We start from the raw sequence: 55,719 nt of genomic DNA, 5'->3' as shown, positions 1-55,719 counted from the left end.
CTGCTCCTGGTCAAGGTGCGCGCCGACCGCGCGGCCCGGGCCCAGGTCCTGGAGACGGTCGGCCTGTTCCGGGCCCGGGTGGTCGACGTGGCACCGGACACGCTGACCATCGAGGCCACCGGCACGCCGGACAAGCTCGACGCGCTGCTGCGCGACCTCGAGCCCTTCGGCATCAAGGAGATGGTCCAGTCGGGGCTGGTGGCGATCGGGCGCGGCTCGCGTTCCATCACCGCCGGGCCCTCGCTCCGGGCCGCCTGACCCCGGCCGCCCACGCGGCGGGGCCCCCCCCCCCCCCCCCCCCCCCCGGGGGGGGGCGCGCCCCCCCCCCCCCCCCCCACCTCCCCCCCCCCCCCCCGCTTCCCCCCCCCCCCCCGGGGCCCCCCCCCCCCCCCCCCCCCCGGGCGGGGCGCCGCGCCGCCGGAAACCGCCATTCGCACAGATCCACGACGGGCCGCCCGGGCCGCCGTACGAAAGGGAAAATCATGAGCGTTGAGGTGTACTACGACGACGACGCCGACCTGGGCCTGATCCAGGGCCGGAAGGTCGCCGTGATCGGCTACGGCAGCCAGGGCCACGCGCACGCGCTGTCGCTGCGCGACTCCGGCGTCGACGTGGTGATCGGTCTGCCGGAGGGCTCCAAGAGCCGGGCCAAGGCGGAGGAGCAGGGCCTGCGGGTGGTCACGCCGGCCGAGGCGGCGGCCGAGGCCGACGTCATCATGATCCTGGCGCCGGACACGGCCCAGCGCCGCCTCTACGCCGACTCGATCGCGCCGAACCTGAAGCCGGGCAAGGCCCTCTTCTTCGGCCACGGCTTCAACATCCGCTACGGCCTGATCAAGCCGCCGGCCGACGTCGACGTGGCGATGGTCGCCCCGAAGGGCCCCGGTCACCTCGTGCGCCGCCAGTACGCCGACGGCAAGGGCGTGCCCTGCCTGGTCGCCGTCGAGCAGGACCCCAGCGGCAACGCGCTCGCCCTGGCCCTGTCGTACGCCAAGGGCATCGGCGGCACCCGGGCCGGCGCGATCAAGACCACCTTCACCGAGGAGACCGAGACCGACCTCTTCGGCGAGCAGGCGGTGCTCTGCGGCGGTGCGGCGGCGCTCGTGCAGACCGGCTTCGAGGTGCTCACCGAGGCGGGCTACGCCCCCGAGGTGGCGTACTTCGAGTGCCTGCACGAGCTGAAGCTCATCGTCGACCTCATGTACGAGGGCGGCATCGCCAAGATGCGCTACAGCATCTCGGACACCGCCGAGTACGGCGACCTCTCCCGCGGGCCGCGCGTCATCGACGCCCGGGTCAAGGAGGAGATGCGCAAGATCCTCAGCGAGGTCCAGTCCGGCGAGTTCGCCCGGGAGTGGGTCGCCGAGGACGAGGCCGGCCGGCCGAACTTCAGCAAGTGGCAGGCCGAGGGCGCGGCGCACCCGATCGAGGAGACCGGCCGCAAGCTGCGCGGGATGATGAGCTGGGTCGACCGCCCGATCACCGAGACCGCCTGACGAACACCCCCGGCGGCCCGGCCCGGGCGCTCTCCCTGACGCCCGGCCGGGCCGCCTCCTTTCCGCCACCCACCGACACCGCTCGCCGCGCCGACGCCACCCGGCCGATCCGAGCCGGAGCCACCCGCCCCGAACGGACCTCGCCCGCCTCGCCGAGGCGGCGCGGGCGCCCCGTCGTGCGCCGTTCACCGGCAGGTCGTCACCTGTTGTGAGGGCACTCACCCCACGGTCCGGGACATGCCGGCCGGCCGGCCCCCTACGATCGCGGGTAGGTGCGTAGCCGGCACCTGACGGCCATGGCACGGATCAGTGCAGGGCGCAGCGCGGCGTCCCGCAGCCCGGCCTACCGCTCTGACGACAACTACGAGGACCAATGACTCCTGTCGTACTGATCGCCGAAGAACTCGCTCCCGCCGCCATCGAGGTGCTCGCCCACGACTTCGACGTCCGCCACGTCGACGGCACCGACCGTCCGGCCCTGCTCTCGGCGCTCTCCGAGGCCGACGCCGTCATCGTGCGCAGCGCCACCCAGATCGACGCCGAGGCGATCGCCGCCGCGCCGCGGCTGAAGGTCGTCGCCCGGGCGGGTGTGGGCCTGGACAACGTCGAGGTGCCGGCCGCCACCGCGCGGGGCGTCATGGTCGTCAACGCCCCCACCTCCAACATCGTCTCCGCCGCCGAGCAGGCCGTCGCGCTCCTGCTGGCCGTGGCCCGCAACACCGCCAGCGCCAGCGCCGCGCTGAAGGCGGGGGAGTGGAAGCGGTCGAAGTACACCGGCGTGGAGATCCAGGGCAAGACCGTCGGCGTGGTCGGGCTCGGCCGCATCGGCGTGCTCTTCGCGCAGCGGATCGCCGCCTTCGGCACCCGGCTGATCGCGTACGACCCGTACATCCAGCCGGCCCGCGCCGCCCAGCTCGGCGTCCGCCTGGTGGGCCTGGAGGAGCTGCTGCGGGAGAGCGACTTCATCTCCATCCACCTGCCGAAGACCCCGGAGACCGTCGGCCTGATCGGTGAGAAGGAGCTGGCCGTCGTCAAGCCCGGCGTCCGGATCGTCAACGCCGCCCGCGGCGGGCTGGTCGACGAGCAGGCCCTGGCCGACGCCATCGCCGAGGGCCGGGTCGCCGGCGCGGGTGTGGACGTCTACGCCAAGGAGCCCTGCACCTCCTCGCCGCTGTTCGCCTTCGACAACGTGGTGGCCACCCCGCACCTGGGTGCCTCCACCGCCGAGGCGCAGGACAAGGCCGGTCTGGCCGTGGCCAAGAGCGTCAAGCTGGCGCTCCAGGGCGAGTTCGTGCCGGACGCGGTGAACGTGCAGGCCGGCGGCGTCGTCGCCGAGGACGTCCGGCCGCTGCTGCCGCTGGCCGAGAAGCTCGGCCGGGCCTTCACCGCCGTCGCGGGCGGGGTCGCCGCCAGCGTCACCGTCGAGGTGCGCGGCGAGATCGCCAACCACGACGTGTCGGTGCTCAAGCTCGCCGCCACCAAGGGGCTGTTCAGCTCGGTGGTCGAGGAGCAGGTGACCTACGTCAACGCCCCGCACCTGGCGGCCGAGCGCGGCGTCGAGGTCACCCTGGTCGCCCAGGCCGAGGCGGTCGACCACCCCGACCTGGTCACCGTCCGGGGCGCGCTGCCCGACGGGCGTACGGTCAGCGTCTCCGGCACGGTCACCCAGGCGGGCACGCGGGACGTCCTCAAGCTGACCGAGGTGGACGGTTTCGACGTGGAGATCGGCGCGGAGGGCATCCTCGTCTTCCTCCGCTACGTCGACCGGCCGGGCGTCGTGGGCACCGTCGGCACCCTGCTCGGCGAGGCCGGCATCAACATCGCGGCGATGCAGGTGGCCCGCCGGGAGGCCGGTGGCGAGACGCTGATGACCCTCACGGTGGACCAGGCGCTCGGCGCCGACCTGCTCACCTCCGCGGCGGACTCGATCGGGGCGGTCGCGGCCAGCGCCGCCGACCTGCGCGACGAGTGAGCTGAACGCACGACAACGGGGGCCCGGCGATTCCGCCGGGCCCTTCGTCGTCCGCCGGGGCGGCGGGCACGTCGTCGCGCGCGGGCCGCTCCGTGGCGGCGGGCCGTTCGACGTCTCCGTCGGGCGGTCAGCTGGCGGCGGGGACGTCGTGATGCCGGGCGGTCAGCCGGGCAGGCGCGCCGGCGGCGGGTAGACCGAGCCGTCCTGGGCGTCGAAGAGCATCAGGTCGTGCTCGCCGGCCAGCCGCTCGATGTCGAGCAGCACCTGGTCCGGGCAGGTCGGGTGCAGGTTCAGCTCGACGTGGTCGTTCGCCGCGTGCAGCGGGGCCACCGCCCACGGGGTGTCCCGCCCGGTGGGCCGGTCCGGATAGCTGGTGGTGATCGCCCGGTAGAACGCCACCACCCGCGGATCCGGGTGGCGCTCGACGTGCTGCCCCTGCCGGCAGCGCCGCACCGCGGCCCGCACGTCCTCGGGTGTCGCCCCGTCCGCCAGGGCCCACACGCTCAGATCGAAACTCACGGCGGACAGCGTGCCATCCGCCGTTCACCCCGTCGAAATCGCCCCGCCGATGGGCCTTTCCGCGCCGCGACGGTCCGGTGTGGAGACCCTTGCGTCGAGTTACGTCGATTCGCTAGCGTACCGGTGCGGTCACTGGCCGAGCTCGCGGCGTAGGCCCGTCTTCGGGTGGCGAGGTCGACGTCCGGCCGACCGGCCCGCACCCCTCGATTGCGCGAGCCACGCGCATTCGTCGCTGACCGGCCCTCACGGTCGTTGCCGAGACCGTGGGGGCCGATCGCGCTTACCGGGCCTCCGCATCGCCCGCCGCCGGGCGGCTCGGCGCGCCGCGCGGCACCCGGCCGACCGCACGGCACCGGGCGGCGGCTCAGCGGCGGTGGGCGAAGAGCGCGCGGTAGTCCGACCCGTTGCGGAACCAGACGAGACCGGCCGGCCCGGCGGCGTAGAGCGCGGTGGCGTAGGCGTCGGCGACGGCGAGGTCGGGGCCGACCACCGTCGCGGCGACCAACTGCTCGGCCGGCTCGCCCGTGTGCGGGTCCACCACGTGCCCCTGGCGGCCGCTCACCCCGGACGTGCCGACCGCGCCCGCCGTCATCTCCAGCACCAGCGGCGCGCGGCGTCGATCCGTCGGGTGGTGCACCGCCACCCGCCACGGGCCGCCGTGCGCCGCGTGCCCGCGTACGACCAGGTCGGCGCCGGTGAGCACGGCGTAGTCGTGGATGCCGGCGGCGCGCAGCCGGGCGGCGGCGCGCTCGACCGCCCACCCGCCGAGCAGGCCGCCCGGGTCGAAGCCGCCGGGCACCGCCCAGGCGTCGAACCAGCCGTCGGTGGCCGCCCGCATCGCCGCGCAGCGGTCGACCAGGTCGGCCAGCGGCGGGTACGACTCGGGGCTGATCTCGCCGCGGCGCAGCCGGGAGACCAGGCTCTCGGGCCGGCTCGGGCCGTAGGTGAGGTCGATGGCCCGTAGTTCCGCCACCGCGTCGCGCAGCGCGTCCCCGACGCCCCGGCGGCCCAGCCACTCGGGCGCGTTGAGCAGCAGCGAGTATTCCGCCGTCGAGGTCCGCACGGTGTGCTGGACGGCGATCCGGTCGCCGGTGGCCGCGCCGGGGCGGTCGACGCGGTGGCTGCGGGCGCCGAGCCGCAGGTCCGGCCGGCGGGGCTGGAAGGCCGGCTGGTCCACCCAGCGGGTCCGTGGCTGCTGGTCGATCCGCATGACAGTGCTCCCTCGCTGCCGGCGGGCCGCGTCGTCGCGGTGCCGTCGCGGGCCCCCGTGACCCGCTCGTCACCACGTTAGGCAGCGGAGATGACCCCACCATGAATGTCACCTGAGAGCCTCCTGTGCATTCCGGTTTCCCGAATGGTGGAACCTTCGTACCGGGAGGCGGGACAGCGGCGTACGGTCGGACCCAACGGCGAGGCGAAGGAGCGCAGGACGTGGCACGGATCGCGGTGGTGGCCGGGGACGGGATCGGACCCGAGGTGGTCGCGCAGGCCCGCAAGGTCATCGACGCCGTGCTCCCGGGGGTGGAGACTACCGAGTACGACCTCGGCGCCGCCCGCTGGCACCGCACCGGCGAGGTGCTGCCCGACTCGGTGCTGGCCGAGCTGGCCGGGCACGACGCCATCCTGCTCGGTGCGGTCGGCGACCCCACCGTGCCGCCGGGCGTGCTGGAGCGGGGCCTGCTGCTCAAGCTGCGGTTCGCCTTCGACCAGTACGTCAACCTGCGCCCGGCGCGGCTCTGGCCCGGCGTGGCCGGGCCGCTGGCCAGCGTCAAGCCCGGCGAGGTCGACATGGTGGTGGTGCGCGAGGGCACCGAGGGCCTGTACGCGGGCGCCGGTGGCGCGCTGCACCGCGGCACCCCCGCCGAGGTCGCCACCGAGGAGAGCCTGAACACGCGGCACGGGGTGGAGCGGGTGATCCGCGACGCCTTCGCCCGCGCCGCGCGCCGCGAGCGGCGCAAGGTCACCCTGGTGCACAAGACGAACGTGCTCACCCACGCCGGCTCGCTGTGGGCGCGCGCGTTCGAGGCCGTCGCCGCCGAGCACCCCGACTTGTCCACGGAGTACCAGCACGTCGACGCCGCCGCGATGTTCCTGGTCACCCAGCCCCAGCGCTACGACGTGGTGGTCACCGACAACCTGTTCGGCGACATCCTCACCGACATCGCCGCGGCGGTCACCGGCGGGATCGGGCTGGCGGCCAGCGGCAGCATCAACCCCGAGGGGGCCTACCCCTCGATGTTCGAGCCGGTGCACGGCTCCGCGCCGGACATCGCCGGGCGCGGCGTGGCCGACCCGGTGGCGGCCGTGCTCTCGGCCGCGCTGCTGCTCGACCAGCTCGGGCACGCCGACGCCGCGGCCCGGGTCACCGCCGCGGTCGGCACGGAGCTGGCCGGCCGGGCCCCGGGCGTACCGCTGCGCACCGAGGAGGTCGGCGACCGGCTGGCCGGGTACGCCGCCTCCTGAAGCCGGCGGGCCCGCCCCACCGGGGCGCCCCTCCCCGTCCGCCGCCCGTCCGGCGCCACCGGCGCCGCGGCGGGTCACCCGTCCGGCGCCGTCGATGCGCCGGGCGTAGCTACCCCCTGAACGACCGTTCGGGGTAAGTTTCTCGCACCATCTTTCTCGGCATGCGGACCCGTGTGCCGTCCGTCCCCAGGGAGGTCAGCGCGATGAGCGGTGGTGACAAGCTCGACTTCGAGATCCGTCCGAATCCCGCGCCGGTATCCGTCGCCGACCGGGCCGCCCTGCTGGCCAACCCCGGGTTCGGCCGGGTCTTCACCGACCACATGGTCACCATCCGTTACGCCGACGGCAAGGGCTGGTACGACGCCCGGGTCGAGGCGCGCGCGCCGATCCCGATGGACCCGGCCGCCGCGGTCCTGCACTACGCGCAGGAGATCTTCGAGGGACTGAAGGCGTACCGGACGCCCGACGGCGGGGTCACCATGTTCCGGCCGGAGGCCAACGCCGCCCGGTTCGCCGCCTCCGCCCGGCGGATGGCGATGCCGCCGCTGCCCGAGGAGGCGTTCGTCGACTCGCTGCGCCGGCTCGTCGAGGTCGACCGGGACTGGATTCCCGAGGGCGAGGACGGCAGCCTCTACCTGCGTCCGTTCATGTTCGCCAGCGAGGTGTTCCTCGGCGTCCGCCCGGCCAACGAATACCTCTACGTGGTGATCGCCTCGCCGGTCGGCGCGTACTTCTCCGGCGGGGTCAAGCCGGTGACGGTCTGGGTCTCCCCGGACTACACCCGGGCCGCCCCCGGGGGCACCGGCGCGGCGAAGTGCGGCGGCAACTACGCCGCCTCGCTGGTGGCCCAGGCCGAGGCGATCGAGCACGGCTGCGACCAGGTGGTCTTTCTCGACGCGGTGGAGCGCCGCTACGTCGACGAGCTGGGCGGCATGAACGTGTTCTTCGTCTACGACGACGGCACCGTGGTCACCCCGCCGCTGACCGGCACGATCCTGCCCGGCATCACCCGGGAGTCGGTGCTCGAGCTGGCCGCCGGCGCGGGGCACCGGGTCGAGGAGCGGCCGGTGAGCTTCGCCGACTGGCAGGCCGACGCGGCCAGCGGCCGGCTCCGCGAGGTGTTCGCCTGTGGCACCGCCGCCGTGATCACCCCGATCGGGCAGGTGCGCTTCCCCGACGGCGAGTTCCTGGTCGGCGACGGCGGGCCTGGCCGGGTCACCATGGCCCTGCGCCAGCAGCTCGTCGACCTCCAGCGGGGCGTGGCCGACGACCCGCACGGCTGGGTCCGGCGCATCTTCTGACCCGTACGCCCGAGCGTGCCGCCCCCGTGCCGTCCCGGCGCGGGGGCGGCGTCGCCGTCGGCCGCGCCCGCGTCAGTCGAGCAGGTGGTCGCGGAGGGCGGTGAGCTGGGCGTCGGTGACGCCGGCGTGGCGCAGGTAGCCCTCGACCGAGCCGTGGGCCGCCCGCAGCTCGGCGAGGAAGAGCGTCATGGCCTCGGCGGGACAGGTCAGCACCGGCAGGGTGTGCCCCGCCTGCTGCCCGGTGGCCTCGAACCAGGCGCGGTACCGCTCGCCGGCCTCGGTGCTCAGCGCGTAGTCGGCGGCGATCTCGTCGTCGTCGACGCCGAGCACCGCGAGGGTGAGCCCGCAGACGATGCCGGTGCGGTCCTTGCCGGCGACGCAGTGCACCACCACGGGCGCGTTGGCGCTGTCGGCGATCAGCCCGACGGCCTCGGCGAGCCCGGCCGTGCCGGTCTCCGCGAGGTCGGCGTACCGGTCGGCCAGGTAGCGGGCCAGGTCGCTGCCCGGCTGGTAGGGCCGCTCGCCCCACTCGGCGTGCTCCGGGTGGATGTTGCGCCAGGTCAGGCCGTCGAATTGGGGAATCCGGCCGTCGCGTTCCACCTCGTAGGGGCGGCGCAGGTCGATGACCGTGCGCACGCCGAGGGCGGCGAACGCCTCCCGGTCGGCGTCGTCGATGCGGTGCGGCGAGTCGGAGCGGTAGAGCCGGCCCCGGCGGACGGTGCGCCCGTCGTGGCCGGAGTGGCCGCCGACGTCGCGGAAGTTGAACATCGTGGCGAACGGGATCCTGCGGTTGACCTCGGGGGCGTCCACGTTGACACGGTAACGGTCTCCCGCGGGTGGCGGGAGACCGTCGCGCGCCGGTGACTACCGGGCGGTGCCGGGCGGGATCGCCGAGTACGTCTCGCCGTAGTAGCCGCCGAGCCGGTCCCGGTAGGTGGGGTCGGTGTCGGCGGTCTCGTCGTACTCCGGGGCGGCCTTGATCTGGTCCTTGCTCCGGTCGACGTGGACCTTGCGCTCGTCGTGGTCGACGTGGTTCACCGTGCCGGCCGGGATCATGACCTTCCGGCCGAAGATCCACGGGCCGGTGTCCACCACCAGGTAGCTGTCGTTGACCTCGTGGCTGGCATTGTCGATCTTGCCGATGCCGCCGTCGCTGGCCTCGACCTTGTAGCCGACCAGGTCGGCGTCGGCCACCCGCGCCGTGTCCCGGTAGCGCCACGGGTCGAACGTGCCGGCGGGCGCGCCGCCGGCGAACTCGCCCTGGCCGCCGTGGCGCACCGGGTCCGGGCTGCCGTGCGTGCTGTGCGGGTCGAGCCTGTCCATGTGACAACTCCTGCCCCGACTGTCGCCAGTCGTCTCGCCGGATCGAGTCCTCGTCCTCGGAGGAGCTACCCGGGCGGTCGCCGCCGGAAACGGCGGGGGACCGGCGGTGGGCCGGCGCTGGAGACGGCGGTGGGCCGGCGCCGTCGTGCGGCGCCGGCCCATCGGGGCGTACGCGTCAGGCGAGCGCGGCCTGGGCGTCCAGGGTGACCGCGGCGGCGTGCACGACGGCGGCGATGCGCAGCCCCTCGTGCACCTGCTCGCGGCTGAAGCCCGCGCCGCGCAGGGTCTTCTCGTGCGACTCCAGGCACACGCCGCAGCCGGTGATGGCCGAGACGGCCAGGCACCAGAGCTCGAAGTCGGCCTTCTCCACGCCCGGCTTGGCGATGATCTGCATCCGCAGCCGTGCCGGGATCGACTGGTACTGCTCGTCGCCGATCAGGTGCTTGGCCCGGTAGTAGACGTTGTTCATCGCCATGATCGCGGCGGCGCCCTTGGCCGCCTCGATCGCCTCCGGCCCGAGGTGGGTGGCCGCCTCGTCGGCGATCTCCCGCAGCACCACCGGGTTGCGCGCGGCGACGGCGCAGGCCAGGGCGGTGCCCCACGCCTGCTCCGGCTTCAGCGTGCTGGTGCCGATGGTGGAGCCGAGGTTGAGCTTGATGTCCTTGGCGTACTCCGGCAGAGCCGCCTTGACCGCGTCCAGACCCACGGTCAGGCCCCGGCGCCGGCGAGCAGCTTGGTGGCGTCCAGGGTCTCGCCGCCCTTGTTCCAGTTGCACGGGCAGAGCTCGTCGGTCTGCAGGGCGTCGAGCACCCGCAGCACCTCGGAGACGTTCCGGCCGACCGAACCGGCGGTCACCATGACGAACTGGATCTCGTTGTTCGGGTCGACGATGAAGGTCGCCCGCTGGGCCACGCCGTCCTCGCCGAGCACGCCGCAGGCGGCGGTCAGCTCGCGCTTGATGTCGCTGAGCATCGGGAACGGCAGCTCGCGCAGGTCCGGGTGGTCCTTGCGCCACGCGTAGTGGACGAACTCGTTGTCGACCGACACGCCGAGGACCTGGGCGTCCCGGTCGGCGAACTCGTCGTTCAGCCGCCCGAACTCGGCGATCTCCGTCGGGCAGACGAAGGTGAAGTCCTTCGGCCAGAAGAAGACGACCCGCCACTTGCCCTCGTGGGACTTGTGGTTGATCGTCTCGAACGCCTTCTCGGCGTCCAGCGACACGCAGGCGGTGAGTTCGTACTCGGGGAAGCGGTCACCGACAGTGAGCACAGGTCCTCCTTGACAGTGGCACGAGGCCGGTAAAACTGGATCGGTTCCAGATACTTCCTCAGTGCTGTTTCCGCCTGGCGGCGGCCGGGTTACTTGTGAAGTGGATCACCAGCTTCCGGTTCCGCCCGCGTACGGGGGCCGGCCGGGGTATCGCGACCCTCCGTCACCGTCCCGTCATGTGGACTATGCCTCCCAAAACCAGTGCTCGGGTGGCAGAGTAGCGATCGTGACCAGCACCTACCTGATTATTCGCACCTAGCGCGCCGGCCTCCCCCTCCGCCGAGCGCGCAGACCTCCCGCATCCGCGGGGGGTCTTTTTGTTGCTCTCGAAAGGATCCCTGATGACCTTCCAGGTGTACGACACGACGCTGCGCGACGGTGCCCAGCGCGAGGGGCTCAGCTATTCGGTGGTCGACAAGCTCGCGGTGGCGCGGCTGCTCGACGAGCTCGGGGTCGGCTTCATCGAGGGCGGCTGGCCGGGCGCGGTGCCGAAGGACACGGAGTTCTTCCGCCGGGCGCGCAGCGAGCTGGACCTGAGACACGCGCTGCTGGTGGCGTTCGGGGCCACCCGCCGGGCCGGGGTGCAGGTCGCCGACGACCCGCAGGTGCGCGGTCTGCTCGACGCGCAGACCCCGGCGGTCGCCCTGGTCGCCAAGGCCGACCTGCGGCACGTCGAGCGGGCGCTGCGCACCACCGCCGGGGAGAACCTGGCGATGGTCCACGACACCGTGGCGCACCTGGTGGCGGAGGGTCGCCGGGTCTTCGTCGACGGCGAGCACTTCTTCGACGGCTACCGGTCCGACCCGGCGTACACGGCCTCCGTGGTGGAGACCGCGCTCGCCGCCGGCGCCGAGCGGTTCGTGCTCTGCGACACCAACGGTGGCATGCTGCCCTCGCAGGTGAGCGCCGCCATCGCCGACCTGACCGCCCGGCTGGGCGTGGGCCCGGAGCTGCTCGGCATCCACTGCCAGAACGACACGGCCTGCGCCGTGGCGAACACGATCGCCGCCGTCGAGGCGGGGGTGCGGCATTTCCAGGGCACCGCGAACGGCTACGGCGAACGCCCCGGCAACGCCGACATCTTCGCCGTGGTCGCCAACCTCCAGCTCAAGCTCGGGCTGCCCGTCCTACCGGAGGGCTGCCTGGGGCAGATGGTGCGGGTCTCCCACGCCATCGCCGAGATCGCCAACATCGCCCCCGACACCCACCAGGCCTACGTCGGGGCCGCGGCCTTCGCCCACAAGGCGGGGCTGCACGCGAGCGCGATCAAGGTGGATCCGCTGCTCTACAACCACGTGGACCCACAGGTGGTGGGCAACGACATGCGGATCCTCGTCACCGAGATGGCCGGCCGGGCCAGCGTCGAGCTCAAGAGCCGCGAGCTCGGCCTGGACCTGGCCGGCCATCCGGAGGCGCTGTCCCGGGTGACCGGGCGGGTCAAGGAGCTGGAGGCCGACGGCTGGTCGTTCGAGGCCGCCGACGCCTCGTTCGAGCTGCTGGTCCGCGCCGAGCTGGACACCGCGCCGCCGAGGCCGTTCACGCTGGAGTCGTACCGGGTGCTGGTCGAGCACCGGGAGGACGGCGCGGTGGTCTCCGAGGCGACCGTCAAGATCCGCGTACGCGGGGAGCGGGTGATCGCCACCGCGGAGGGGAACGGCCCGGTCAACGCCCTGGACGAGGCGCTGCGGGCCGGGCTGGCCCGGCACTACCCGCAGCTGCGCGACTTCGAGCTGGCCGACTTCAAGGTGCGGATCCTGGAGGGCAGCAGCGGCACCGGAGCGGTGACGCGGGTGCTGCTGGAGACCGCCGACCGCAACGGCCGCGACTGGACCACGGTCGGCGTGCACCCCAACGTCGTCGAGGCGAGCTGGCACGCCCTCGTCGACGCCCTCACCTACGGCCTCGACCGCGCCCGGGTCTGAGGCGGCCCGGTCCCGGCGCCGCCGGCCGCGCTCGGAGGCCGGTGGATACCGCGCGGGCACCGGCCACCGTGGCGGGCCGGCGGGTCAGCCGGCCGGCAGGCGCAGCTCGGCCAGGACGGCGCGGTGGTCGCTGCCCGGCACCCGGTGCACGGCCACCGCCCGTACGGCGATCCGGCGGTCGACCAGCACGTGGTCGATGGTCACCGGCGGGATCGGGTCGCCGTCGTAGGGGCCCCAGGTGCCGGTGAGGCCGGCGCCGACCTCGTCGGCGGCGTCGACGTAGCCGGTGGCCAGCAGGGCGCGCAGCGGGGCGTGGTCGAGGGTGGCGTTGAAGTCGCCGGCCAGGATCCGCAGCGGCCCGTCCGGCGTCGCGGGCGGCTGCGCGGCCAGGTCGGTGCGCCAGTGGCCGACCTGGTCCACCGCGTAGGGCGCCGCCGGGTGCGCCGACTCGACCCGCACCGGCGGCGCCCCGGGCACCGTCACCGTGCCGTACGCCTGGTCGAAGCCCCAACCGCCGCGATTGCGCCGGACGCCGCCCTCGTCGACCGGGAACCGGGCGTAGAGCCCGGAGCCGACCGTGCCCGGCTGCGGGTCGAGGTGCCGGTGGGGGAGCAGCCGGTCCAGGCCGAGCCGGTCCAGCTCCGCCGCGGCCCCGGGGGTGAACTCCTGCACGGTGAGCACGTCGACGCGGTGCCGCTCGACCAGGTCGACCAGCGCCCGCGCGTCGGCGGCCCCGGCGAGCAGGTTGGCGGTCAGCACCCGCACCGTCGGCCCCGCGGCCGAGGGCTGCCCGGCGGGCAGGGCCCGGGGCGCGACCACGGCCACCAGCGCCGTCGTGACCACCGCCGCGACCACCGCGGGCCACCGGCGCCGCAGCGCGAGCGCGAGCACCAGCGGCAGCAGGCTCCCGGCGGCCACGTACGGGGTGAAGGCCAGTAGTTGGACCAGCGGCCCGTGGTCGAGGCCGGCCAGCCGCAGGGCTGCCCAGGCGACCCCGGGCGCGACGGCCGCCCAGCAGAGCGCGGTGCCCGGTCGTCCCGCCCGGCTGCCCGTCACCCGTTCCGCCGCCCCGGTGGTCATGGCCGCGCCCCGGTGGTGATGGGCGCGCCTGGCGTGATCATGGCTGGAGAGTAGCCCGGCCCCCCGCGCACCGCGGCCCCGTCGCCTCCGTCACGCCCATTCGTGAATGCCGGGGCATTCGCTTTTCACAAATTGTCGACGACCGTCGAACGATTTGGCGAACCGTGATCAACTATTGACGTCCGGCTTTTTGCGATGCTACGTTCCAGTGGGTTGAGACGTCGAAACTCTGAGTAGTAATACCTGCTCAAGGCCGGTGGAAATCGTCGAGACGGCAACATCTATGGTGCGGCCTGAAGTGCGGGCTTCCGGCGGTTGTCGCTCATTTTTCCGGCCCCAGAATGGAAATCTGCCGCCCCGTGGCAACGCGGGAGCGGCCGAAGCCGCACGGTCAACAAAAGGGAGACCCTGTCATGACCACACTCTTCCGACGCAAGGCGGTGGCGGTGGCCTTCGCCGCCCTGGCGCTCACCCTGGCCGGGGGCGGCGTCGCCGTCGCCCAGCCGGCGGCGAAGGCACCCGCCGAGGTCGCCCAGCCGTCCCTCCGTCAGCCGGGCGGCGGCAGTCAGCCGGCGGTGACGCCCGCCGAGGCCCGCAAGGCCAAGGCCGCGCTGGCGCAGGGACCGTCCACGCAGGCGACCGCGCCGGGCACCATCTCCTTCGCCGTCGTCAGCAGCGGTGGCACGCTGCTCCGCGGCTCGCCCGAGGCGGTCTCCGCCACCAGGTACGGCCCCGGGCAGTACCAGGTCCTGTTCACCTACAACGTCACGCTGAAGGGCTTCCAGGCCACCATCGGCACCACCGACCCGTTCAACGTGCCGCCGGGCGGGGAGATCTCGGTGGCGCCACGGCTCCAGACGCCGAACGCGGTCTTCATCCAGACCCGCAACTCGTCCGGCAGCCCGTCCGACCGGCCCTTCCACCTGGCCATCACCAACTGACGCACCCGCTGACGCGCCGGCCCCCACCGCCCGTGGGGGCCGGCGCCACGCGGCGGACCACCGGCGGTCGAGTCGGGTACGCGGGTGCCCCCGCCGGTGTGTGGCCGGCCGCGTCGTCGCTGCCGGCCCGGGAGGCTCGTCCCGGTTCGGGCCGGTAAGGACCGCCCAGGCGCTGATAATCCGACGTTTGTCCGAGGGCCGCCACGGGAAGCAAGCACCGTGACGGACATCTCGGACACCCTGGCCAGCGTGCCCAGCCCGGCCGATCCCGACGCGAGTTCCGCCGAGCTGGAACAGACCCTCTTCGAGGTCAAACGCGTGATCGTCGGGCAGGATCGGCTCGTCGAGCGCCTGCTCACCGCCCTCGTCGCCGACGGGCACTGCCTCCTGGAGGGCGTGCCCGGGGTGGCCAAGACCCTCGCCGCGCAGACCCTCGCCACCGTGGTCGGCGGCACCTTCTCCCGGATCCAGTTCACCCCCGACCTCGTCCCGTCGGACATCGTCGGCACCCGGATCTACCGGGCGTCGAAGGAGACCTTCGACATCGAGCTGGGCCCGGTCATGGCCAACCTGGTGCTCGCCGACGAGATCAACCGCGCCCCCGCCAAGGTGCAGTCCGCGCTGCTGGAGGCGATGGCGGAGCGCCAGGTCTCCATCGGCGGGCGCAGCTACGCCGTGCCCGACCCGTTCCTGGTGCTGGCCACCCAGAACCCGATCGAGTCCGAGGGGGTCTACCAGCTGCCGGAGGCGCAGCGCGACCGGTTCCTGATGAAGATCGTGGTCGACTACCCGAGCGACGCCGACGAGCTGGCCATCCTCTACCGGATGAGCGCCGACCGGCCCACCGCCCGGCGGGTGCTCGACCCGCAGCGGCTGCGCGACCTCCAGGCCCGCGCCACCCACGTCTTCGTGCACCACGCCCTCGCCGAGTACGTCGTCCGGCTCATCCTCGCCACCCGCGACCCCGGCCGGTTCGGCCTGCCGGAGATCGCCCCGCTGCTCGCGTACGGGGCGAGCCCCCGGGCCACGCTCGGGCTGGTCGCCGCCGCCCGGGCCCAGGCGCTGCTGCGCGGCCGGGAGTACGTGCTGCCCGAGGACATCCGCGAGCTGGCCGTCGACGTGCTGGCCCACCGGCTGGTGCTCTCCTTCGACGCGGTCGCCGACGGGGTGTCCGCCGAGTCGCTGGTGCACCGGCTGGTCGAGGCGGTGCCGCCGCCCCGCGTCGCCACCGGCCACCCCGAGTTCGCGACCGACCTGGCGGCGGCATGAGGTGGCGCGGGGCCACCGCGCCGGCGTCCGTGCCGGCCGACCCGGGGCTGGCCGACCTCGCCCCGGACCGGCGGCTGCGCCGGCTGGAACTGACCGTCACCCGACGGCTCGACGGCCTGCTGCACGGCCGGTACCGCGGCCTGCTCCCCGGGCCGGGCAGCGAGCCGGCCGGCAGCCGGGAGTACCGCCCCGGTGAGGACGAGGTGCGCCGGATGGACTGGGCGGTGACCGCCCGGACCACGGTCCCGCACGTCCGCGAGGTCGACGCCGACCGGGAGCTGACCACCTGGCTGCTGGTGGACGCGAGCCCCAGCATGGAGTACGGCACCGCCGAGCTGGACAAACGCGAACTGGCCGTGGCGGCCGTGGCGGCGGTCGGCTTCCTCACCGCCGGGGTCGGCAACCGGCTCGGCGCGCAGGTGCTCGGCCCGGCCGGGCTGCGTCGCTTCCCGCCCCGCAGCGGGCGTACCCACCTGCTCGGGCTGCTCCGGGCCCTGCTGACCGCGCCGCGCGCCGGCGCGTACGACGAGCGCCGCCCGCCGCCCGGCGGCCCCGACCTGGCCGACGGGCTGGCCGCCGTGCACCGGGTGGCGCTGCGGCGCGGCCTCGTGGTGGTGGTCTCGGACTTCCTCGACGGCCTGCCCGACGACCCCCGGCACGCGCCGGCCTGGGAGGCGCCCCTGCGCCGGCTCGCCGTGCGGCACCAGGTGCTCGCCGTGCAGGTCACCGACCCGCGCGAACTGGAACTGCCGGACGTCGGCCTGATCACCCTGGTCGACCCGGAGACCGGCCGGACGCGGGAGGTGTGGACCGGCGACCCCCGCCTGCGCGAGCGGTACGCGGTCGCCGCTGCCGCCCAGCGCGACCAGGTGGGCCAGGCGCTGCGCCGCAGCGGGGCGACCCACCTGCCGCTGCGTACCGACCGCGACTGGAGCGCGGACATCGTGCGCCACGTGCACGCCCAGCGGCGGCTGGTGGCGGCCCCGGCCGGCGCGGCCCGGGGAGGTGCGTTGTGATCTGGCAGTCACCCGTCCGGCTCTGGCTGCTGCTCGGGGTGCTCGCCCTGGCCGTCGGCTACCTGCTGGCGCAGCGCCGGCGCAGCCGGTACGCCGTCCGCTTCACCAACCTGCGGCTGCTCGACCGGGTCGCGCCGCAGCGGCCGACCTGGCGGCGGCACCTGCCGGCCGGGCTCTTCCTCGCCATGCTGGCGCTGCTGGTGGTCGGCTTCGCCCGGCCGACGGCGGAGGTGCGGGTCCCCCGCGAGCGGGCGACGGTGATGGTGGCCGTGGACGTCTCGACCTCGATGCTCGCCGGCGACGTGGAACCCGACCGGCTCAGCGCCGCCAAGGAGTCCGCCCGGCGCTTCGTCGACAGCCTGCCCGACGAGTTCAACGTCGGGTTGGTCGCCTTCGCGGGCAGCGCGGCGGTGCTGGTGCCGCCGAGCACCGACCGGGAGGCGCTGCACGAGGGGGTCGAGCGGCTGGTCGAGGGGGCCACCGGGGTGCAGGGCACGGCCATCGGCGAGGCCATCAGCACGTCGCTCGGCGCGGTGAAGGGCTTCGACAGCCAGGCGGCCAAGGATCCGCCGCCGGCCCGGATCATCCTGCTCTCCGACGGCGCGAACACCTCCGGCATGGACCCGATGGAGGCGGCGGCCGACGCGGTGACCATGAAGGTGCCGGTGCACACCATCTCGTTCGGCACCCCCGGCGGCACGGTGGACCGGGGCGGCCGGCCGATCCAGGTGCCGGTGGACGGGCAGACCCTGCGCGCGGTCGCCGAGGAGACCGGGGGCGGGTTCCACGAGGCCCACACCAGCGACGAACTGCGTGCCGTCTACGACGACATCGGCACCTCGGTGGGCTACCGCACCGAACGGCAGGACGTCTCGGCCCGCTTCATCGGCCTGGGACTGGTGTTCGCCATGGGCGCCGCGGCCGGCTCGATGCGCTGGTTCTCCCGACTGCCCTGACCCGTACGGCCACCGCCGAGAAGAACACGTGAGGAGCGTACGCATGGCAGTGCAGACCGGGTTGGGCGAGCCGCGCGGCCCCTGGTTCATCTCGCCGGAGCTGGACCCGGACGGGCGCTCCCGGTGGGACGGGCCCGGGTCGGACCGTGGCCCGGCCGGATGGCGCCGGCACGGGCGGCTGCTGGCCGGGCTGGTGGTGGTGGCCCTGTCCACCGCCTCCGGCGCGGTGGCCGGCGGCGTGGTGGCCAGCCGGGACGGTGCGCCCGGCCCGGCGGCGGCCTCGGCGGCCCCGGTCCCGGCGGAGCTGGTGACCGCGGCCGAGAAGACCGTGCCGGGGGTCGTCTCGGTGCTCGTGGGGGGCGGCGGGGCCTCGGCGACCGGCTCCGGCTTCGCCGTCGACGACCAGCAGCACATCATCACCAACGACCACATCCTGGCGAAGGGCGGTGGCGGCTCGGTGACGGTGGAGCTGCCGGACGGGCGGCGGTTCGCCGCCGAGGTGGTCGGCCGGGAGCCGCGCAGCGACCTCGCGGTGCTCCGGGTGCCCCCGTCGGCCGGCCTGGCGGCGCTGCCGCTGGCCAAGCCGGGGTCGACCCGGGTCGGCGAGCCGGTGCTGGCGGTCGGCTCGCCGCTGGGGCTGGCCGGCACCGTCACCGCCGGCATCGTGAGCGCCCTGGACCGGGAGGTGCGCCTCGGCGACAACCGGCACACCGCGGTGCAGACCGACGCCTCCATCAACCCGGGCAACTCGGGCGGCCCGCTGGTCAACGCGCGCGGCGAGGTGGTGGGGGTGAACACCGCGATCGCCACCATCGACGGCAACGGCTCCATCGGGATCGGCTTCGCCATCCCCATCGAACAGGTGCAGAAGACCGCCGACACGATCATCGGAAAGGGCGGCTGAGCTGCCCTCATGCCCGCCCGGACCGCCGTGGGAACGTGAGAACTGTCGGATACCCGGCGCGGAATGATCGGACAATGGAAATATTACGCTGAGTGTGGATACTGGCGTGGGTGGAGCGTCCTGTCATCGTGGCCCTCCTGCTGGTGGGCCTGATCATCGGAACCGGTGTCGGGTCGGCGTACGCCCGGGCGCGACGCGGGTGGGCCGACTACCAGACCGTCAAGAAGACCGTGCCCGGTGCCCGGCGCACCGCGTGGCTGCTGATCAAGGTGGCCACCACGAAGATCGGGGTGATCGCCCTGCTGCTCGTCGGGGCGGTCGCGTACGCCGCCGTCGACTCCGACGCCGAGCCCGCGCCACCCGGCCCGACCCCGAGCCCGTCCGCCACCCCGAGCACCTCGCCGGGGCGTTAGCCTCGAGGTGTGGACGACGGACTGCGGGTGACCGACCGGTGGGTCGTCCCCGCCGCTGAGCTGCGGGAACGCTTTTCCCGCTCGTCCGGCCCCGGCGGCCAGGGCGTCAACACCACCGACTCCCGCGTCGAGCTGAGCTACGACCTGGGCGCCTCGCCCGGGGTGCCCGAATCGCTGCGGGCGCGGGCGCTGGACCGGCTCGCCGGGCGGCTCGTCGACGGCGTGCTGACCGTCACCGCCAGTGAACACCGGGCGCAGTTGGCCAACCGGGAGGCGGCCCGGGAACGGCTGGTCGCGCTGCTGCGCGAGGCGGCGGCCCCGCCGCCCCCGCCCCGCCGGCCGACCCGGCCCTCGCGCGGGGCCAAGGAACGCCGGCTGGCCGAGAAGAAGCGCCAGTCGCAGCGCAAGCGCGACCGCCGCGTCGACGGCGACTGACGGACGGCCGCGGCGACCGGCGGGCAGGGCGGCCGAGGGGCCGGAGGGCCGCTACCGGCGGATCTACGCCGGCAGGGCGTCCAGCAGCCGGGCTCGCAGCACGGCGGCCCGGTCGGCGAACCCCCGCTGCGCGGCGGCGTACTCGGCCCGCCCCTCCGGGGTCTCCACCCGCACCGGCGGGTAGCCCAGGTCGGACAGGTCGTACGGGGAGGCCCGCATGTCCAGGGTGCGGATCTCCCTGGCCAGCTCGAAGCAGTCCGCGACGAGTTCGGCGGGCACGAGTGGCGAGAGCTTGTACGCCCACTTGTAGAGGTCCATGTTGGCGTGCAGGCAGCCCGGCTGCTCGTGGGCGTGCTGCGTCTCCCGCGTCGGGGTGAGCAGGTTCAACGGCCGGGCCGGTGCGGTGAAGAACCGGTACGCGTCGAAATGGCTGCACCGCACCCCGCGCTCCTCCACCACGGCCGCGGTCCGCTCCGGGCTCAGCCGCAGCGGCCAGGCGTTGTGGCGTACCTCCGCCTGGGTCTGCCGGTAGACCATGGCCCACTCGTGCATCCCGAAACAGCCGAGGTGCGCCGGCCGGCCGGCGGTCGCCACCAGCAGCGCCCGGATCCACTCGACCGACTCGGCGCGCCGCGCGCGTACCCCCTCGGTGTCGAGGGTGACCCCGGCGGCGGTGGCGCGGTAGTCCCGGCCGAACTCGGCCGGGTCCGCGTCGCGCAGCGCCACCCCGGCCCCCGGGTGCCACCGGCGCAGCTGGGCCGGGCGGTGCGAGTAGTAGGTGAAGAGGAAGTCCTCCACCGGGTGCTTCCCGCCCCGGCGGCGGCGCGCCAGGTGCGGGGTGAGCCAGGCGTCGACTCGCTCCTCGTGCGCCCGGCGCCGGGCCCGCCAGCACGCCGCGTCGAGCACGGCGGTCGGGGCGAGGGCGGCGGTCACGGACCCAGGGTACGACCGCCGCCCCGCCGCCGGTCAGGGCACGTCCACCCGGACCCCGGCGGAGAACACCCCGCTGCGCAGCTCCAACTGCTCCGGCGGCGCCTGTCCGTCGACCGTGAAGACCAGCGGCAGCACCATCCGGTTGCCGCCCGCCATCGGCTGGGCGAAGACGTCGCGGCCCTGGTTGGCGGCCCGGGTGGCCTGCTCGTCGGTGCTGACGAAGTTGCCGTCCGGCAGGTACGCCCGTTGCAGGCGGCCGTGCCAGCTCTGCTTCTCCGGGGTGAGGTTGCGCACCCCGACCGTGGCCTGGCACTGCCGCGCGCCGCGGCCCGGCTCGCACGCGACCCGGAAGACGGTGAACTCGAACGCCGACTCGCGCAGCGGCTCGCCGATGGCGCCGTTGGTGCCCCGGCCGATCCACGCGCCGCTGGTCGGCTGGCTGTCGGTGTCGATGGCCGCGACCTCCCGGGTGGCCGTCCAGGCGGCGGTGCCCACCGTGCCGGCCAGCACCGCGGCGGCCACCGGCACGATCAGCCAGACGGACGGCGTGCGGCGGGTCTGCGCCGGCCGGGGCGTGGCGGGCCGCGGGTAGACGGTCCCCCGCCCGCCGGGCGCGAGGGCCGCGGCGACGGGCCGGCGGCGCCGCCGCCGCCACGTCCAGACCCCGCCGAGCGCGAGCACCGCCACCGTGGCCAGCCCGGCCAGCAGCACGGGCGTCCGACGCCACGCCGGCGTCTCCGGGGTCTCCTTCGTCGCCGCCGGCGCGGCCGCGTTCCAGGTCGCCGTCGCGCAGTCGTACGGCCGGCTGCCGTCGCGGGCGAAGGCGCAGGCCGGCGCGGTCAGCGGCCGGTCCGGGGCGGCCGTGGTCAGCGTCGTGCCCAGGGTGGTGGTGCTGCGGGCGGGCAGCTTGAGCTGCCAGGTCACCGCGGTGGCGGACTGGCCGGTGGCGCGGGTGGCCCGGCCGCCGGTGGTGATGGCGGTCGCCGAGGCGCCGGGCGGCAGCTCCTGCCGCACGGTGGTGTCCACCGGCGTGTTGCCGGAGTTGCGGACCTGGATCCGGTAGCGCGGTGCCGGCGTGCTCTCCGGCGCCACCGCCACCGTGACCGGCGGCTTCGCCACCGGCGGGGCGGCCCGGGTCGGGGTGGGCACCGCGGGCGGCACCGACGGCATCGCCGGCGCCGGGGTCGGCGCGGCCGCCGCCGGTGGTGGCTGCGCGGCCGCCGCGGGTGGTGCCGCCGTGGGCAGTGCCGGCGCGGCGGCGAGGATGCCGAGGCAGTGGACGAACACTGCGAGGGCCCTGTGGTGTCGTGTCGATGCAGGCATACGAACGAACCTCCGGAGCCGACGCTAGGGGCGGGGCGACGCCGGGTGGGTACGAAGTCGCGAAGTCCGCCCCGGGACGCGGGACGTGGCGTAGGGTGCGCGGTCCGGGCGGCGCACCCGGGGCTGCGCGGGCCGGTCGGTGCCAGGGCGCGCGGGCCGGACGGCGCGCCTACGGCCGCCTCGGCCGGGCGGCGCGCCGCCGTGCTGCTGCCCGCCGGCCGGGATCCACCTGGGCGGGTCGTGGCCTGGGCCGGCGTGCGGGTCGTCCGGGACTAGATTGGCCTGGTGCGTATCGCTCGTTTTGCTCATGCCAAGGGAATGTCGTTCGGGGTCGTCGAGGGCGAGCCGGAGGCGGGCCCGCAGGGCCTGACCGTCGCCGAGATCGAGGGCCACCCGTTCGGCCAGATCCAGTTCTCCGGCGCCCGCTGGGCGCTCTCCGACGTCCGGCTGCTCTCGCCGATCCTGCCCAGCAAGGTCGTCTGCGTCGGGCGCAACTACGCCGAGCACGCCGCCGAACACGGCACCGAGGTGCCGAAGGAGCCGCTGCTGTTCCTCAAGCCGTCCACGTCGGTGATCGGGCCCCGCGACGCGATCCGGCTGCCGATCTTCTCCAAGCACGTCGAGCACGAGGCGGAGCTGGCGGTGGTGATCGGCGCGCCGGGCGCCCGGCGCGCCGACCGGGCCGCCGCGGAGCGGGCCATCTTCGGCTACACCTGCGCCAACGACGTCACGGCCCGGGATCTCCAGCGCTCCGACGGCCAGTGGACCCGCGCCAAGGGCTTCGACTCGTTCTGCCCGATCGGGCCGTGGATCACGACCGGGCTCGACGTGCGGGACCTGGAGGTCCGGTGTGAGGTGGGTCGCAATCCCGAGGAGATGGAGGTTCGCCAACTCGGCCGTACGCGGGACATGGTCTTCGACGTGCCGGCCCTGGTGTCGTACGTGTCGCACGTGATGACGCTGCTCCCCGGCGACGTGGTGCTCACGGGCACGCCGGCGGGGGTTAGCCCGCTCACGGACGGGGATACGGTCACCGTGCGGATCGAGGGGATCGGGGAGCTGACCAATCCGGTGGTGCCCGTCGCCTGATCCGGGTCGAGGCCCGGTTTTCGCAGCTCAGAGGCGGTTCCGGGGGGTCGATTTGGCCTGTCGGCACCGGGAGGGTAAAGTTTGTTCCCGGCGCCGCAAGGGGCCAATGGGGTATGGGGTAATTGGCAGCCCGACTGATTCTGGTTCAGTTAGTCTAGGTTCGAGTCCTGGTACCCCAGCGCAGCCGAGGTTCGAAAGAGCCTCGGGCGCTGGATCTTGATGGAGAGCAGCTCCGATTCCCGTCAGGGAGTCGGAGGTTCTCTCTGATAGAGTCCAGCAGCGCCGCTCGGGAGAGCGGTGTGGCAAGGAAGTTCTGGCCCCGTCGTCTAGCGGCCCAGGACGCCGCCCTCTCAAGGCGGTAGCGCCGGTTCGAATCCGGTCGGGGCTACAGCATGATCGGCCCGTCTCACCCTGGTGAGGCGGGCCGTTTCGCGTTCCCGGCCCGGTCCGGTGCCACCCGTCCGGTCTCCGCCGATCCTGCCCGCCCGGCCGTCTCTGCCCGGTTTCCAACGGCGACCGCGTGCCGGCCGCCCGGCACCCCGGCGTCGCGGAGGCCCGCGCGCCCCGCCCGACCCGGTGCCGGCCCCCTCAGGGGACGCCGCTAGACTACAGCGGCACCGTTCGCAAGGGCGGTGGAAGCAGGGAAAGTCTTGGCCCCGTCGTCTAGCGGCCCAGGACGCCGCCCTCTCAAGGCGGTAGCGCCGGTTCGAATCCGGTCGGGGCTACAACACGAATGGTCCGCCTCGCTCCGGCGAGGCGGACCATTTCGCTGTTCCAGCTCCCCACCCGCTCCCCAGCCGTCCCGGCTCCCGGTGTCCTGGCCCGGCTCCCGGCGGCCCGCTCGGGCTCTCGGCACCGCCCGGATCCACGGCTCCCCGCCCGGATCCCGGCGGCCCGCCCGCCTTCCGGACCCGGCCCGGAAGGCCGCCGGCGGGGGGTGGGTCAGAGGCCGGAGAGGCGTTGGCCGGCCCGGACGACGGCCATGGCGTGGCGTTCGCCGGGGCGGCGGCCGAGGCGTTCGATCGGGCCGGAGACGCTGATCGCGGCGATGACCCGGCCGGTGCGGTCGCGGATCGGCGCTGAGATGCTCGCCACACCGGCCTCCCGCTCGGCGACGCTCTGCGCCCAGCCGCGGCGGCGTACCTCGGCGAGGGTGCGGCCGGTGAACTTCGACCTGGGCAGCAGCGGCATCACCGCCTCCGGCGGCTCCCACGCGAGCAGGATCTGGGCCGCCGAGCCGGCCGTCATCGGCAGCACCGAGCCGACCGGCACGGTGTCCCGCAGGCCGCTGGCCCGCTCGGCGGCGGCCACGCAGATCCGCTCGTCGGCGCGGCGCAGGTAGAGCTGCGCGCTCTCGCCGGTGGCGTCGCGCAGGGCGGCCAGCAGCGGCTCCGCCGCCGTCAGGAGCACGTCCGGCGCGGCGTTGGCGAGCTCACCCAGGCGCGGGCCGGGGCGCCAGCGGCCCTGGGTGTCCCGGACGAGCATCCGGTGGATCTCCAGCGCCTGCGCCAGCCGGTGCGCGGTCGCCCGGGGCAGCTTGGTGCGTTCAACGAGTTCGGCCAGGCTGGCGCCGTCGACGCAGGCGGCCAGAATGACCACCGCCTTGTCGAGAACGCCGACACCGCTCATACTGTGTCCCACAAGCCGAAATTTACCTCCCAGAATTTAGGATGTCCAGATGGTGGGAGTCACTACTACCGAGCCGAGGACCCTGGCCGAGAAGGTCTGGGACGCGCACGTCGTACGGGCCGCCGAGGGCGAGCCCGACCTGCTCTTCATCGACCTGCACCTGCTGCACGAGGTGACCAGTCCGCAGGCCTTCGACGGGCTGCGCCTCGCCGGCCGCCGGGTGCGCCGCACCGACCTCACGCTCGCGACAGAGGACCACAACACCCCGACCGGGTACGCCGACCCGTCGTTCCGGGAACGGCGTGGCGACCTGCTCACCATCGCCGACCCCACCTCGCGTACGCAGATCGAGACGCTGCGCCGCAACTGCGCCGAGTTCGGCGTGCGGCTGCACCCGCTGGGCGACGCCAACCAGGGCATCGTGCACGTCATCGGCCCGCAGCTCGGCGTCACCCAGCCCGGCATGACCATCGTGTGTGGCGATTCGCACACCGCCACCCACGGCGCGTTCGGGGCGCTCGCGTTCGGCATCGGCACGAGCGAGGTCGAGCACGTGCTGGCCACCCAGACGCTGCCGCAGAGCCGGCCGAAGACGATGGCGGTGAACGTGACGGGGCAGCTCGCCCCCGGGGTCACCGCCAAGGACCTGGTGCTCGCGCTGATCGCCCAGGTCGGCACCGGCGGCGGTCGCGGCCACATCGTCGAGTACCGCGGCGAGGCGATCCGGTCGCTGTCCATGGAGGGGCGGATGACCATCGCGAACATGTCGATCGAGTGGGGCGCCAAGGCCGGCATGATCGCGCCCGACGAGACCACGTTCGCGTACCTGAAGGGGCGGCCGAACGCCCCGCAGGGCGCCGACTGGGACGCGGCGGTCGCCTACTGGCGGAGCCTGCCCACCGACGAGGGCGCGACCTTCGACGCCGAGGTAGCCCTCGACGCCAGCGCGGTCACCCCGTTCGTCACCTGGGGCACCAACCCGGGTCAGGGCGCGCCGCTGGGCGCGTCGGTGCCGGACCCGGAGGAGTTCGTCACCGACGCCGAGCGGACCGCCGCGCGCCGCGCGCTGGAGTACATGGACCTGCGCCCCGGCACCCCCCTGCGCGACCTCGCGGTCGACGTGGTCTTCGTCGGCTCCTGCACCAACGGCCGGCTGGAGGACCTCCGGGCCGCCGCCGACGTGCTGCGCGGGCACCGGGTCGCCGACGGGGTGCGGATGCTCGTCGTGCCCGGCTCCGCCGCCGTCCGCGAGGCGGCCGAGGCGGAGGGGCTGGACAAGGTCTTCACCGACGCCGGGGCCGAGTGGCGCTTCGCCGGCTGCTCGATGTGCCTGGGCATGAACCCGGACACGCTCTCCCCGGGGCAGCGCTCCGCGTCCACCTCCAACCGCAACTTCGAGGGCCGCCAGGGCCGGGGCGGACGCACCCACCTGGTCTCCCCGCCGGTCGCCGCCGCCACCGCCGTGGCGGGCCGGCTGGCCGCTCCCGCCGACCTGTAGAAGGGCCACCGCAGATGGAGAGGTTCACCACCCACACCGGCACCGCCGTGCCGCTGCGCCGTTCCAACGTGGACACCGACCAGATCATCCCCGCCGTGTACCTCAAGCGGGTGACCCGGACCGGTTTCGCGGACGGCTTGTTCAGCGCCTGGCGCGAGGACCCCGAATTCGTGCTCAACGATGCGGTGTATTCCGGTGCGTCGATTCTCGTGACCGGTCCGGAGTTCGGCACCGGCTCCTCCCGGGAGCACGCCGTCTGGGCGCTGCGCGACTGGGGCTTCCGTGCCGTGATCTCCCCCCGCTTCGGCGACATCTTCCGGGGCAACGCGCTCAAGGAGGGGTTGCTCCCGGTCGAGCTGGAATTGAAAGCGGTCGAGGAGATCTGGGATCTCGTCGAGGCCGACCCGACCACCCCGGTCACCGTCGACCTGACCGCCCGGCAGGTTCGGGTCGGTGAGGCCACCTGGTCGTTCCCGCTCGACGACTTCAGCCGCTGGCGGCTGATGGAGGGCTTGGACGACATTGGACTCACCCTCCGGCACGAGGCCGAGATCAGTGCCTTCGAGGCCACCCGGCCGCCGTTCCTGCCCTCGGTCGCATAGCCGTACGCCCGATCCCGTAGCGGTTTCCGCCCCCGCCGGTCTGACCGGTGGGGGCGAATCCGTTACGACACAAGGGCTTTTTTCCACCGAATGTTTGTGTCCCGGCAGCACAGGGCATACCGTGCGCGCAGAATGGCTCGCGTCGAGTCAGTTGCACAATCGGGAGGAAGTCGTGAACAAGGCCGAGCTCATCGAGGCGCTCGCCGTTCGCCTGGGGGACCGGAAGACGGCGACGGCCGCGCTCGACGCGGTCCTCGCTGAGGTCCAGGCGGCGGTCACCAAGGGCGAGAAGGTGGCGATCACCGGATTTGGAGCGTTCGAAAAGCGCGTCCGGGGCGCCCGAACAGCGCGCAACCCGCGGACCGGCGAGGCGGTGAAGGTCAAGAAGACATCCGTCCCGACCTTCCGCCCGGGCGCCGGGTTCAAGGAGATGGTGGCCAGCGGCAAGGTGCCGAAGGCCACGGCGGCGGCGAAGAAGACCGCCGCGGCCGCCGCCAAGACCACTGGCGCCAAGGCCACGGGTGCCAAGGCGGCGGGTGCCAAGGCGACCGGCGCCAAGGCCACCACGGCCGCGGCGAAGAAGACCACGGCGGCGAAGGCCGCCGCGGCGAAGAAGACGACCGCGGCCAAGAAGACCACGGCGGCGAAGGCGGCCAAGACCACCGCGGCGAAGAAGACCACGACCGCCAAGGCCGCCCCGGCGAAGAAGACCGCCGCGGCCAAGAAGACGACCGCAGCCAAGAAGACGACCGCAGCCAAGAAGACGACGGCGGCCAAGAAGGCCCCGGCGAAGAAGGCCCCGGCGAAGAAGGCCGCGGCCAAGCGCTGATGTCGAGCGGTACGAGGGCGTCCACCGGCACGGTGGGCGCCCTCGCCGCGTCCACGCGCCCGCCGTCGGGGCGTTGACCGGAACGGTGCCCCGCACGCAGAATCGCCGCACCCCTTCCGGTCGGCGAAAGGCAGCCCCGTGCGCTACCGCCACCGCACCACCCTCACCCTCGCCCTGGGCGTCGTGCTGCTGGTCGACGTGCTGCGTGTCTTCCTGCCGGCGGTCATCACCATCTTCGGGCAGGCCGCCTCGACCCCGGCCGAGCTGCTGGGGGCGTTCGCGCTCGGCTGGTTCGTGCTCGCCCTGGCCGCGCCCGCGCTGGTCCGCCGAGTCGGGGCCCGCCCGGTCACGCTCGTCGCCGCCGTCCTGCTGGCCGCCGCCCGGCTCGCCGTCACCGGCCAACCGGGCGGGCGGCTCCAGCTCTGGCTCGCCACGGCCGGGCTGCTCGCCGGGCTGGTCTGGCTCGCCGGTGTCGCCGCCGCCACCGACCGGCCGGTGCCGGGCCTGGCGTTCGGGCTGGCCCTCGGGGCGATCCTGCACACCGCGCTGGACACGTACCGCCTGGGCTTCCTCGGGAGCTGGCAGTCGTGGCTCGCCGCCGGCCTGGTCGGCGGACTCTTCCTGGCGGGGCAGACGCGGCCCGCGCCGCCGGCCGGCCCGGGCGGCGTACGGAGCTGGCTGCTGGCCGGCCCGGCGCTGCTGCTCGCCGGCATGGTGGCGCTCTCCCCGGCGGTCGCGCGCACGGCGACGACGTACCAGTTCGGTCTGCTGCGGTCGCATCCCGGCGACGAGGTGGGGGTCGCCACCGTGCCGCTCCTCGGCCCCGCCCCGGTCGCCGTGGCGGTCGGCGGATTCCTGCTCGCCGCGCTGGCGTCACCGCGCCAGGGGGCGTGGCGGTGGCTCGCCCCGGTGGCCCTGGTGGCCGGGGCCGTCCTCTTCGCCCTCGAGCGCGGGGAACTGCTGCTGCCGGCCGTCCTGCTCGCCGCGGCGGGGCTCGGCGGCTGCCTGGCGTCCGCCGGCGCGGCCGACGGACGGGACAGCCCCGCCACCGGCTCCACGGAGGAGACCGCTGCCGCCGCTGCCGCCGGGTTCGCCGTGGCCGACGGCGGCACCGCCGATCCGGGCCGGGCGGCGGGCCGGCGCGCGTACGCGCTGGTCGCCGGGATGCTGCTCTTCGCCGTCGCGGCGGTGCTCTACTACGCGGCGTACGACCTGGGCCACCCCAACGCCGGGGTGCCCGTGGCCGTGGCGGTGCTGGTCGCCGCGGTTGCCCTGGCCGCCCGGCCCGCGGTGGGGCCGGTGCCGGCGCCGCTGCCGCCGCTGCGGACCGCCGCCGCGGCCACGGGGCTGGCGCTGGTTGCCGCGATCGCCAGCGACGAGCTGCTGTCCGCGAGCAACCGGGACGGGCCGCCCGACACGGTGCGGGTGGCGGCGTACAACGTCCGGATGGGGTTCGGGACGGACGGCCGCTTCGACCCGGACGCGCTGGCGCGGGCCGTCGCCGGGGCCGACGTCGTGGCGCTCAGCGAGGTGGACCGGGGCTGGCTGCTCAACGGCGGCCACGACACGCTCGACCTGCTGGCGGAGCGGCTGGACATGCCGTACGTCTTCGCGCCGGCCGCCGACCCGCTCTGGGGCGACGCCGTGCTGAGCCGCTGGCCCCTGGACGGGGCCCGGACCCGGCCGCTGCCGGCGGTCGGCGCGCCCACCGGCGCGCAGGCCCTCGGGGTCACGGTCGACCTCGGCGACGGCGTCCGCCTCGCCGTGGTCGCCACCCACCTGCAACCACCGCCCGGCCAGGGCCCGGTGGTCCAGGCCCGCGCGGTCGCCGACTTCGCCCTCCGGTACGCGGCCGGCCGCCCGCTGGTGGTCGCCGGCGACCTGAACACCGAGCCGGGCGATCCGGCGTTCGCCGAGTTCACCCGGGCCGGGCTGGTCGACGCGCTGGCCGCGGCCCGCCCGCTGCCGACCAGCCCGGCGGACGACCCGCGCCAGCAGATCGACCACATGTTCGTCACACCCGACCTGGGCGCCGCCGATCCGGTGGCCCCGCCCGGCACGGCCAGCGACCACCTGCCGGTCGCCGTGACCCTGACCCTGCCACCGGCCTGACCCGCCGCCGGGGCGCGTCGGCCGGGGCACGCGGGCGGCCGCACCACACCGGGTCGATGGGTCGGCGGGGCGGCCGGGCAGAGGCGGTCGGTGGTTCGGCGGGGGCGGCCGGTCAGAGGCGGTCGGTGGTTCGGCGGGGGCGGCCGGGCAGAGGCGGTCGGTGGTTCGGCGGGGGCGGCCGGTCAGAGGCGGTCGGTGGCGAGCAGGCGGTCCCCGGCGAAGGCGAGCAGCCAGCCGCCGCCCTTCGGGGTGGTGAAGTCGCCCGCCCGGCCGCTGAGCCGCTCCAGGGCGGCCGGAATCACCTTGCCCTGGCTGCACACCCCCGCCCGCTCGCCGGAGGCCGCCAGCGCGGTCAGGCGGGCGGCGACGGCCAGTGCGCACTCGTCGGGCTGCTGGCCCGGCCGCGGCTCGTCCAGGTCGCCGCTCACCTCGATCGGCAGGTCGAGCAGCGCTGCCGCCGGGTCGAGGGTCTGCACGCACCGGCGGGCCGAGGCCGACAGCAGCCGCGCCGGGTGGACCAACGCCACCAGCGGGGCCAGCGCCTGCGCCTGCGCCCAGCCCTGGGCGTCGAGCGGCCGGCCGGTGTCCGGGCCGGACCAGGTGCCCCGCTTGCCGGCGTGCCCGTGCCGGACGAGCGCGATCGTCCCGGTCACCGCCGGCAGGGCCGCGAACGCGGCCAGCACCTCCGCGTCGTGCGGGTAGCTGACCAGCCGCACGGCCTCGTCGACGTCGAGCCAGCGCACCTCGTCGACCTCAGTGCCCGGCTGGAAGCCGCCGTCGGCCACCGCCCGCATCGACCAGTAGTCGACCACCTTCGGCCGGCCCTCGCTGCGGTAGCGCACGCTGGGCAGCCGCATCTGCGGCACCGCCCGGACGTCGGCCTCCTCGGCCACCTCGCGTACGGCGGCGAGCAGGGGGTGCTCGTCCGGCTCCAACTTGCCCTTCGGCAGCGACCAGTCGCCGTAGCGGGGCCGGTGCACCAGGCACACCAGCACCCCGGCGCCCCGCGCGCCCGGGCCCACGGCGGTGGGGCCGGGGTCGTCGGCGGGGCGCCACACGACGCCGCCGGCCGCCCGGATCGGCGTCGTCCCGTCGGGGATGTCGGCCGCCGAGCTCCGACCCGGGCCGGCCGCGTCCCGCTCATCCAGCATCCGGTCAGCCTATGCGCGTGCCGGTCAGCCCGCCGTGCCACCGACGCGACGCAGCAGCAGTTCCTGCAGGTGCACCAGCGGCTCCTCGGCCGTGCCGGTACGCCGGCTCCAGGTGCCGTCCGCCGCCAGCTCGAACGCCTCCACGTCCGGGCTCATCGCGGCGGCCATGACGTGGTCCAGCTCGGCCCGGGCGACCGGGTCGCTGACCTGCACCAGCGCCTCGACGCGGCGGTCCAGGTTGCGGTGCATCAGGTCGGCCGAGCCCATCCAGAACTCGGCGTCGCCGTTGTTGCCGAACCGGAAGATCCGGGAGTGCTCCAGGAACCGGCCCAGGATGGAGCGGACCCGGATGTTCTCCGACAGGCCCGGCACCCCCGGCCGCAGCGTGCACATGCCCCGGATGACCAGGTCGACGTGCACGCCGGCCCGGGAGGCCCGGTAGAGGGCGTCGGTGATCTCCTCGTCGACCAGCGAGTTCACCTTGATCTGCACGAGCCCGGGCATGCCGAGCCGCACGTGCGAGATCTCCCGCTCGATGCGCTCGATCAGCCCGCTGCGGATGCCCTGCGGGGCGACCAGCAGCCGCCGGTACGCGGTCTGCCGGCTGTAGCCGGTGAGGACGTTGAACAGGTCGGTCAGGTCGGCGCCGATCTCCGGGTCGGCGGTGAGCATGCCGAAGTCCTCGTAGAGCCGGGCGGTCTTCGGGTGGTAGTTGCCGGTGCCGATGTGGCAGTAGCGGCGAATCTGGTTGCCCTCCTGGCGTACCACCAGGGCGGTCTTGCAGTGCGTCTTCAGGCCCACCAGGCCGTAGACGACGTGGCAGCCGGCGCGCTCCAGGGTGCGCGCCCAGCCGATGTTGGCCACCTCGTCGAAGCGCGCCTTCAGCTCGACCAGCACCACCACCTGCTTGCCGGCGGCCGCCGCGTCGACCAGCGCGTCGACGATCGGCGAGTCGCCGCTGGTGCGGTAGAGGGTCTGCTTGATGGCCAGCACGTCGGGGTCGGCGGCGGCCTGCTCGATGAAGCGCTGCACGCTGGTGGCGAACGAGTGGTACGGGTGGTGCACCAGGATGTCGCCGTCGCGCAGGGTGGCGAAGACGCTGCGCGGCACCTCGCCCTCGGTGAGCCGGGGATGGGTGGCCGGCACGAACGGGGGGTCCTTCAGGTCCGGCCGGTCGGCCTCGTTGTAGAGCTGCCACAGCGCGGAGAGGTCCAGCAGGCCGGGCACCCGCAGCACCTCCTGGTCGTGCATGTCCAGTTCGCGGACGAGCAGCTCCAGCATGTGGTCGGAGATCGAGGCGTCCACCTCCAGCCGGACGGGCGGGCCGAACCGGCGCCGGGCCAGCTCCCGTTCCAGGGCCTGGAGCAGGTCCTCGTCGCGGTCCTCGTCGACCTCCACCTCGGCGTTGCGGGTGACCCGGAACAGGTGGCACTCGACCACCTGCATGCCGGAGAAGAGCTGCCCCAGGTGCACCGAGATCAGGTCCTCCACCGGCAGCATCCGCACGCCCGGCAGGTCCCGGTGCACCCGGACGAACCGGGGCACGTTGTTCGGCACCTTCACCCGGGCGAACAACTCGGAGCCGCCGTCCGGGTCGCGCACCGCCACGGCCAGGTTGAGCGACCGCCCCGAGATGTACGGGAACGGGTGCGCCGGGTCGACCGCCAGCGGGGTCAGCACCGGGAAGATCTGCTCCCGGAAGTACGCGCGCAGCCGCTCCCGTTCGGGGTCGTCCAGGTCCGCCCAGCGCAGGATGCGGATGTCCTCGGCGGCCAGCTTCGGCAGGACGTCGTCGGTGAAGCAGGCCGAGTGCCGGGTGACCAGCGTGGCGGCCTTCTCGGCGACCAGCTCCAGCTGGGTGCGCAGCGGCATCCGGTCGCCGCCGCGCACCGGCAGGCCGGCCTGGAGCCGCCGCTTCAGCCCGGCCACCCGCACCATGTAGAACTCGTCCAGGTTGCTGGCGAAGATGGCCAGGAACTTGGCCCGCTCCAGCAGCGGCGTGCGCGGGTCCTCGGCGAGCGCCAGCACCCGGGCGTTGAAGTCGAGCCAGGAGAGTTCCCGGTTGAGGAAGCGGTCCTCGGGCAGCGGCGCCACGGCGGGCGGCTCGTCGTCGGCGCCGGGCGCCGCCGGGGTCGGGGCCGCCGGGGCGGCGGGGGACGGCCCGGTGACCGGGTCCAGCACCTCCTCCAGGCCGGCGGAGGCGGTCGCCGCGTCGGGGCCGTCGTCGGTCCGGGCGGCCCCGGCCGGCTCGCTCGGGCGGAAGCGGCCGTCGGCGCCCCGGGAGCGGGTGCCGTTGCGGGCGGCGGCCGGCCCGGCGGCGCGTGGTGGTCGGTTGGCGGGCTCGCGAGGGGTGCTCACCCGCCCATAATCACCCGGTCCGGGTTAACGCAAAATGAACATCGACCAGTCGCTCAGGCCATCGTCGGCAACGTCACCCGGACGACCTCGCCGGCGGCGTCGGTCTCGACGCGCAGCCGCTGGCCGAGGCGGAGCAGCCGCAGGCCGGAGGCGTCGAACGCCCGGGCCGGGAAGGCCAGCTCGGTGCCGTCGTCGAGGAGCAGCATCCCGCTGCGGGTCGCCGCGTCGTAGGTGGCCACCGTGCCCTGCATGCCCCGCACGCTACACCGCCCGCACCCCGCACCCCGCCCGCACACCGCCGCGCCCACGCCGGCCGGCGCGGGTCAGGCGGGGCAGCCGGCGGCGGCGAGCGCGGCGGTCTCCGGCCCCAGCCCGAGCCGGGCCGCCGCGGCCAGGTCGTCGGCGGTGTCCACGTCGCGGCGCAGGCTCGGCCAGTCCCCGGTCAGGGCCAGCGCCCCGCTTGTGGCGTGCGCGGCGGCCGAGCCGACCCCGAACCGGGGATCCAGGGGCACGCCCGGCGGCGCGGCCAGCAGCACGGTGCCGTCGCCGGGGGCGTCGGGCACGAACCGGCGTACGCCCGCCGGGCCGGCCTGCGCCGCGTGCAGCGCCGCCGCCAGCTCGGCCGGGCGCAGAGCGGGCAGGTCGGCGGTGAGCCCGGCCACCCAGCCGCCGCCGGCGGCCGACGCGCCGTGCCGGAACGCGGCGTTCAGGCCGGCGTCCGGGGCGTCCGGCAGCGCGCGGGCGCCCGCCCGGCGGGCCGCCGCGGCCACCCGGGCGTCGTCGGTGACCACCAGCACCCCGGCCACCGCGGGGCAGGCCCGCACCGCGGCGACCGTGTCGGCCGCCAGGGCCAGCGCCAGCGCCTCGTGCGGTACGGCCGGCAGCGCCCCCCGCAGCCGGCTCTTCGCGGCGGCGAGGCGCTTCACCGGCACCACGACGGTCCACCTCGGCTGACTCACACCCGCCATCCTGCCAGCCGGACGGCGGTACCCTCTCTGGCCGGACCCGGGGCGAGCAGGCATGATTTCCGCTGCGGGCGTCACCGGGTGCGGACCGGTGCGGGTCGGTGCGGGTCGGGGCGGCACGAGGAGGCGCAGTGACACGGCGGAGGCTGGGATTCTGGCAATGGTTCGCCGTGGTGCTGGTCAAGCCGGTCATGACGGTCTGGACCCGGCGCACCTGGCGCGGCATGGAGCACCTCCGCCGCGACGGTGGCGTGATCATCGTGCCGAACCACATCTCGCACGCCGACCCCCTGGTCGCGGCGCACTTCGTCTACGACTCCGGCCGCTGGCCGCGCTTCCTCGGCAAGGCCAGCGTGTTCCGGGTCCCGGTGATCGGCTGGATTCTGCACCGGTGCCGGCAGATCCCGGTCGAGCGGGGCACCGTGGACGCGGTGAAGTCGCTGGACGCCCTGGTCGCCGCGCTCGACGAGGGCGGCGCCGTGGTGATCTACCCGGAGGGCACCACCACCCGCGAACCGGACCTGTGGCCGATGAAGGGCAAGACCGGCGCGGCCCGGCTCGCGCTCGCCACCGGCGCGCCGGTGATCCCGGTCGCCATGTGGGGCCCGGAGCGGATCTTCGACCCGCGCAGGGCCCGGCTCAACCCGCGGCCCCGGATCCCGGTGACCGTGGTCGCCGGCCCGCCGGTCGACCTGAGCCGGTGGAGCGAAGCCACCCCGACGAAGGCTGTCCTCGAGGAGATGACCGACACCATCATGCTGCGGCTGCGTGACATGCTCGCGGAGGTTCGGGGCGGCACGCCGCCGCCCCTCTGGGAACGACCGGGCCGCCCCGGTGGCGAGCGTCGGCCGGGAGCGGCGGCATGAGCGAGCGGAGCGAGCGAACCATCAGGCCCAGCAGCGTGGCGCCTCGCGCCGCCGCCGAGCGGAGCGAGGTGGCGGCGTGAGCGGGCACGTCGCGGTGCTGGGGGCCGGCTCGTGGGGGACGGCCTTCGCCAAGATCCTCGCCGACGCCGGCCGGGACGTCACCATCTGGGCGCGCCGCCGGCCGGTCGCCGACACGATCCGCGCCGAGCGGCGCAACCCGGAGTACCTGCCGGACGTGCTCCTGCCGTCCCGGGTCACGGCGACCGGGGACGCCGCCGAGGCGATCACCGGGGCCGAGCTGGTGGTGCTGGCCGTGCCGTCGCAGACGCTGCGCGGCAACCTCGCCGAGTGGAGCGGGCACCTGCACCCGGACGCCACCCTGGTCTCCCTGATGAAGGGCATCGAGCTCGGCACCACCAGGCGGATGAGCGAGGTGATCGTGGAGACCGCCGGGGTGGCGGCGGACCGGGTGGTGGTGGTCTCCGGGCCCAACCTGGCCCCCGAGATCGCCGCCGAGCAGCCGGCCGCCACCGTGGTCGCCTGCACCGACCCGGACCGGGCCACGCTGGTGCAGCGTTCGATCACCACCTCCTACTTCCGCCCGTACACCAACGACGACGTCATCGGCTGCGAGCTGGGCGGCGCGGTGAAGAACGTGATCGCCCTGGCGTACGGCATCGCCGTCGCGATGGGCTTCGGCGACAACACCCGGGCCATGCTGGTCACCCGGGGGCTGGCCGAGACCGCCCGGCTCGGGGTGGCCCTGGGCGCCGACCCGCTCACCTTCGCCGGCCTGGCCGGGATGGGTGACCTGGTCGCCTCCTGCTCCTCGCCGATGGCCCGCAACCGTACGTTCGGCGAGCACCTGGGCCGGGGCGCGACCCTGGAGGAGGCCCGCGTCGCCACCCGGCAGACCGCCGAGGGGGTCAAGAGCGCCCTCGCCATCCGCGACCTGGCCCGGGCGCACGCCGTGGAGATGCCGATCACCGAGCAGGTGGAGCTGGTCTGCCACGAGGGTGTCGACCCGCGCCTCGCCGTCGACGCCCTGATGAGCCGGACGACGAAACCGGAGTGAGCCCTTGACCGCACCGCACGACGGCACCCGATGCGTCCGCGCCGGCCTGCCCGAGCCGGCCCCCGGCCAGCCGTTCCTGCCGGGGCCGGTCTTCGCCGCGCCGTACCACCTGGACCCGTGGGCGGGGCCGGCGGCGGCGCCGAACGGCTACGGCCGGCCGGACAACCCCACCCGCCGGCTGCTGGAGGCGGCCATCGGGGAGCTGGAGGGGGGCGACTGCCGGGTCTTCGCCAGCGGGCAGGCCGCGATCACCGGGCTGCTGCTGGCGGTGCTGAGGCCGGGGGACACCGTGGTGCTCCCGTCGGACGGCTACTTCGCCGTCCGGGCCTTCGCCCGGGACACGCTGGAGGGGATCGGGGTGCGGGTGCTCCTCACCCCGACCGCCGGCCCCCACCCGGACTTCGACGGCGTACGCCTGGTGCTGCTGGAGACGCCGGCGAACCCCGGCCTGGACGTCGCCGACGTGCCGGCGCTGGCCGCCCGGGCGCACGCGGCCGGCGCCCTGGTCGCGGTCGACAACACCACCGCCACGCCGCTCGGGCAGCGCCCGCTCGACCTCGGCGCCGACCTCGTGGTGGCCTCCGGCACCAAGGCGCTCACCGGGCACTCGGACCTGCTGCTCGGCTACGTCGCCACCCGCTCGACCGAACTGCTGGACGCGGTGACCGCCTGGCGGAACGTCACCGGTGCGGTGCCCGGCGCGTTCGACGCCTGGCTCGCGCACCGCTCGCTGGCCACCCTCGACCTGCGGCTGGCCCGGCAGACGGCGAACGCCGAGGCGCTCGCCGGGCTGCTCGTCGGGCGGTCGGACGTGACCGGGCTGCGCTGGCCCGGGCTGCCCGGCGACCCGGCCCACCCGGTGGCGTCGGTCCAGCTGCGACGGATCCCCGGCGTGCTCGCCTTCGACCTCGGCGACGCCGCGCGGGTGGCGCGGTTCCTCGACGCGGCCCGGCTGGTCGCCGCGGCGACCTCCTTCGGCGGCCTGCACACCACCGCCGACCGGCGGGCCCAGTGGGGCGACGACACCCCGCCCGGCTTCGTCCGGCTCTCCTGCGGCGTGGAGGACGCCGTCGACCTGGTCGCCGACGTGGCCGCCGCGCTCGACGCCAGCCGCTGAGCGCTCGGGCACCGGCCGTTGAGCGTTCGGGGCGCAGGCCGTTGAGCACCCGGTGTCGGCCGTTGGGCTATCGTGACCGTGGCCCCGAGCGGGGCCGTCCGCGGCCCGTGCCGGGCCCGACCGGAGGAGGTGAGTCCGATCCACCCGACAGGCAGGACCGACGCTCCCCTCCGACGCCACGCCGGCTGACCCGGCGGCCGGGAGCGTCGACGAGCGCTCCCGGAGGTCCACCATGACCGTTTCCTTCCGCCCCGACCGACCCGCCCTCGTGCACCGGCTGCGCGCCGCCGGCTGCGTCTACGCCGAGGACGAGGCGGACCTGCTGATCGCCGCCGCCGACTCGCCGCAGGCGCTTTCCGACCTGGCCGACCGCCGGGTCGCCGGGCTCCCGCTGGAGCACCTGCTCGGCTGGGCCGAGTTCTGCGGCGAGCGGATCGCCGTCGACCCCGGCGTGTTCGTGCCGCGCGCGCGTACCGCCCTGCTGGTCGACGCCGCCGTCGCGGTGACCGGCCCGGCGGCGGCCGTGGTGGACCTGTGCTGCGGCTCCGGCGCCACCACCGTCGCGCTGGCCCGCCGGCTCGCGCCGCGCTGGCTGGCCGCCGCCGACGTCGACCCCGCCGCCGTGGCCTGCGCCCGGCGCAACCTGGCGCCGCTGGGGGTGCCGGTCTTCCACGGCGACCTGTACGAGCCGCTGCCGGTGCGCTGGCGGGGGAGCCTGGACCTGGTGGTGGCGAACGCCCCGTACGTGCCGACGGCGGCGGTGGCGCTGATGCCGCCGGAGGCCCGGCTGCACGAGGCGCAGGTGGCCCTGGACGGCGGGTCGGACGGGCTGGCGGTGCTGCGTCGGGTCGGCGTGGGCGCGGCGCGTTGGCTGGCCCCGGGCGGGCACCTGGTGGTGGAGACGAGCGAGGCGCAGGCGGACGCGCTCTGCGCGGCGCTGACCGCCGCCGGCCTGCACCCCACGGTGACCCGCGACGACGACCGGGACGCCACCGCCGTCACCGCCCGCCGCCCCGCCTGACCGGGGGCGGGACCGGCCGGGACCGTCGCCAGGGCGGTCGTGCCGGGACCGGCCGGGGTGGCCGGCTGCGCGTCTCGGCGCGGGCCGCCCGCTCGCGCCGCGCGACAGGTGGCGGCGCGGCAGCCCTCGCCGTGACCCGCCCGTCGACGGCCCCACCGGCTCCCAACGGCGGGACCGTCGACGGCGCGGGGGCGCCGGCGTCGCGTGCGGGCAAGCGACGCGCCGGCGCCGAGGGTGGGGTCAGCGGCGCGGCGGCGCCCCGGTGAAGACGGCCCAGGCGGCGGGCGGGAAGAGCAGCGCCGGGCCGGACGGGTCCTTGGAGTCCCGGACGGCGACGGTTTCCGGGAGCACCGCCATCTCCACGCACGCCCCCTCGTCGCCGCTGTGGCTGCTCTTGCGCCACCGGGCCGCGGCGAGCGTCGCGCTGGTCGTCGGTGTCATGGTCCTACCGTCCCTTCAGGAGTTGGCGGAGCTGGTCTCGGCTGGCCGACGGGCTGAGCGCGACGGTCCGCAGGTGCTCCATGATCTTGGTGCAGGTACGCAGGTCGCCCGGCCGGTCCAGGACCATCTGCCCGGCCACGGTCTCCACCGAGGCGATGATCGGGTCCTCCGGGTCGGCGAACTCCAGGATGTGCAGCGAGCCCCGGGTGCCCCGGTGGTAGCCGGCGGCGAGGGGGATCACCTGCACCGTGATGTTGGGCAGTTCGCCCATCCGCAGCAGGTGGTGCAGTTGGCTCTCCATCACCGACCGGTCGCCGACCGGCCGCAGCAGCGCGCCCTCGTCGATGATGGCGTCCAGGATCGGCGGCTTGTCGCCGGTGAGCCGCTGCTGCCGGTCGAGCCGGACCTGGACCCGCTGCTCGACCTCGTCGTCGCCGAGGGTGTGCGGGCCGCCCCGCATGACGCCCCGGATGTAGTCGGCGGTCTGCAACAGCCCCGGCACCACGGACGGCTCGAAGTTGGCGATCCCGGTCGCCTCGGCCTCCAGCGCGATGAAGTCGATGGTGCGCCGGTCCAGCAGGTACGAGTACGACACCCACCAGCCGGGCTTGCGCGCGTCCTTGGCCAGCTGGACGGCCGCCGCCACCTCGTCCGCGCCGACCCCGTAGAGGGTGAGCAGGGCGCGTACGGTGGCCGGGCTGACCAGCGTCTGCGCGTTCTCGTAGCGGGACAGGGTGCTGCGGGTGCTGCTGATCTCGTCCGCCGCCGCCTCCAGAGTGAGGCCGGCGGCTTCCCGGTGGGTGCGCAGCGCGATGCCCAGGCGTCGGGCGCGGGCGGTCTTGGGAGCCATGCATCGATCGTCGCACATCTTTTCGGGAAGGTGTAGATGAGAGAACGTCGATGAGAGTTGCATTCATGGCTGTAGAGATGTCAATCTGTCATCGCGTCCTCACCGCCGGTTGTCGTGGCGACGGTGGTGGTGAGTGACCGGAGGGGATGGGGCGCGCGGCGATCGGGTTTCTCCCCCGAGCCCGATCGCCGCGTGCCACGCCCCGTGGCCCCGCCAGTCGGAAGGGATTCGACGTGCGTACTGGTCAGCAGGCCCGCGCCGACCGCGCCGGCGGCCTCCGATGACACGGTTCCTCGTGGTGCTCACCGACGTCCGCCCCGTCGACGGCGCCGGCCGCGACGAGCGGACCTGCCCCGAGCGGCGCCGCCAGGTGGTGGGCGCGACCAGCCGCGAGGCGGCCGACCGGATCGCCGGCGCGTTCATGGCGCTGGGCATGGTGCGGGCCGGCCGGCAGCGGGTCAAGGTGATCGCCATCGGCCGGCGGCACGCGCGCGGCTGACGCCGCCGCGGGCGGCGTGGTCGGGAGGCGGCCCCGCCGGGCGGACGGCCCGCCCGGCCGGCGGCCCGGCCCGGCGGAGAGGCGCGGCCCGGCGCCCCGCCGGGCCGTCCGGCGTCACAGCATCCGGCGTCGCTTCAGGTACGCCACCAGGTCGTCGTAGACGCCCCCCTCGTTGGCGAACATCGCCACGTTGCGGGCGGTGGCCATCCACGGCTTCGTCGAGGGCCGGACCTCCTTCGCCGCCCGCTCCAGGTCCCGCTGCTCGATCATCCGCACCTCGCCGGTGCGCACGGAGTCGGCCATCGCGTACTCGGCGGCGGTCTCGCAGAGGTGGGCCAGGTCGGCGCCGGAGTAGTCCTCGGTGGCCGCCACGATCTTCCGCAGGTCGATCCCGGCGATCGGCCGCTCCCGCAGGTGGTACTCCAGGATGGACGCGCGCGCCTCCGCGTCGGGCGGCAGCACCAGCACCACCCGGTCGAGCCGGCCCGGGCGGCGCAGCGCCGGGTCGACGTCCCACGGGGTGTTGGTGGCGGCCAGCACGAAGACGCCCTCGTTGCTGCCCTCCATCCCGTCCAGCTCGGCCAGCAGCTGGTTGCCCAGCGTCCGCATCGAGCTGGAGCCGACCTGCGAGCGCTTGTGCCCGAGGGCGTCGACCTCGTCGAGGAAGAGCACGCAGGGGGCGTTGCGGCGGGCCGCCTGGAACAGCTCGTGCAGGTTGCGTTCCGAGTTGCCCATCCACATGTCCAGCACGTCCACGATCGACAGCGAGATGAACTTGGCGCCCATCTCCCCGGCGACCGCGCGGGCCAGGAAGGTCTTGCCGCAGCCGGGCGGGCCGTAGAGCATCAGGCCGCCGCGCAGGCTCTTGCCGTACATCTTGCGCAGTTGCGGGTTGCGCAGCGGGCCGAGGAAGGCCAGCTCCAGCCGCTCCTTGACCGCCGACATGCCGCCCACGTCGGCCAGCCGGATGCCGGAGGTCTCCACGTCGTACACCCGGTCGGAGTCGCCGGTCACCGGCTCCGGCTCGTCGCCGGCGCGGGCGAAGCGCGGTGGCACGACGTCGGCCAGCTCCTGCTCGTAGGCCGCCAGTGGGTCGTGGCCGGCGGTCGCGGCGGGGTCGCCGGGCCCGGCCGGCGCCGGGCGCTGCGCCGGCGGCCGCGGGGCCGCCGGGGCCGGCGCCGACGGCGGGGGTACGGAGCCGCCGCCCAGCGCGCGCTGCATCAGGGCCTGTGCCTGGTCGTTGCCCGGATCCCGGGCGAGCGCCTGACCGACCTGCGCGATCGCCTCCCCGGCCCGGCCGGCGTCCAGCAGCAGCGAGGCGAGGTGGAGTCGCAGCGGCAGGTCGTCGGGGCGGGCGTCCAGGGCCGCCGTCAGGGACTCGATGAGGGGATCAGCGCTCATAGGACGAGCAGCGTAGTGGGCGTCCGGTGCCGTCACCGCCCCGGATCTCCGCCCGGGCGATTACACAACGTATATCCTTTGTTGACCGATTGCCGCGTCCCGTCGCCTGTCCCCCGGGTATCGGCAGCCGGGGCCCGCCACGCACAGTAAGGTCAACCGGGTGAGCGCCACCACCGGCGCAGCAGTCGCGTACGAAGAGGTGACCGGAGTGACCACCCCAGGCAGGACCCGCGTGGCGATCGTCTTCGGCGGCCGCAGCCCGGAACACGGCATCTCCTGCGTCAGCGCCGGCAGCGTGCTCGGCGCCCTCGACCCGGACGAGTTCGAGGTGGTGCCGCTGGGCATCACCCGGGCCGGTCAGTGGGTGCTGACCAGCGGCGACCCGGCCCAGTTGGCGATCAACGCGCGCCGGCTGCCGGAGATCACCGCCGAGTCCGGCGCCGACATCGTGCTGCGCGCCGACCCGACCGGCAACGGTCTGATGGTGCTCGACCCGACCGAGGGTCCCCGGGCGCTCGCCGACGTCGACGTGGTCTTCCCGGTGCTGCACGGCGCGTACGGGGAGGACGGCACCATCCAGGGCATGCTGGAGATGGCCGGCATCCCGTACGTCGGGGCGAACGTGTTCGCCTCCGCCGCCGCCATGGACAAGGAGTTCACCAAGAAGCTCTGCGCCGCCGAGGGCATCCCGGTGGGCCCGTACGCGGTGCTGCGCAACGGGATGACGCTGAGCGAGGCGGACAAGGAGCGGCTCGGCCTGCCCGTGTTCGTCAAGCCCTCCCGGGCCGGTTCGTCGTTCGGCATCACCAAGGTCACCGACTGGGCGGACCTGGACGCCGCCGTCGCCACCGCCCGTCAGATCGATCCGAAGGTGCTGGTCGAGGGGGCAATCGTCGGCCGCGAGATCGAGTGCGGCGTGCTGGAGGGCGAGGCCGGCGGCGCGCCGGAGGCGTCGGTGCTCGCCGAGGTGCGGGTGGTCGGCGAGTACGACTTCTACGACTTCGAGGCGAAGTACATCGACTCCGAGGAGGCCTGCGAGTACGACATCCCCGCCGGCCTGCCCGAGCGGGTGACCCGGCAGGTCCAGGAGTACGCCGTCCGCGCCTTCACCGCGTTGGACTGCGCCGGCCTGGCCCGGGTCGACTTCTTCGTCACCCCGGAGCTGGACGTCTACCTCAACGAGATCAACACGATGCCGGGCTTCACCTCGACGTCGATGTTCCCCCGGATGTGGGCGGCGTCCGGGCTGGAGTACCCGAAGCTGGTCAACCGCCTCATCCGCACCGCCCTGCACCGGGGCGTCGGTCTGCACTGAGCCGCGGTCCGCACGTACGCGAAAGAGCGGCCTTCCGATGGGGAGGCCACTCTTTCCGGCTCGGTGGTGGGCCGTCAGCCCCGGCAGCCCCGCGGCATGTCGCCGCCGGAGGGCACGGAGGCCACGATCGTCTCCGAGATGGGGGAGACCCACTGCAACGCCTGCCCGTACGACCGCGGCACGCGGACCGTCACGGCGGTCTCCCGGTCCAGCGTGGTGAGCACGGTGGCGTCCGTCTCCTCCTGGGCGTACCAGCAGACCTTGTTGACCGTCCACACGTCGTCCGTGTCGCCGACGGTCGGCTCGGCGCCGCCGCAGGCCAGCGTGAGCGCCGGGTCGCCGTACGCGGCGTTCTGCTCCGGGCCGGCGGTGACCGGACGCTGGGCGAGGTCGTTGACCGTCGGCGGCAACTGGGAGAGCAGCGCCCGGCAGACCGTGGCGGGCCGTTCGGCCAGCGCCGGGGCGGCCATCTCGACCGGAGCGGTGGACTGGGCGCGGGGAGCACTTGCCGTCGGGCTCGGCGCGGCGGCCGGCTCGGCCGGCTCGTCCGGGGAAAGCTGGACGAAGGCGAGCACGCCGACCAGCGCGGTGATCGGCAGCGCGACCAGCGTGGCGATCAGCGCGGCGCTCCGGGTCGTCCGGTCCCGGGCCGGGCGGTCGGGGGCGGCCTCGTCCGCCTGGGCGGAATCGGTCACGGGAGAGTCAGTGATCTTGTCCACTTACAGGCGCACCACCGAACACGTGAGGGTGCGGGTGATGCCGGGCACCATCTGCACCTTGCTGACGATGAGTTTGCCGAGCTCGTCGACGGTTTTCGCCTCGGTGAGCACGACCACGTCGTACGGCCCGGTGACGGCGTCGACCCGCACCACGCCGGCGAGGTCCGCGATGAGACCGGCCACGTCGCGCGCGCGACCGACCTCGGTCTGGATGAGGATGTACGCCTGTACCACGACTCGACCTCCGTCCGTCGCCGCCTGCGGGGCGGCCCGAAGGGAGAAAGTACCTTACGGACCAGGTCTGATCCCTATCGGTGGTCAAGGAGAAGCGGTGAGCGAGCACGGCGGAGGGCCGGCATGAGTGTCGCGGGGGTCGGCGAGTTCGGCCTGATCGACCGGGTGACCGCCCGGTTGTCGTACGGATCGACCGTGCTGCTCGGTCCCGGGGACGACGCGGCGGTGGTGGCCGCGCCGGACGCCCGGGTCGCGGCCTCGACCGACGTGCTGGTGGAGGGGCGGCACTTCCGGCGGGACTGGTCCACCGCGCGTGACGTCGGCCACCGGGCGGCGGCGGCCAACCTGGCCGACATCGCCGCGATGGGGGCGGAGCCGACCGCGCTGCTGGTCGCGCTCTGCATGCCGCCGGAGCTGGAGACCGGGTGGGCCGAGGAACTCGCCGACGGGCTCGGCGCCGAGGCGGCGAAGGTCGGCGCGAGCGTGGTGGGCGGGGACATGTCCGCCAGCCCCACGCTGACGATCGCGGTCACCGCCCTCGGCGACCTCGGCGGCCGGCGGCCGGTGACGCGCTCCGGGGCACGGCCCGGGGACGTGCTGGCCCTGGCCGGCCGGACCGGGTACGCGGCGGCCGGGCTGACGGTGCTCTCCCGGGGCTTCCGCACTCCGCGGCTGCTGGTGGAGGCGTACCGGCGGCCGGAGGTGCCGTACGGGGCCGGACCGCACGCGGCCCGGCTCGGCGCCACCTCGATGATCGACGTGTCGGACGGGCTGCTCGCCGACCTCGGGCACGTGGCCAAGGCCAGCGGGGTGGCCCTAGACGTGCGCCGGGACGCCTTCGAGGTGCCCCGGCAGATGCGCGACGCCGCCCAGGCCCTGGGCGTCGACCCGTACTCCTGGCTCCTCACCGGGGGCGACGACCACGCGCTGGCCGCGACCTTCCCGCCGGCGGTGGCGCTGCCGCCCGACTGGCGCCCGATCGGGCGGGTGACGGCGGGCTCCGGTGTCACGGTCGACGGTGCCCCGTACGACGGACCCGCCGGCTGGGACCACTTCCGGTAAGGGTCGGCGCTGGTCGTACCCTTTACGCCGTGAGTGAGATCGAGATCCGCGCGGAGCGCTTCGACTCGCCGGTCGCGCAGCGGCTGATCCGCGCCGCGCTGGCCGACCTCGGCGCCCGGTACGGCGGCAGCGGCGACGACACCCCGGTGGACCCGGGCGAGTTCGTGCCGCCGGCCGGCGCCTTCCTCGTCGCCCACCTCGGCGGCGAGCCGGTCGGCTGCGGCGGCTGGCGCAGCCACGGCGACGACGGCGACACGGCCGAGCTGAAGCGGATGTACACCGACCCGGCGGCCCGGGGCCGGGGTGTGGCCCGGGCGGTCCTGGCCGCCGTGGAGCGCTCGGCCCGCGAGCACGGGCGCAAGCGCATCGTCCTGGAGTGCGGCGACAAGCAGCCCGAGGCCATCGCCATGTACACCGCGGCCGGCTACGAGCGGATCCCGAACTTCGGCTTCTACAAGGACGCCCCGGGCTGCCTCTCGTTCGGCCGCACCCTCTGAGCCGCCGGCCCGAGGGCTCCCGGCCCGGCCGGGGAACCCGCCGGGCCGGCTACGGCACGATCAGGCGGTGATGAATCGGATCTGCTCGGCGGCCTTGCCGGCCGCGTCGGTCGCCTCGGCCGGGTCGGCGCCCCAGGCCAGCAGGTGACCGCTGCGCCGCAGCGAGGACGTCACCTCCGTCACAGTGTCGCCGACCGCCACGTCGAGCTGCACCTCCAGCACGCCGGGCACCCGGCGGGCCGCGCGCAGCCCGTCGACGGCGGTGACGGTGCCGGGCGCGGCCAGCAGGAACTCGACCGCCGCCGCGCCGGTCGGCCGCGCCGGCAGGGCCGGCCGCTCCCCGCACAGCGTCCGCAGGTACGCCTCGATGAACCCGCACTCGTACGCGATCGACACCAGTGCGGTGATCATGTCGCCGGGCAGCCGGGCGGCGCACTCGACCAGCGTCGGCACCCCGTCGGCGACGATCCACTCGCTGTGCAGCGTGCCGGTGCGGAAGCCGGCGGCGGCGGCCAGCCGGGTCGCCACCTCGACCAGCTCCCGGCGGGTGGGGTCGGGCAGCGCGGTCGGCACCGTGTGGCCGGTCTCCACCGGGGAGCGACCCGGGAGCACCCGCTTGTCCGTGACGTTGGCGAAGATCACCTCGCCGTCGGCGACGAGCAGCTCGACGCTGTGCTCGCGTCCGTCGACGACCTGTTCGACGAGCACGCCCGTGGGCAGCCCCCGGCCGGTCGCCTCCGGCGGGTCCTCGGGCGAGGCGGTGCCCGCCCACGCCCCGGCGACCTCCGCCGGGTCGGCGATGATCTGCACGCCCAGGCTGCCCGAGCGGCGGGTGGGCTTCAGCACGCACCGGCCGCCGTGCCGCCGGGCGAACTCGGTCGCCCCGGCGGCGGAGTCGACCAGCGCGAAGGCCGGGTTGGCCAGGCCGGCCTCGGCGGCGAGCAGCCGCATCCGGTGCTTGTCGGAGAAGACGTCGGCCGCCGCCGGACCGGCGCCGGGCAGGCCGAGCGCCTCGGCGAGCCGGGCGGTGGCCCCGACGGCGTACTCGAGGCCGGGCATGACCAGCCGGGCGGCGGCCAGCCCGGGCTCCCGGGCGACCAGCGCGGCGGCGTCGAAGCCGATCTGGTACTCGGCGGGCACCACGCGGGAGATGAAGGGCATCTCGCGGGCGAACCGCTCCAGCCCCCGGCGCTCGATGACGTCGGGTTCCTCGACGAGGACGACGCTGTCCGCGGGCAGTTCCTCGCTGAACCAGCGCAGCATCCCGAGGGAGGCGCCGACGACGACCATCTCGTCCCGGCCTAGATCAAGCTGCACCAGTCGTCCCTCCGCGCTCGGCTGCTCCCCGCGCCGGGCCCGATCCGGACTCGCGGCGCACGCAGACCCTAACCGGGCCCGCGCCGCGCGTCGAAGGGCGGTCGCGTACCCGTCAGCCGACCCGCCCGGAACCGACACGAACCGGCCCGGGGTCGCCGGGACCCGGCACGAGGCGGGGATGCCGGGACGAGGCGGGGGTGCCGGGACGAGGCGGGGGTGCCGGGACCCGGCACGAGGCCGGCGATCCCGGACACGACAGAGCCGGCGGGCCCACGAGGGCCCGCCGGCAATGACGAGTGTGAAGCTGGGGACTACCGCGTCAGGCGCGGGTGACCTTGCCAGCCTTGATGCACGAGGTGCAGACCTGCATCTTCTTGGTGTTCCCGCCACCGGCCGGGGTACGCACCGACTGGATGTTCGGGTTCCAGCGGCGGTTGGTCCGCCGGTGCGAGTGGGACACGTTGTGGCCGAAGCCCGGTCCCTTGCCACAGACGTCGCACACGCTAGCCACGGGATACTCCTGGGTTTGAAACGTTCATGAGGTCGCCGCCAGGCGCTGCCCGGGCAACCTGGCCAGGTTACCCGATGACCCGCGCACCCGACCAACCGGCCCCCGGGCGGGGCCGGCACGGCGCGACGCGGTGGCGGTCGCCCGGTCGGCGCCGTCCCTTCCGGCAGCCACCGTACGAAGGGACGCGACCACGAGGGTAGTTCCGGCCGGGACCACCGGAGCAGGCGGCCCCCGACCGACGGGCCGGGGGCGCGCCGGCTCGCCGGGGTGCCGACGTGACGGGCGGCCGGGAGCGCCGGGCCGGACACGCCGCCGGACGACCGACGACCCCGGCGCGCGTCGGTGCCCGCCAGTAGGCTTCTCGCCGTGCTGGACACCCTCGACGCCGCCGCGGTCCGCCGCTGGTGCGCGGGCGGGCTGGCCGCGCTCAGGCGGCACCAGGGCGAGATCGACGACCTGAACGTCTACCCGGTGCCCGACGGCGACACCGGCACCAACCTCGTGCTCACCCTCACCTCCGCGCAGCAGGCGCTGGCGATGGACCTCGGCACCCTCCCGGAGGACGGGCCCACCCCGCACGGGCACGCGCTGCGGCTGATGGCCCGGGGCGCGCTGCTCGGCGCCCGGGGCAACTCCGGGGTGATCCTGTCGCAGATCCTGCGCGGCTTCGCCGACGCGGTCGCCGCCGTGCCCGCGGTGCGCGGGCGGGAGCTGGCCGCCGCGCTGCGCGACGCGGCCACGGCCGCCTACGCCGCGGTCGCCCGCCCCGTCGAGGGCACGCTGCTCACCGTCGTCGCCGCCGCGGCCCGCGCCGCCGAGCGGGCGGACAGCGACGACCTGCGGGCGGTCGCCCGGGCGGCGGCGGGCGAGGCGGCGCGGGCGCTGGCGCGCACCCCGGAGCAGCTCCCCGCGCTGGCCCGGGCCGGCGTGGTCGACGCCGGCGGCCGGGGCCTCTGCCTGCTGCTCGACGCCCTGGTCGAGGTCGTCACGGGGGAGAGCCCGGAGCATCCCGCGCCCGTGCCGCGCGCGGCCCGCCCGCCGGCCACCGCCGTCCGCGAGACCGGTTCCGAGGAGTACGCCTACGAGGTGCAGTTCCTGCTCGACGCCGCGCCCGAGGCGGTGGGCCGGCTGCGGGCCGAGCTGGCCGCACTGGGCGACTCGCTCGTGGTCGTCGGCGACGGGAGCGCCGGTACGGGCACCTGGAACGTGCACGTGCACGCCAACGACGTGGGCGCGGCGATCGAGGCGGGCGTGGTCGCCGGCCGGCCGCACCGCATCTCGGTGACCCGCTTCGCCGACCAGGCGGCCCCCGCCCCGCCGATGGCGCGCGACGGCCGCGCGGCGGTGGTGGTGGCCGCCGGCGCGGGCATCGCCGAGCTCGTCGCCGGCGAGGGTGCCACGGTGGTGCCCGGCAACCCGTCCACGGGCGAGCTGCTGGACGCGATCCGCGCGACCGGCGCCGCCCGGGTGGTGGTGCTGCCCAACGACCCCAACACGCAGGCGGTGGCGAGCGCCGCCGCCAAGGAGGCGCACCGGCTGGGCATCAAGGTCAGCGTGGTGCCCACCCGGTCCCCGGTGCAGGCGCTGGCCGCCCTCGCGGTGCGCGACCCGGCCCGCCGCTTCGAGGACGACGTGATCGCGATGGCGGAGGCGGCCGGCGCCTGCCGCTACGCCGAGGTCTGCTACGCCAGCCGCGAGGCGCTGACCGTCGCCGGCCCCTGCCGCCCCGGCGACGTGCTGGCGCTGGTCGAGGGCGAGGTGCACCTGATCGGGGCGGACCTGGCCGACACCTGCGCCGCCGTGGTCGACCGGATGCTGGGCGGCGGCGGCGAGCTGGTCACCCTGCTCTCCGGGGCGGACGCCCCGGCCGGGCTGGCCGAGGCGGTCCGCGAGCACGTCGCCCGGCGCTGGCCGTTCGTCGAGGTGCAGGCGTACCCGGGCGGGCAGCCGTACTATCCGCTCCTGGTGGGGGTCGAATGACGTCCGAGCCGTGCACGGTGGACACGCCGCTGAAGAAGCTGGTCGGGGAGAAGACCGCGAAGGCCCTCGCGAGCCACCTCGACCTGCACACCGCGGGTGACCTGGTCTACCACTTCCCGCGCCGCTACGACGAGCGCGGCGAGCACACCGACATCCGGTCGCTCGACGTCGGCGAGCAGGTCACCGTGCTGGCCCAGGTGCAGCGCACCGCCGTACGCCCGATGCGCCAGCGCCGGGGCAACCTGCTGGAGGTGACGGTCGGCGACGGCTCGGGCGGCACCCTGACCCTCACCTTCTTCGGCAACCAGGCGTGGCGGGAGCGGGAGCTGCGCCCCGGCCGGTGGGGGCTGTTCGCCGGCAAGGTCACCGAGTTCCGGGGCAAGCGGCAGCTCAACGGCCCGGAGTACGTCCTGCTCGGCGAGGGCGGCGACGGCGAGGCGGCGGCCAGCGAGGAGATCGAGGAGTTCGCCGGCGCGCTGATCCCGGTCTATCCGGCCGCTGCGGCGGTGCCCACCTGGGTGATCGCGCGCTGCGTCCGGGTGGTGCTGGACACCTTCACCCCGCCGGAGGACCCGCTGCCCACCGCCGTGCGGGCGAGCCGCAAGCTGGCCGGCATCGACGTCGCGCTGCGCGAGATCCACCGGCCGTCCAGCAAGGAGGCGCTCTACCGGGCCCGCCGGCGGCTCAAGTGGGACGAGGCGTTCGCCGTGCAGCTCACCCTGGTGCAGCGCAAGCACCGGGCCGCCGCGTGGCCGGCCCGGCCCCGTCCGGCGAAGCCCGGCGGCCTGCTCGACGCGTTCGACGCCCGGCTGCCGTACGAGCTGACCCCCGGCCAGCGGGACGTGGGGGTGGAGATCGCGGCGGACCTGGCCACCGCCCACCCGATGCACCGGCTGCTCCAGGGCGAGGTCGGCTCCGGCAAGACGGTGGTCGCGCTGCGCGCGATGCTCCAGGTGGTCGACGCCGGCGGGCAGGCCGCGCTGCTGGCCCCGACCGAGGTGCTCGCCGCGCAGCACCACCGGGGCATCCTCGACCTGCTCGGGCCGCTCGGCCGCGCCGGCGAGCTGGGCGCGGCCGACGACGCCACCCGGGTCGAGCTGGTCACCGGCTCGCTGGGCGCGGCGGCCCGCCGGCGCGCCCTGGCCGAGGTGGCCAGCGGGGCGGCCGGCATCGTGCTCGGCACCCACGCCCTGCTCTACGAGGGCGTCGACTTCGCCGACCTGGGCCTGGTGGTGGTGGACGAGCAGCACCGGTTCGGCGTCGAGCAGCGCGACGCCCTGCGCGCCAAGGCCGACCAGCCGCCGCACGTGCTGGTGATGACGGCCACCCCGATCCCGCGCACGGTGGCGATGACGGTCTACGGCGACCTGGAGACCTCGACTCTCTCCCAGTTGCCGCAGGGCCGCTCGCCGATCGCCTCGCACGTGGTCCCGGCCGCCGAGAAGCCGGCCTTCCTGGACCGGGCCTGGCGGCGGCTGCGCGAGGAGGTGGCCGCCGGCCACCAGGCGTACGTGGTCTGTCCGCGCATCGGGGAGGGTCCGGCCAGTGAGGAGGAGCCGCCGCCGGTCGACGACAACGGGCGGCGGCCGCCGATGGCGGTCACCGAGGTGGCGCCGCTGCTCGCCGAGGGGCCGCTGCACGGCCTGCGGATCGGCGTGCTGCACGGCCGGCTGCCGGCCGACGAGAAGGACGCGGTGATGCGCTCCTTCGCCGCCGGCGACGTCGACGTGCTGGTCGCCACCACCGTGGTCGAGGTGGGCGTCAACGTGCCGAACGCCACCGTGATGATCGTGCTCGACGCCGACCGGTTCGGCGTCTCCCAGCTGCACCAGCTTCGCGGCCGGGTCGGCCGGGGCTCGGCGCCCGGGCTCTGCCTGCTGGTCACCGAGGCGCTGGAGGGCGCGTCCGCGCGGGAGCGACTCGACGCGGTCGCCTCCACGACGGACGGGTTCAAGCTCGCCGAGCTGGATCTGGAGCAGCGGCGCGAGGGCGACGTGCTGGGGGCCACCCAGTCGGGGCGGCGGTCGCACCTGCGGCTGCTGTCGCTGCTGCGCGACGCCGACCTGATCCGGGACGCCCGGGCCGAGGCGATCGCCCTGGTCGAGGAGGATCCGGAGCTGGCGCGGCACCCGGCGCTGGCCGCGTCGGTGGCGGCGCTGGTCGACGAGGAACGCGCGGAATACCTGGAGAAGGGCTGACCCCTGCCGCGCCGGCGCCGGCAGGCGCAGGTCGCGGCCGATGGCGTGCACGGGCGGGCGTCGGCCGACGGCGGGTCGCGTAGCGTCGTGCGCATGAGCAGGAGGAGACCGTGACCCGGATCGTGGCCGGGACGCTCGGCGGGCGCCGGATCGCCGCCCCGCCCGGGGCGGGCACCCGGCCCACCTCGGACCGGGTCCGCGAGGCGCTGTTCAGCGCGGTCCAGGCCGAGGTGGACCTGGCGGGCGCCCGCTTCGCCGACCTCTACGCGGGGTCCGGCGCGGTCGGCCTGGAGGCACTCTCCCGGGGCGCCGCGCACGTGCTGCTGGTGGAGGCCGACCCGCGCGCGGCCCGGGTGATCCGGGAGAACGTCGCGGCGCTGCGCGCCGCCCCGGCCGCCCGGCTGGTCACCGGCAAGGTGGCCACGGTGCTGGCGGCCGGCCCGGACGGCGACCCGTACGACGTGGTCTTCGCCGACCCGCCCTACGCGGTGTCGGACGCGGAGGTCACCGCGATGCTCGCCGCGCTGGTCGACGGCGGCTGGCTGGCCCCCGACGCCCTGGTCGTGGTGGAGCGGTCCAGCCGCACCGGGCCGGTCGGGTGGGTGGAGGGTGTCACCGGTGAGCGCAGCCGCCGGTACGGCGAGACCACCCTTTGGTACGGTCGCCGATCATGAGACGTGCGGTGTGTCCCGGCTCGTTCGATCCGGTCACCAACGGACACCTCGACATCATCGGCCGGGCGAGTCGCCTGTTCGACGAGGTGATCGTGGGCGTGCTGGTGAACCAGTCGAAGAGCGGCCTGTTCACCGTCGAGGAGCGCATCGACATGCTCCGCGAGGTGACCGCCTCCTACGACAACGTCCGGGTCGAGTCGTTCCGTGGCCTGTTGGTCGACTTCTGCCGGGCGCAGCAGGCGAGCGTGCTGATCAAGGGCCTGCGGGCGGTCAGCGACTTCGACTACGAGCTGCAGATGGCGCAGATGAACATCGGCCTGGCCGGCGTCGAGACGTTGTTCATGCCGACCAACCCGCTCTACTCGTTCCTCTCCTCCAGCCTGATCAAGGACGTGGCGAAGTGGGGCGGCGACATCTCCGCCCACGTGCCCGACCGGGTCCGGGAGGAGTTGCGGGCCCGCCTCGCGCCGCCGGCCCGCGACTGACCTCCGCCGCGCCACCGGGCGGTCGGGCGCACGGCCCCGACCGTCCGCCGGCTCCTGCCGACCACCCGTCCCGCCGGGGTCGGCGGGACGGCCGGCGCGACGCGCCGGGCCGGGGTGAGAGGCGCGCTGTGGCCGTGGCGCGACATGATGTGTGGAGCGGGAACCCGGCCGCAGCCCGCATCATGTAGGTCGGCCCGACGAACGACAGGAGTGAGCTACCGGTGGACTCGCTCGATCGCATCGACGAACTGATCGCCATGGTGGAGCAGGCGCGTTCCGTCCCGATGTCGCGTAACAACTGCATGGTCGACCGGGGCGAGTTCATCGCGGCCCTCGACGAGCTGCGCGCCGAACTCCCGGTGGAGGTGCGCAAGGCCGTCGCGCTGCTGGAGGAGCGGGACAAGATCATGGAGGCCGGCAAGCGGGAGGCCGACCGGATCATCAGCGAGGGTGAGGCGGAACACGCCCGCCTGGTCTCGGTGAACGAGATCACCGTCTCCGCCGAGCACGAGGGCGCCCGGATCATCGCCGAGGCGCGGGCCGAGGCGCAGCGCCTGCGCGAGGAGGTCGACGACTACGTCGACACCGCGCTGGCCAACTTCGAGCAGTTCCTCACCCGGGCGCTGGCCTCGATAGAGCGCGGCCGGGACAAGATGCACGCGCTGCGGGAGATCGGCACCTTCGCTGGGGACGAGGCGGAACGCCCGCTACCCTTCTGAGCGGCACCTCACCAGCCGACGGACGGGGCGGGCGTCGCCCCCGGTTCGACGGTCCGGCGGTCGCCCAGGTAACCTTTTTTGTCGGCCTCTCACCGGCCGGAGTCTGACTATGCCCAAACACACGCCTTCCACACTCAACCCCAGGTCGCCGCTGGTCCTCGACACGAGGGAGCTGCCGCGCCGGCCTGGTGCGTTGCGTACGGTCAAGCGGGTGGCACCGGCACCGGCGGACCTCGGCGTGGAGTTGATCGGCGTGCCGGAGGGCGCGGACCTCGACCTCGACCTGAGGCTGGAGTCGGTGTCCGAGGGCGTGCTCGTCTCGGGGACCGTCACCGGTCCCGTGCGGGGCGAGTGTGGCCGCTGCCTGCGCGAGATCAACGACTCGGTGGCCGTGCGGATCCAGGAGCTGTACGCGTACGAGAACAGCACCACGGACTCCACGACCGACGAGGACGAGGTGGGCCGGATGCAGGGAGACCTGATCGACCTGGAGCCGGCGCTGCGGGATGCGGTGGTGCTCGCACTGCCGACCAACCCGCTCTGCCGGGAGGACTGCCCAGGCCTGTGCCCCGACTGCGGGGTGCACTGGGACGATCTGCCGGCCGACCACAGTCACCAGCAGATCGACCCGCGATGGGCGGGCCTGTCGCAACTGACCCGTAAAGAGGAGTAGGAACCGTGGCCGTCCCCAAGCGCAAGATGTCGCGCAGCAACACCCGCGCCCGCCGGGCGAACTGGAAGGCTGCCGTGGTCGCGACCGTGGCCTGCCCGCAGTGCAAGTCCGCCAAGCTGCCGCACGCCGCCTGCTCCGTCTGCGGCACCTACAACGGCCGTCAGGTCCTCGAGGTCTGACCTGGACGCCGAGTGACGCCCCCGACCGCAGGTCGGGCGGCGCGCGCACCCTGGCGAACGCCCGGTGCCCCGGCTCCCACCGACGCCGGCCGGCCTGGTCCGGCCGGCGTCGCGGCGGAGCCGGGCACCGCGCGGATCGCCGTTGACCTCCTCGGCGGGGACGACGCTCCCGACGTCGTGGTTGACGGCGCTCTGCGGGCCGTGCGCGCCGATCCCGACCTGCACCTGCTGCTCGTCGGCCCGGCCGAGGCCGCCGGCGAGGTGGTCCACGCCCTCGACCCGGCGCAGCGCGCGCGGGTCGCCGTCCGGCCGGTCCGCACCGCCGTGAGCATGGCCGACCACCCCGTGGCCGCCCGCTCCGACAGCACCGTCCGCGCCGCCGTGCACGCCGTGCGCGACGGTGCCGCGGACGCCCTCGTCTCCGCTGGCTCGACCGGCGCCACCGTCACCGCCGTCGCCCTCGGCCTCGGCCGCTGGCCGGACGTACGCCGTCCCGCGCTGGTCGCCACCCTGCCGGCCGTCGCCGGCCCGGTGGTCCTGCTCGACGTCGGCGGCTCGCTCGAGCCGAGCCCGGCCACCCTCGCCCGGCACGCCGTCCTCGGCGCGGCCTACGCCGCGGTGGCGCACGCCGTCGCGACCCCGCGCGTCGGGCTGCTCTCGGTCGGCGCCGAGGCCGGCAAGGGCGACCGTGCCCGCCGGCTCGCCGATCCCGTCCTCGCCGCCGCGTCGCTGCCCTGCGGTGGTCGCTACGTCGGCCTCGTCGAGGGGTACGACGTCTCCCTCGGCGCGCGCGCGGATGTGGTGGTGACCGACGGCTTCACCGGTAACGTGCTGCTCAAGGCGATCGAGGGCGCGTACGCGATGGCCGGCGGGCCCCCGCCCGGCGGTGGCGCCCCCCGGGCGGCCGCCCTGCTCGGGGTGGCCGGCACGGTGGTCGTCTGCCACGGCGCGGCCCGTCCCGAGGACGTCGCCTCCGGCATCGCCCTGGCCGCCCATCTCTGGCGGCGGCGCGCCGCCGACCAGGTCCGCGCGCTGCTCGACGGCGCCGAGGCGGGTGACCGCGAGGAATGCACCGACCGCACCACCGACACCGAGGTACCCACATCATGAGCAACGACAAGCGGCGGCGGGCGTCCGTCGGTCACCTGGAAGCCGCGTTCGGCGTCAGCCTGGATCCGGAACTGCTGGAGCGCGCGCTGACCCACCGCTCGTACGCGTACGAGAACGGCGGCCTGCCCACCAACGAGCGGCTGGAGTTCCTCGGCGACTCGGTGCTCGGCGTGGTGATCACCACCGCGCTGTTCCACAACCACCCCGACCTGCCCGAGGGGCAGCTGGCCAAACTCCGGGCCAGCGTGGTCAACATGCGCGCCCTCGCCGACGTGGCGCGCGGCCTGGGCCCGGACGGCCTCGGCGCCTACCTGCTGCTCGGCAAGGGGGAGGAGACCACCGGCGGCCGGGACAAGGCGAGCATCCTCGCCGACACCCTGGAGGCGCTGCTCGGCGCGATCTACCTCCAGTACGGGCTGGACACCGCGGCGATCGTCATCCACCGGCTGTTCGACCCGCTGATGGCCGAGTCGGCCGGGCGGGGCGCCGCCCTGGACTGGAAGACCAGCCTCCAGGAGTTGACCGCGGCGCTGGGGCTCGGTGTGCCCGAGTACCGCATCGAGGGCACCGGGCCGGACCACCTCAAGACCTTCACCGCCTGGGTGGTGGTCGCCGGCAACCGCTACGGCGGGGCCGACGGGCGGAGCAAGAAGGAGGCCGAGCAGCGGGCCGCCGAGGCGGCCTGGCGCACGCTCACCGAGCAGGCCGAGCAGGCCGAGCAGGCCGAGCGGGCCGAGCAGGCCGAGCAGGCCGAGCGGGAGCGGGCCGAGGCGGCCGGCGGGGCGGCGGGCGCCGAGGTCGAGGCGGGCCTGGGCCGTGCCTGAGCTGCCGGAGGTCGAGACGGTCCGGCAGGGGCTGGCCCGGTGGGTCACCGGCCGGCGGATCGCCACCGTCGAGGTGCACCACCCCCGCGCGGTGCGCCGGCACGCGCCCGGCGGCGGGCACTTCGCCGACGTGCTGGCCGGCCGGACGGTGCGCGACGTGCGCCGGCGGGGCAAGTACCTGTGG

At 74.9% G+C, this 55,719-nt stretch carries 57 protein-coding genes and 3 tRNA genes (2 of these 60 running past the window's edge); 39 read left to right on the top strand and 21 right to left on the bottom strand.

Translation table 11 applies throughout. From position 1 onward, the window contains the following. From ilvN to serA, 3 genes are all read left to right on the top strand, one after another. Positions 1-258: the end of an acetolactate synthase small subunit gene (gene ilvN, locus ABZ793_RS07875; protein ID WP_089001623.1), read on the top strand. 258 nt of this gene lie to the left of the window's left edge; the window shows 258 of its 516 coding nt (coding positions 259-516); its start codon lies off the left edge, out of view; it ends in the stop codon at positions 256-258. Between the two features lie 224 nt (positions 259-482). Continuing rightward, complete coding sequence (gene ilvC / locus ABZ793_RS07870) at positions 483-1,496, top strand: ketol-acid reductoisomerase (protein ID WP_357453557.1); 1,014 nt, start codon at positions 483-485, stop codon at positions 1,494-1,496. 373 nt (positions 1,497-1,869) lie between these two features. Further along, positions 1,870-3,468, top strand: a complete 1,599-nt coding sequence (serA, locus tag ABZ793_RS07865) for a phosphoglycerate dehydrogenase (RefSeq protein ID WP_357453554.1) — start codon at positions 1,870-1,872, stop codon at positions 3,466-3,468. 162 nt (positions 3,469-3,630) lie between these two features. On the opposite strand, the gene ABZ793_RS07860 is transcribed toward serA, so the two are convergent. Both ABZ793_RS07860 and ABZ793_RS07855 read right to left on the bottom strand, forming a co-directional pair. Then, on the bottom strand, positions 3,631-3,987 hold the full coding sequence (locus ABZ793_RS07860) for a hypothetical protein (protein ID WP_357453551.1): 357 nt from the start codon (positions 3,985-3,987) through the stop codon (positions 3,631-3,633). A gap of 364 nt (positions 3,988-4,351) precedes the next feature. Further along, positions 4,352-5,197, bottom strand: a complete 846-nt coding sequence (locus ABZ793_RS07855; RefSeq protein ID WP_357453548.1) for an FAD:protein FMN transferase — start codon at positions 5,195-5,197, stop codon at positions 4,352-4,354. Positions 5,198-5,418: 221 nt separating this feature from the next. Between ABZ793_RS07855 and ABZ793_RS07850 the strand changes: the two genes are divergently transcribed. Then, on the top strand, positions 5,419-6,450 hold the full coding sequence (locus ABZ793_RS07850; RefSeq protein WP_357453545.1) for a 3-isopropylmalate dehydrogenase: 1,032 nt from the start codon (positions 5,419-5,421) through the stop codon (positions 6,448-6,450). Between the two features lie 203 nt (positions 6,451-6,653). Further along, positions 6,654-7,751: a branched-chain amino acid aminotransferase gene (locus ABZ793_RS07845; RefSeq protein ID WP_357453542.1), complete on the top strand. Its 1,098-nt coding sequence runs from the start codon at positions 6,654-6,656 to the stop codon at positions 7,749-7,751. Positions 7,752-7,823: 72 nt separating this feature from the next. On the opposite strand, the gene ABZ793_RS07840 is transcribed toward ABZ793_RS07845, so the two are convergent. The 4 genes from ABZ793_RS07840 to ABZ793_RS07825 form a co-directional block, all read right to left on the bottom strand. Continuing rightward, positions 7,824-8,561 (bottom strand): tyrosine-protein phosphatase, encoded by a 738-nt coding sequence (locus tag ABZ793_RS07840; protein WP_357453539.1) that lies wholly within the window; start codon positions 8,559-8,561, stop codon positions 7,824-7,826. A 54-nt stretch (positions 8,562-8,615) separates the two neighbouring features. Next, positions 8,616-9,074: a PRC-barrel domain-containing protein gene (locus tag ABZ793_RS07835; RefSeq protein WP_350704752.1), complete on the bottom strand. Its 459-nt coding sequence runs from the start codon at positions 9,072-9,074 to the stop codon at positions 8,616-8,618. A 175-nt stretch (positions 9,075-9,249) separates the two neighbouring features. Next, positions 9,250-9,780: a carboxymuconolactone decarboxylase family protein gene (locus ABZ793_RS07830; protein WP_350704754.1), complete on the bottom strand. Its 531-nt coding sequence runs from the start codon at positions 9,778-9,780 to the stop codon at positions 9,250-9,252. Between the two features lie 2 nt (positions 9,781-9,782). Beyond that, the gene (locus ABZ793_RS07825) at positions 9,783-10,343 is read right to left on the bottom strand and encodes a peroxiredoxin (RefSeq protein WP_350704756.1); all 561 of its coding nucleotides are present in this window, start codon (positions 10,341-10,343) and stop codon (positions 9,783-9,785) included. 341 nt (positions 10,344-10,684) lie between these two features. Between ABZ793_RS07825 and cimA the strand changes: the two genes are divergently transcribed. Continuing rightward, on the top strand, positions 10,685-12,265 hold the full coding sequence (gene cimA / locus ABZ793_RS07820) for a citramalate synthase (protein WP_357453533.1): 1,581 nt from the start codon (positions 10,685-10,687) through the stop codon (positions 12,263-12,265). Positions 12,266-12,349: 84 nt separating this feature from the next. Here the strand turns inward: cimA and ABZ793_RS07815 are convergent, their stop codons facing one another. After that, positions 12,350-13,345, bottom strand: coding sequence for an endonuclease/exonuclease/phosphatase family protein (locus ABZ793_RS07815; RefSeq protein ID WP_357453531.1), 996 nt, complete (start codon positions 13,343-13,345; stop codon positions 12,350-12,352). Positions 13,346-13,758: 413 nt separating this feature from the next. On the opposite strand from ABZ793_RS07815, the gene ABZ793_RS07810 reads away from it, so the two are divergent. The 7 genes from ABZ793_RS07810 to arfB all read left to right on the top strand — a co-directional run bounded on the left by ABZ793_RS07810 (position 13,759) and on the right by arfB (position 19,279). Continuing rightward, complete coding sequence (locus ABZ793_RS07810; protein ID WP_357453529.1) at positions 13,759-14,286, top strand: hypothetical protein; 528 nt, start codon at positions 13,759-13,761, stop codon at positions 14,284-14,286. 219 nt (positions 14,287-14,505) lie between these two features. Then, positions 14,506-15,555, top strand: a complete 1,050-nt coding sequence (locus tag ABZ793_RS07805; RefSeq protein ID WP_357453526.1) for a MoxR family ATPase — start codon at positions 14,506-14,508, stop codon at positions 15,553-15,555. Between the two features lie 29 nt (positions 15,556-15,584). Continuing rightward, complete coding sequence (locus ABZ793_RS07800; protein ID WP_357453755.1) at positions 15,585-16,571, top strand: DUF58 domain-containing protein; 987 nt, start codon at positions 15,585-15,587, stop codon at positions 16,569-16,571. Further along, on the top strand, positions 16,568-17,527 hold the full coding sequence (locus ABZ793_RS07795; RefSeq protein ID WP_357453523.1) for a VWA domain-containing protein: 960 nt from the start codon (positions 16,568-16,570) through the stop codon (positions 17,525-17,527). Before ABZ793_RS07800 ends, ABZ793_RS07795 begins: the two co-directional genes overlap by 4 nt. A gap of 43 nt (positions 17,528-17,570) precedes the next feature. Then, positions 17,571-18,431: a trypsin-like peptidase domain-containing protein gene (locus ABZ793_RS07790; RefSeq protein WP_357453520.1), complete on the top strand. Its 861-nt coding sequence runs from the start codon at positions 17,571-17,573 to the stop codon at positions 18,429-18,431. Between the two features lie 110 nt (positions 18,432-18,541). Further along, entirely contained in the window at positions 18,542-18,844 is a 303-nt protein-coding gene (locus ABZ793_RS07785; protein ID WP_357453517.1) for a hypothetical protein, read from the top strand. 9 nt (positions 18,845-18,853) lie between these two features. Further along, positions 18,854-19,279, top strand: a complete 426-nt coding sequence (arfB, locus tag ABZ793_RS07780; protein ID WP_357453514.1) for an alternative ribosome rescue aminoacyl-tRNA hydrolase ArfB — start codon at positions 18,854-18,856, stop codon at positions 19,277-19,279. 63 nt (positions 19,280-19,342) lie between these two features. Here the strand turns inward: arfB and ABZ793_RS07775 are convergent, their stop codons facing one another. Both ABZ793_RS07775 and ABZ793_RS07770 read right to left on the bottom strand, forming a co-directional pair. Beyond that, positions 19,343-20,212 (bottom strand): 3-methyladenine DNA glycosylase, encoded by an 870-nt coding sequence (locus tag ABZ793_RS07775; protein ID WP_357453511.1) that lies wholly within the window; start codon positions 20,210-20,212, stop codon positions 19,343-19,345. A 33-nt stretch (positions 20,213-20,245) separates the two neighbouring features. Further along, complete coding sequence (locus ABZ793_RS07770; protein WP_357453508.1) at positions 20,246-21,535, bottom strand: hypothetical protein; 1,290 nt, start codon at positions 21,533-21,535, stop codon at positions 20,246-20,248. A gap of 285 nt (positions 21,536-21,820) precedes the next feature. Between ABZ793_RS07770 and ABZ793_RS07765 the strand changes: the two genes are divergently transcribed. The 4 genes from ABZ793_RS07765 (at position 21,821) to ABZ793_RS07750 (ending at position 23,349) form a co-directional block, all read left to right on the top strand. Continuing rightward, on the top strand, positions 21,821-22,624 hold the full coding sequence (locus tag ABZ793_RS07765; RefSeq protein WP_357453505.1) for a fumarylacetoacetate hydrolase family protein: 804 nt from the start codon (positions 21,821-21,823) through the stop codon (positions 22,622-22,624). A gap of 107 nt (positions 22,625-22,731) precedes the next feature. Further along, positions 22,732-22,803: transfer RNA gene (locus tag ABZ793_RS07760), tRNA-Gln, on the top strand. Between the two features lie 136 nt (positions 22,804-22,939). After that, a tRNA-Glu gene (locus ABZ793_RS07755) sits at positions 22,940-23,012 on the top strand. A gap of 264 nt (positions 23,013-23,276) precedes the next feature. Beyond that, a tRNA-Glu gene (locus ABZ793_RS07750) sits at positions 23,277-23,349 on the top strand. A gap of 217 nt (positions 23,350-23,566) precedes the next feature. Here the strand turns inward: ABZ793_RS07750 and ABZ793_RS07745 are convergent. Next, a complete protein-coding gene (locus tag ABZ793_RS07745) occupies positions 23,567-24,253 on the bottom strand; it encodes an IclR family transcriptional regulator (protein WP_350684716.1) in 687 nt (228 codons plus the stop codon). A 49-nt stretch (positions 24,254-24,302) separates the two neighbouring features. Between ABZ793_RS07745 and leuC the strand changes: the two genes are divergently transcribed. From leuC to ABZ793_RS07725, 4 genes are all read left to right on the top strand, one after another. After that, entirely contained in the window at positions 24,303-25,751 is a 1,449-nt protein-coding gene (gene leuC, locus ABZ793_RS07740) for a 3-isopropylmalate dehydratase large subunit (protein WP_357453501.1), read from the top strand. Positions 25,752-25,765: 14 nt separating this feature from the next. Continuing rightward, the gene (gene leuD, locus ABZ793_RS07735; protein WP_357453498.1) at positions 25,766-26,353 is read left to right on the top strand and encodes a 3-isopropylmalate dehydratase small subunit; all 588 of its coding nucleotides are present in this window, start codon (positions 25,766-25,768) and stop codon (positions 26,351-26,353) included. A gap of 172 nt (positions 26,354-26,525) precedes the next feature. Next, positions 26,526-27,182: an HU family DNA-binding protein gene (locus ABZ793_RS07730; protein ID WP_357453495.1), complete on the top strand. Its 657-nt coding sequence runs from the start codon at positions 26,526-26,528 to the stop codon at positions 27,180-27,182. Positions 27,183-27,320: 138 nt separating this feature from the next. Further along, a complete protein-coding gene (locus tag ABZ793_RS07725) occupies positions 27,321-29,294 on the top strand; it encodes an endonuclease/exonuclease/phosphatase family protein (RefSeq protein ID WP_357453491.1) in 1,974 nt (657 codons plus the stop codon). Positions 29,295-29,476: 182 nt separating this feature from the next. On the opposite strand, the gene ABZ793_RS07720 is transcribed toward ABZ793_RS07725, so the two are convergent. The 4 genes from ABZ793_RS07720 to cofC form a co-directional block, all read right to left on the bottom strand. Then, on the bottom strand, positions 29,477-30,445 hold the full coding sequence (locus tag ABZ793_RS07720) for an NUDIX hydrolase (protein WP_357453488.1): 969 nt from the start codon (positions 30,443-30,445) through the stop codon (positions 29,477-29,479). A 24-nt stretch (positions 30,446-30,469) separates the two neighbouring features. Further along, positions 30,470-32,803 carry an RNA degradosome polyphosphate kinase gene (locus tag ABZ793_RS07715; RefSeq protein ID WP_357453485.1) on the bottom strand — a complete coding sequence of 778 codons (2,334 nt, stop codon included), beginning with the start codon at positions 32,801-32,803 and terminating at the stop codon, positions 30,470-30,472. A 53-nt stretch (positions 32,804-32,856) separates the two neighbouring features. Next, positions 32,857-33,054 (bottom strand): cold-shock protein, encoded by a 198-nt coding sequence (locus ABZ793_RS07710; RefSeq protein ID WP_350684722.1) that lies wholly within the window; start codon positions 33,052-33,054, stop codon positions 32,857-32,859. Positions 33,055-33,126: 72 nt separating this feature from the next. After that, on the bottom strand, positions 33,127-33,762 hold the full coding sequence (cofC, locus tag ABZ793_RS07705) for a 2-phospho-L-lactate guanylyltransferase (protein ID WP_357453482.1): 636 nt from the start codon (positions 33,760-33,762) through the stop codon (positions 33,127-33,129). A 137-nt stretch (positions 33,763-33,899) separates the two neighbouring features. On the opposite strand from cofC, the gene ABZ793_RS07700 reads away from it, so the two are divergent. From ABZ793_RS07700 to ABZ793_RS07685, 4 genes are all read left to right on the top strand, one after another. After that, entirely contained in the window at positions 33,900-34,634 is a 735-nt protein-coding gene (locus tag ABZ793_RS07700) for a lysophospholipid acyltransferase family protein (RefSeq protein WP_357453479.1), read from the top strand. Between the two features lie 76 nt (positions 34,635-34,710). After that, complete coding sequence (locus tag ABZ793_RS07695) at positions 34,711-35,709, top strand: NAD(P)H-dependent glycerol-3-phosphate dehydrogenase (RefSeq protein WP_350704791.1); 999 nt, start codon at positions 34,711-34,713, stop codon at positions 35,707-35,709. Positions 35,710-35,713: 4 nt separating this feature from the next. Beyond that, the gene (locus tag ABZ793_RS07690) at positions 35,714-36,826 is read left to right on the top strand and encodes a cystathionine gamma-lyase (protein ID WP_357453475.1); all 1,113 of its coding nucleotides are present in this window, start codon (positions 35,714-35,716) and stop codon (positions 36,824-36,826) included. A gap of 232 nt (positions 36,827-37,058) precedes the next feature. Continuing rightward, on the top strand, positions 37,059-37,847 hold the full coding sequence (locus tag ABZ793_RS07685; protein WP_350704795.1) for a putative protein N(5)-glutamine methyltransferase: 789 nt from the start codon (positions 37,059-37,061) through the stop codon (positions 37,845-37,847). Between the two features lie 240 nt (positions 37,848-38,087). Here ABZ793_RS07685 and ABZ793_RS07680 read toward each other — a convergent pair whose 3' ends face one another. Then, on the bottom strand, positions 38,088-38,288 hold the full coding sequence (locus tag ABZ793_RS07680; protein ID WP_357453472.1) for a DUF397 domain-containing protein: 201 nt from the start codon (positions 38,286-38,288) through the stop codon (positions 38,088-38,090). 4 nt (positions 38,289-38,292) lie between these two features. Next, positions 38,293-39,138, bottom strand: a complete 846-nt coding sequence (locus tag ABZ793_RS07675; protein WP_357453469.1) for a helix-turn-helix transcriptional regulator — start codon at positions 39,136-39,138, stop codon at positions 38,293-38,295. Between the two features lie 280 nt (positions 39,139-39,418). Here ABZ793_RS07675 and ABZ793_RS07670 point away from each other — a divergent pair, with 280 nt between their 5' ends. After that, the gene (locus ABZ793_RS07670) at positions 39,419-39,637 is read left to right on the top strand and encodes a hypothetical protein (RefSeq protein WP_350704800.1); all 219 of its coding nucleotides are present in this window, start codon (positions 39,419-39,421) and stop codon (positions 39,635-39,637) included. Positions 39,638-39,751: 114 nt separating this feature from the next. On the opposite strand, the gene ABZ793_RS07665 is transcribed toward ABZ793_RS07670, so the two are convergent. Further along, entirely contained in the window at positions 39,752-41,038 is a 1,287-nt protein-coding gene (locus ABZ793_RS07665) for an ATP-binding protein (protein WP_357453465.1), read from the bottom strand. A gap of 208 nt (positions 41,039-41,246) precedes the next feature. Here ABZ793_RS07665 and ABZ793_RS07660 point away from each other — a divergent pair, with 208 nt between their 5' ends. After that, entirely contained in the window at positions 41,247-42,353 is a 1,107-nt protein-coding gene (locus ABZ793_RS07660) for a D-alanine--D-alanine ligase family protein (RefSeq protein WP_357453752.1), read from the top strand. 74 nt (positions 42,354-42,427) lie between these two features. Here ABZ793_RS07660 and ABZ793_RS07655 read toward each other — a convergent pair whose 3' ends face one another. Together ABZ793_RS07655 and ABZ793_RS07650 are read right to left on the bottom strand one after the other, a co-directional pair. After that, positions 42,428-43,072, bottom strand: a complete 645-nt coding sequence (locus ABZ793_RS07655; protein WP_357453462.1) for a DUF3515 family protein — start codon at positions 43,070-43,072, stop codon at positions 42,428-42,430. Then, positions 43,073-43,306 (bottom strand): Lrp/AsnC ligand binding domain-containing protein, encoded by a 234-nt coding sequence (locus tag ABZ793_RS07650; protein ID WP_357453459.1) that lies wholly within the window; start codon positions 43,304-43,306, stop codon positions 43,073-43,075. It abuts the gene before it with no gap. Positions 43,307-43,429: 123 nt separating this feature from the next. On the opposite strand from ABZ793_RS07650, the gene ABZ793_RS07645 reads away from it, so the two are divergent. Both ABZ793_RS07645 and ABZ793_RS07640 read left to right on the top strand, forming a co-directional pair. After that, positions 43,430-44,368, top strand: a complete 939-nt coding sequence (locus ABZ793_RS07645) for a thiamine-phosphate kinase (protein WP_357453456.1) — start codon at positions 43,430-43,432, stop codon at positions 44,366-44,368. A 29-nt stretch (positions 44,369-44,397) separates the two neighbouring features. Then, positions 44,398-44,865, top strand: a complete 468-nt coding sequence (locus ABZ793_RS07640) for a GNAT family N-acetyltransferase (RefSeq protein WP_357453453.1) — start codon at positions 44,398-44,400, stop codon at positions 44,863-44,865. A 60-nt stretch (positions 44,866-44,925) separates the two neighbouring features. Here ABZ793_RS07640 and ABZ793_RS07635 read toward each other — a convergent pair whose 3' ends face one another. After that, the gene (locus ABZ793_RS07635) at positions 44,926-46,182 is read right to left on the bottom strand and encodes an ATP-grasp domain-containing protein (RefSeq protein ID WP_357453450.1); all 1,257 of its coding nucleotides are present in this window, start codon (positions 46,180-46,182) and stop codon (positions 44,926-44,928) included. A gap of 319 nt (positions 46,183-46,501) precedes the next feature. Next, complete coding sequence (gene rpmB, locus ABZ793_RS07630; protein ID WP_088963534.1) at positions 46,502-46,693, bottom strand: 50S ribosomal protein L28; 192 nt, start codon at positions 46,691-46,693, stop codon at positions 46,502-46,504. Between the two features lie 366 nt (positions 46,694-47,059). Here rpmB and ABZ793_RS07625 point away from each other — a divergent pair, with 366 nt between their 5' ends. From ABZ793_RS07625 to mutM, 10 genes are all read left to right on the top strand, one after another. Then, a complete protein-coding gene (locus ABZ793_RS07625; protein WP_357453448.1) occupies positions 47,060-48,673 on the top strand; it encodes a DAK2 domain-containing protein in 1,614 nt (537 codons plus the stop codon). Further along, positions 48,670-50,871, top strand: a complete 2,202-nt coding sequence (gene recG / locus ABZ793_RS07620; RefSeq protein ID WP_357453445.1) for an ATP-dependent DNA helicase RecG — start codon at positions 48,670-48,672, stop codon at positions 50,869-50,871. The genes ABZ793_RS07625 and recG overlap by 4 nt, the downstream gene beginning before the upstream one ends. A gap of 110 nt (positions 50,872-50,981) precedes the next feature. Further along, a complete protein-coding gene (rsmD, locus tag ABZ793_RS07615; protein ID WP_357453442.1) occupies positions 50,982-51,545 on the top strand; it encodes a 16S rRNA (guanine(966)-N(2))-methyltransferase RsmD in 564 nt (187 codons plus the stop codon). Continuing rightward, positions 51,542-52,030 (top strand): pantetheine-phosphate adenylyltransferase, encoded by a 489-nt coding sequence (coaD, locus tag ABZ793_RS07610; protein WP_357453439.1) that lies wholly within the window; start codon positions 51,542-51,544, stop codon positions 52,028-52,030. The genes rsmD and coaD overlap by 4 nt, the downstream gene beginning before the upstream one ends. 221 nt (positions 52,031-52,251) lie before the next feature. Then, on the top strand, positions 52,252-52,749 hold the full coding sequence (locus ABZ793_RS07605) for a hypothetical protein (protein WP_350680447.1): 498 nt from the start codon (positions 52,252-52,254) through the stop codon (positions 52,747-52,749). Positions 52,750-52,858: 109 nt separating this feature from the next. Next, on the top strand, positions 52,859-53,422 hold the full coding sequence (locus ABZ793_RS07600; RefSeq protein WP_357453436.1) for a YceD family protein: 564 nt from the start codon (positions 52,859-52,861) through the stop codon (positions 53,420-53,422). A gap of 5 nt (positions 53,423-53,427) precedes the next feature. Continuing rightward, positions 53,428-53,601 (top strand): 50S ribosomal protein L32, encoded by a 174-nt coding sequence (gene rpmF / locus ABZ793_RS07595; protein ID WP_091096818.1) that lies wholly within the window; start codon positions 53,428-53,430, stop codon positions 53,599-53,601. Between the two features lie 135 nt (positions 53,602-53,736). Then, positions 53,737-54,711 carry a phosphate acyltransferase PlsX gene (locus ABZ793_RS07590; RefSeq protein ID WP_357453749.1) on the top strand — a complete coding sequence of 325 codons (975 nt, stop codon included), beginning with the start codon at positions 53,737-53,739 and terminating at the stop codon, positions 54,709-54,711. After that, positions 54,708-55,535, top strand: coding sequence for a ribonuclease III (gene rnc / locus ABZ793_RS07585; RefSeq protein ID WP_357453433.1), 828 nt, complete (start codon positions 54,708-54,710; stop codon positions 55,533-55,535). The genes ABZ793_RS07590 and rnc overlap by 4 nt, the downstream gene beginning before the upstream one ends. Further along, positions 55,528-55,719 carry the beginning of a bifunctional DNA-formamidopyrimidine glycosylase/DNA-(apurinic or apyrimidinic site) lyase gene (mutM, locus tag ABZ793_RS07580; RefSeq protein ID WP_357453430.1) on the top strand. Its footprint extends 666 nt past the window's final position, so only the first 192 of its 858 coding nucleotides appear in the window; its start codon is at positions 55,528-55,530; its stop codon lies off the right edge, out of view. The genes rnc and mutM overlap by 8 nt, the downstream gene beginning before the upstream one ends.

The sequence above is a fragment of the Micromonospora sp. NPDC047465 genome, assembly GCF_040643125.1.
Lineage (GTDB): Bacteria > Actinomycetota > Actinomycetes > Mycobacteriales > Micromonosporaceae > Micromonospora.
The sequence above is the reverse complement of the archived record's forward strand: the minus strand, read 5'-3'. Positions and strand labels throughout refer to the sequence as shown.

Excerpts from the sequence above, each read along its gene's own strand:
- serA (WP_357453554.1), top strand. The coding sequence starts at position 1,870 with ATGACTCCTGTCGTACTGATCGCCGAAGAACTCGCTCCCGCCGCCATC.
- ABZ793_RS07790 (WP_357453520.1), top strand. The coding sequence starts at position 17,571 with ATGGCAGTGCAGACCGGGTTGGGCGAGCCGCGCGGCCCCTGGTTCATC.
- ABZ793_RS07770 (WP_357453508.1), bottom strand. The coding sequence starts at position 21,535 with ATGCCTGCATCGACACGACACCACAGGGCCCTCGCAGTGTTCGTCCAC.
- rnc (WP_357453433.1), top strand. The coding sequence starts at position 54,708 with ATGAGCAACGACAAGCGGCGGCGGGCGTCCGTCGGTCACCTGGAAGCC.
- ABZ793_RS07710 (WP_350684722.1), bottom strand. The coding sequence starts at position 33,054 with ATGCAGGGCACGGTGGCCACCTACGACGCGGCGACCCGCAGCGGGATG.
- ABZ793_RS07680 (WP_357453472.1), bottom strand. The coding sequence starts at position 38,288 with ATGACACCGACGACCAGCGCGACGCTCGCCGCGGCCCGGTGGCGCAAG.
- ABZ793_RS07855 (WP_357453548.1), bottom strand. The coding sequence starts at position 5,197 with ATGCGGATCGACCAGCAGCCACGGACCCGCTGGGTGGACCAGCCGGCC.
- ABZ793_RS07600 (WP_357453436.1), top strand. The coding sequence starts at position 52,859 with ATGCCCAAACACACGCCTTCCACACTCAACCCCAGGTCGCCGCTGGTC.
- ABZ793_RS07645 (WP_357453456.1), top strand. The coding sequence starts at position 43,430 with ATGAGTGTCGCGGGGGTCGGCGAGTTCGGCCTGATCGACCGGGTGACC.
- ilvC (WP_357453557.1), top strand. The coding sequence starts at position 483 with ATGAGCGTTGAGGTGTACTACGACGACGACGCCGACCTGGGCCTGATC.
- ABZ793_RS07835 (WP_350704752.1), bottom strand. The coding sequence starts at position 9,074 with ATGGACAGGCTCGACCCGCACAGCACGCACGGCAGCCCGGACCCGGTG.
- leuC (WP_357453501.1), top strand. The coding sequence starts at position 24,303 with ATGGTGGGAGTCACTACTACCGAGCCGAGGACCCTGGCCGAGAAGGTC.
- leuD (WP_357453498.1), top strand. The coding sequence starts at position 25,766 with ATGGAGAGGTTCACCACCCACACCGGCACCGCCGTGCCGCTGCGCCGT.
- ABZ793_RS07720 (WP_357453488.1), bottom strand. The coding sequence starts at position 30,445 with ATGCTGGATGAGCGGGACGCGGCCGGCCCGGGTCGGAGCTCGGCGGCC.
- ABZ793_RS07675 (WP_357453469.1), bottom strand. The coding sequence starts at position 39,138 with ATGGCTCCCAAGACCGCCCGCGCCCGACGCCTGGGCATCGCGCTGCGC.
- ABZ793_RS07810 (WP_357453529.1), top strand. The coding sequence starts at position 13,759 with ATGACCACACTCTTCCGACGCAAGGCGGTGGCGGTGGCCTTCGCCGCC.
- ABZ793_RS07670 (WP_350704800.1), top strand. The coding sequence starts at position 39,419 with ATGACACGGTTCCTCGTGGTGCTCACCGACGTCCGCCCCGTCGACGGC.
- ABZ793_RS07815 (WP_357453531.1), bottom strand. The coding sequence starts at position 13,345 with ATGACCACCGGGGCGGCGGAACGGGTGACGGGCAGCCGGGCGGGACGA.
- ABZ793_RS07665 (WP_357453465.1), bottom strand. The coding sequence starts at position 41,038 with ATGAGCGCTGATCCCCTCATCGAGTCCCTGACGGCGGCCCTGGACGCC.
- ABZ793_RS07745 (WP_350684716.1), bottom strand. The coding sequence starts at position 24,253 with ATGAGCGGTGTCGGCGTTCTCGACAAGGCGGTGGTCATTCTGGCCGCC.
- cimA (WP_357453533.1), top strand. The coding sequence starts at position 10,685 with ATGACCTTCCAGGTGTACGACACGACGCTGCGCGACGGTGCCCAGCGC.
- ABZ793_RS07685 (WP_350704795.1), top strand. The coding sequence starts at position 37,059 with ATGACCGTTTCCTTCCGCCCCGACCGACCCGCCCTCGTGCACCGGCTG.
- ABZ793_RS07845 (WP_357453542.1), top strand. The coding sequence starts at position 6,654 with ATGAGCGGTGGTGACAAGCTCGACTTCGAGATCCGTCCGAATCCCGCG.
- coaD (WP_357453439.1), top strand. The coding sequence starts at position 51,542 with ATGAGACGTGCGGTGTGTCCCGGCTCGTTCGATCCGGTCACCAACGGA.
- recG (WP_357453445.1), top strand. The coding sequence starts at position 48,670 with ATGACGTCCGAGCCGTGCACGGTGGACACGCCGCTGAAGAAGCTGGTC.